Here is a 57,671-nt window from a genome sequence, read left to right as displayed (position 1 = left end):
AAGGTCAGCAGCACCTCTTCCAGCAATTCGAGGGTTTCCACATCCAGGTCGTTGGTCGGTTCGTCGAGCACCAGCAGGTTCGCCGGCTTGCTGAACAGTTTCGCCAGCAGCAGACGGGCGCGCTCGCCACCGGACAGCGCCTTGACCGGGGTACGGGCACGCTGGGGGCTGAACAGAAAATCGCCGAGGTAACTCAATACATGGCGGCTCTGGCCGTCGATGTCGATGAAGTCGCGGCCTTCGGCCACGTTGTCGATCACGGTCTTTTCCAGGTCCAGTTGGTGACGCAGCTGGTCGAAGTAGGCGACGTCGATCTTCGTCCCCTCTTCCACCTTGCCGCTGGACGGCACCAGGCCGCCGAGCATCAGCTTGAGCAAAGTGGTCTTGCCGGTGCCATTGGCACCCAGCAGGCCGATGCGGTCGCCGCGTTGCAGGACCATGGAGAAGTCCTTGACCAGGAACGGCCCGCCGGGGTGGGCGAAGCTGACGTTTTCCAGCACCATCACCTGCTTGCCGGATTTTTCAGCCGTGTCCAGCTGGATATTGGCCTTGCCGGTGCGTTCGCGACGCTCGCTACGCTCGACGCGCAGGGCCTTGAGGGCGCGTACGCGACCTTCGTTACGGGTACGACGGGCCTTGATGCCCTGGCGGATCCAGACCTCTTCCTGGGCCAGGCGCTTGTCGAACAGCGCGTTGGCGGTTTCTTCCGCCGCCAGTACCGCTTCCTTGTGCACCAGGAAACTGGCGTAGTCGCCGTTCCAGTCGATCAGGCCGCCACGGTCCAGTTCAAGGATGCGGGTCGCCAGGTTCTGCAGGAAGGAACGGTCGTGGGTAATGAACAGCACCGCGCCCTGGAAGTCCTTCAAGGCTTCTTCAAGCCAGGCGATGGCGCCGATGTCCAGGTGGTTGGTCGGCTCGTCGAGCAGCAGCAGGTCCGGCTCGGAGACCAGGGCCTGGGCCAGCAGCACGCGGCGACGCCAGCCGCCGGACAACTCGGCGAGGGTCTTGTCGGCCGGCAGTTGCAGGCGGCTCAGGGTGCTGTCGACCAGTTGCTGCAGCCGCCAGCCATCGCGGGCTTCGAGGTCGTGCTGCACATGCATCAGTTTTTCCAGGTCGGCATCGGTGACGATGTTCTGGCTCAGGTGGTGATATTCGGCCAGCAGCGCGCCGACACCGTCCAGGCCTTCGGCAACCACATCGAACACCGTCCGCTCGTCGGCCAGCGGCAGTTCCTGGGGCAACTCACCGATCTTCAGGCCGGGGGCACGCCAGACAGAGCCGTCGTCGGGCTTCTGATCGCCCTTGACCAGCTTCATCATGCTGGACTTGCCAGTGCCGTTGCGACCGATGATGCACACCCGCTCACCACGGGCGATCTGCCAGGACACCTTGTCCAACAACGGCATCGCGCCGAAAGCAAGGGACACATCGCTGAATTTGAGCAGGGTCATGAGCTTCTCCAAAAACCGGGCGCGCATTCTACCTGAGATGAGACTTCAGGGGTCCGCCATTTTCGTCGTTGAAGCACTCTGCATAACAAATGTTGCGAACTTGCGCCGACGACCCCGCAAAGCTTTCGCCGGTTGCTGGCAAAAGGCTAAGCTACAGGCAGTTACCCTGGGTTACCCCTTGGGCTTTTCATGTTTTTTTCTGCCCGGATGTCTCATGCGCAGTCGCCTTATTACTGTTCTGTCTTGTTTTTTCGTGTGTGCCACTGCCGTTCAAACTGCTCAAGCGGTGGATATTTCCACCCAGCGCCAGTATTACGATGAAGCCAAGCGAGCCTTGGCCAAGGGTGATTCCGGTCCTTATTTGCGCTATAGCCAGGCCCTGCGCGATTATCCGCTGGAACCGTACCTGGCCTATGACGAACTGACCGCTCGCCTCAAGAGCGCGAGCAACGCCGAAATCGAGAAATTCCTCGCCGAGCACGGTGACCTGCCCCAGGCCAACTGGATGAAACTGCGCTGGTTGCGCTGGCTGGCCGAGCGCGGCGACTGGGCGACCTTCGTCAAATACTACGACCCCAAGCTCAATTTCACCGAACTGGACTGCCTCAACGCCCAGTACCAGCTCAGCCATGGCCTCAAGGCCGAGGGCTACGCCAATACCGAAAAGCTCTGGCTCACCGGTAAATCCCAACCACAGGCCTGCGATGCGCTGTTCGGCCTGTGGGCCTCCCAAGGCCAGTTGACCGAGCAGAAACGCTGGGAACGCGCCAAACTGGCGGCCCAGGCCCGCAACTATCCATTGGCCAACAGCCTGGTCAGCGGCCTGGTCACCCTTGCCCCTCGCGGCAAACTGCTGGTGGACGTGGCGCAGAAACCCGAACTGCTCAACCAGCCCTCGCGCTTCGTCCCGGCCGACGAGCCGATGTCGGATATCGTCAGCCTCGGCCTGCGTCGCCTCGCCCGCCAGGATCCGGATAAAGCCATGGCGTTGCTGGACGGCTACGCCAGCACCATGCACTTTTCCCGCGACGAAAAAGTCGCCATCGCCCGGGAAATCGGCCTGACCCTGGCCAAGCGCTTCGACAGTCGCGCCCTGGATGTAATGACCCAATATGACCCGGAGCTGCGAGACGACACCGTTTCGGAATGGCGCCTGCGCCTGCTGCTACGCCTGGGTCGCTGGAGCGACGCCTATCAGCTGACTCGTCGCCTGCCCGAGTCGCTGGCCAGCACCAACCGCTGGCGCTACTGGCAGGCCCGCAGCCTGGAGCTGGCTCAACCGCAGAACCCCGAAGCCTTGACGCTTTACAAGCACCTGGCCCGCGAGCGGGATTTCTATGGCTTCCTGGCCGCCGACCGCTCCCAGTCGCCCTACTCGCTCTCCAACAAGCCCCTGGTGCTGAGCCAGGCACTGATCAACAAAGTGCGCAACACGCCGGGCATTCGCCGGGCTCTGGAATTCCACGCCCGCGGGCAGATCGTCGACGGACGCCGCGAGTGGTATCACGTCAGCCGGCATTTCAGCCGCGACGAAATGGTCGCCCAGGCGAAGCTGGCCTACGACCTGAAATGGTATTTCCCGGCCATCCGCACCATCAGCCAGGCCAAGTACTGGGACGACCTCGACATCCGCTTCCCGATGGCGCACCGCGAGACCCTGGTGCGCGAAGCCAAGGTCCGTGGACTGCATTCGAGCTGGGTGTTCGCGATCACTCGCCAGGAAAGTGCCTTCATGGACGACGCGCGCTCCGGCGTGGGTGCCACCGGGCTGATGCAACTGATGCCTGGCACCGCCAAGGAAACCGCGCGCAAATTCAGCATTCCCCTGGCCTCGCCCCGACAGGTACTGGATCCGGACAAGAACATCGAACTCGGCGCAGCGTACCTGAGCCAGGTCCACAGCCAGTTCAATGGCAACCGCGTCCTGGCCTCGGCCGCCTACAACGCCGGCCCCGGCCGCGTACGTCAGTGGTTGCGCGGCGCCGACCACCTGAGCTTCGACGTCTGGGTCGAAAGCATCCCCTTCGACGAAACCCGCCAATACGTGCAGAACGTCTTGTCTTACTCGGTGATCTACGGCCAGAAACTCAACTCGCCGCAACCGCTGGTGGACTGGCATGAGCGGTATTTTGACGATCAGTGAGCTTCAAGCGGCAAGCCATGCCTGAAAAGAAAAATGCCCGTATCGAACGATACGGGCATTTTTTCTGGGCCGCTTTATCCCCGTGTGGGAGCGAGCCTGCTCGCGATAGCGGTGGGTCAGCTAGCATCGATGTTGAATATGCCACCGTCATCGCGAGCAGGCTCGCTCCCACAAGTCTGTGTTCAGTCGACTACCGCCGCATGCCCCGCATTGAACTGCAACGCCGCCAACCGCGCATACAGTTCATTGCTGGCAACCAGTTCCTGATGCGTGCCCACCGCCACCACCCTGCCCTGATCCATCACCGCGATCCGATCGGCGTTTTTCACCGTGGCCAGGCGGTGGGCGATGACCAGGGTGGTGCGGTTTTTCATCAGGTCGGGCAGGGCTTGCTGGATCAGGTGTTCGCTTTGCGCGTCGAGGGCGCTGGTGGCTTCGTCCAGCAGCAGGATCGGCGCGTCCACCAACAGCGCCCGGGCGATAGCCAGGCGTTGGCGCTGGCCGCCGGATAACCCCAGGCCACCGTCGCCCAGGTGGGTCTGGTAACCCTCGGGCATCTGTTCGATGAAGTCGTGGGCATGGGCGATCCGGGCCGCCTCGCGCACTTGCTCGGCAGTGGCGTCGGGATTGCCGTAGCGGATGTTTTCTTCCACGGTACCGAAAAACAGCGCCGGGTTCTGTGACACCAGGGCGAAATGACGGCGCAGGTCCAGGGGATCGAGTCGGGTCAACGGCACATCGTCGATGAGGATCCGGCCTTGGGCCGAGTCGTAGAAGCGCAATAGCAGGTCATACACCGTCGATTTACCCGCACCGGACGGTCCGACCAGGGCCAGGGTTTCGCCGGCATTGACCGTCAGGTCCAGGCCATCGAGCGCATAGCTTTCCGGCCGGGACGGATAGGAGAACCGCACGCTTTCAAGACGCAGATCGCCCCGGACCCGCTCCGGCAACGTCACCATGTCCGAGGTCGGTGGCTGGATGATGTTCTGCGAACGCAACAACTCGGCGATGCGCTCGGCCGCACCGGCGGCCCGCTGCAGTTCGCCGATTACCTCGCTCAGCGTACCGAAGGCGCTACCGACGATCAGGCTGTAGAACACGAACGCCGCCAGCTCACCGCCGGAAATCCGTCCGGCGATCACGTCCATACCGCCCACCCAGAGCATTACGCCCACCGCCCCCAGCACCAACACAATCACCAGGGTGATCAGCCAAGCCCGCTGGGCGATACGTTTGCGGGCGGTCTCGAACGCCTGCTCCACCGTGACGGCAAAGCGTTGTTCATCCTGGACCTGGTGATTGTAGGCCTGCACGGTCTTGATCTGGCCCAGGGTTTCGGAAACGTAACTGCCGACATCGGCGATGCGGTCCTGGCTCTGGCGCGACAGGCTGCGTACCCGACGCCCGAACACCAGGATCGGCGCCAACACCAGCGGCAGGGCAATCACCACGATGCTGGTGAGCTTGGGATTGGTGATGAACAACAGCACGATGCCGCCGATCACCATCAAGGCGTTGCGCAGAAACAGCGACAAGGAGGAACCGATCACCGATTGCAGCAAGGTGGTATCGGCGGTCAGGCGTGACTGGATCTCCGAGCTGCGGTTGTTTTCATAGAACCCCGGGTGCAGGTACACCAGATGGTTGAAAACCTGTCGCCGGATGTCGCCCACCACACGCTCGCCAATCCACGACACCAGATAGAACCGGGAGAAGGTGCCGATCGCCAGCCCTATCACCAGCACCATGAACAAGCCGATGGACTGGTTCAGCAACTGAGGAGAACGGGTCATGAAACCCTGGTCCACCAACAGCCGGATGCCCTGGCCCATGGACAGGGTGATGCCCGCCGTGACGATGAGCGCCAGTAATGCACCGGCGACCTGCTTGCGGTAAGGAGCGATAAAACCACTGGCCAGGCCAATGGCGCGGCGATGTCGGGAAGAAAGCATCAGTAGCATCCGATAATGCAACAGGGAAAGGACGGGTCAACAGTACCGAAGCGCGGCGGAACCTCTTTGAATCAGAATGAGTCAGGTTAAATATGACCGCGACGACTATCGACTAGAGGGTATCGGTCTAAAGTCTGACTGGAAACGTACAAGTATTTCTGTTTGAGTAGAACTGTCGTCATGGCCTACAAGGAGTGTCATGGCTCGGTCACCTGACGACAATACATTAGTGGCCTGTGTGGCTGATTTCGATTACACGCCACTAGGCACATAACCTGATGAGGAGACAGGCCATGTCCTTGCAACACAGCAGCGACGACAAGATTCAAGTGATCCGCACGCAACCGGACCAGTCCCTGGGCTGCTCGTTCATCGACGCCCAAGGGCGCGAAGTACCGATCACCGAAGAGATGATCCAGAAAGCCTGCAGCGAGCTGGAAAAACGACTGGTCAAGCCTGCCGAACAAAAGTGATACAGCCCGTCTTCGCCTGAACCCGACCTTGATGTCGGGTTTTTTGTGCCCATGGACTTTACTACCCTGTGGCGAGGGGATTTATCCCCGTTGGGCTGCAAAGCAGCCCTGATACTGTCACTGCATTGTACCAAGTTGATTGCATTCGGATTTTGTGGGGCTGCTGCGCAGCCCAACGGGGATAAATCCCCTCGCCACAATGAACCAGACAAATCTTAAGTGGACAGCATTACGCGCCTAGACGAGGTTGGCACCCAACGCGCTCACGATCTGCTGCAACGCCTGTGACTGCCCTTCAATGCGCACCTTCAAGCTGTCGATCTCCCGGCGCGGCGGATAGTGTTTGCGCAGGGCATCGAAGGCGCTGCGCTGCTCGCTGACCGTTCCCACCAGGCTACGGCGGAAGTCCGCATCGTCACGCCGCGGGTCGTATACGCCACGGCACAGCGCGGCCAGCGCCCAGGCCGGGTCGGTGGCGGCGTCCAGAGTGATGCCGCCCAGCCAGGGCCGAGGCAGCAGATCGCCGAGGCTGACTGCAACCGGTGTCTCCAGGAACGCGCACAAGGCTTCATAGATCTGCGCCGTGCCGCGCTGGCGGCCATCGAGGCTGTAGCCGGCAATGTGCGGCGTGGCGATCACGCACAGGTCGGCCAGGTCCACGTCCACCGTGGGCTCCTGCTCCCAGACATCCAACACCGCTTGCAGGTCTTCGCGCTCCAGCAGCACATCGCGTAACGCGGTGTTATCGATCACCGGCCCGCGGGCCGCATTGATCAACCAGGTACCGGGCTTGAGGCTGTTCAGACGCTGCTCATCGAAGAGATGCCAGGTCGGTTGATCACCGTCGCGCGTCAGGGGCGTGTGCAGACTGATCACATCGCACTGCTCGATGATCTGTTCCAGGCTCACATAATCACCACCCTCGACTGCCTGGCGGGGTGGATCGCACACTTTCACGTCCCAGCCCAGGCCTTTGAGCACATTGATCAAGCGTCCGCCCACCTGGCCCGCGCCGACCACGCCGAAGGTGCGCTGGCGCAGGTCCGCGCCTTCGATTTCAGCCAGGGTCATCAGGCTGCCCAGCACGTAGTCCACCACGCCTCGGGCATTGCAGCCCGGCGCACTGGCCCAACGGATGCCGGCCTCGGCGAAGTAATCCAGGTCCAGGTGATCAGTGCCGATGGTGCAAGTGCCAACGAAACGCACGTTGCTGCCTTCCAGCAAGGCACGATTGACCCGGCTGACGGAACGCACCAGCAATACATCGGCCTGCGCGACCGTGTCCCGGTCGATACTGCGCCCCGGTACCCGGCGGATCTCACCGAAGTCCTTGAAAAAGGCATCGAGCAGGGGAATGTTTTCGTCGGCGACGATCAGCATGGCAAAGCTCCTTTGGCGGGGTGGGCAGTGTAGGCGTTCCGGTATGTCTGCGCATTAGTGGTTAAGAATGATGTTGTGGCGAGGGGATTTATCCCCGCTGGGGTGCGAAGCGCCCCTTAGATTTTGCGACTGCTGCGCAGTCGAGCGGGGATAAATCCCCTCGCCACAAGGGTATCCACAAACTTCTGCCATTGTTTACAAATCCCCAACACAGCTTTTTTCCTGACCACTGCGTCAACGCGTAGAATCCGCCGCCTTGCGTTTAATTTTTCGGACGTTTCGCCTGTGAATCCCGTGATCGACAACCCCACCCTTCTCTCCCGCCCGGCCCGGGTTCGCCTGGAGGTCAGGACACTGCTGGCCCTGGCGCTGCCGATCATGGTGGCGCAACTGGCGACCACCGCCATGGGCTTCGTCGATGCGGTGATGGCCGGTCGCGTCGGCCCACGGGACCTGGCGGCAGTAGCGTTGGGCAACTCGATCTGGGTGCCGGTGTTTCTGTTGATGACCGGCACGCTGCTGGCAACTACCCCGAAAGTCGCCCAACGCTTCGGCGCTGGGACTTTCAACGAAATCGGCCCGTTGGTGCGCCAGGCCCTGTGGCTGGCGCTGGCGGTCGGGTTGATCGCGACGCTGGCACTGTTCAGTGCCGAGCCGATCCTGCACATCATGAAGGTGGACCCGGAACTGATCGGCCCCTGCATGGAATACCTGCGAGGAATCGGCACCGGCCTGCCGGCCGTGGCGCTGTACCACGTATTGCGCTGCTTCAGCGACGGCCTGGGCCGTACGCGACCGGCAATGGTGTTGGGGTTGTGCGGGTTGGCGCTGAACATTCCGCTCAACTACATCTTCATCTACGGGCACCTGGGCGTGCCGGCCATGGGCGGCGTCGGTTGCGGCTGGGCCACCGCTATCGTGATGTGGGTCATGGCCCTGGGCATGGCCGGCTGGACGCGCTGGGCACCGGCCTATCGGTCGAGTCAATTGTTCAGCCGCTTCGATTGGCCGCAGTGGGCAGTCATCCAACGCCTGCTGGGCATCGGCTTGCCGATAGGCATCGCGGTGTTTGCCGAGTCGAGCATTTTCGCGGTGATTGCACTGCTGATCGGCAGCCTCGGCGCCACGGTGGTGGCCGGGCATCAGATCGCGCTGAACTTCAGTTCCCTCGTGTTCATGATTCCCTACTCCCTGGCCATGGCCGTGACGGTGCGGGTCGGCCAGACGCTGGGACGTGGCCAGCCTCGCGAGGCACGCTTCGCCGCCGGCGTGGGCATGGGCACGGCCCTGGCGTATGCCTGCCTGTCGGCGAGCCTGATGTTGGCACTGCGCGGGCCCATTGCCGCGATCTACACCGCCGACCCGGTGGTGATCGACGTTGCCTCGATGTTGATCGTATACGCGGCGCTGTTCCAGTTCTCCGATGCGATCCAGGTTACCGCGGCGGGCGCGCTACGCGGCTACCAGGACACCCGGGTGACGATGATCCTGACCCTGTTCGCCTACTGGGGAATCGGCTTGCCGGTGGGTTATGCCCTGGGCCTGACCGATTGGTTCGGCGCGGCCAACGGCCCGAGCGGCTTGTGGCAAGGCCTGATCGTGGGCCTGAGCTGCGCGGCGCTGATGCTGTCGATCCGCCTGACCCGCAGCGCACGCAAGCCGATCCGCAGCAGCCGCTCGACGGGTTAAGCGAGCTTCTTGCGGATCCAGTAGCGGTACGTACCGTCCACCTCGTCCTGGGCCACCAGCTCGTGGTCGAGAAACACACAGAACTTGGGGATGTCGCGGCGGGTCGAGGGGTCGGTGGCGATCACCTTCAACAGCCCGCCCGGCACCAGGTCACGGATGTGCTGGTGCAGCATCATCACCGGCTCTGGGCAGTTGAGGCCGCTGGCATCCAGCGTGCCGTCGACCGGCGTGTCGTTCATTTCACTCATGTTCTACTCCTGAAACTGGCCGGCATTGTCGCGCAATGTCGGGTTGGAACAAAGCCCGCATATTTCTGTGGGAGCAAGGTAGTGGGAGCAAGGCTTGCCCGCGATGCAGGCGCCGCGATTTCTGAAAGACCGCGTTAACTCATCGCGAGCAAGCTTTGCTCCCACCAAGCTTTGCTCCCCCGGGCTTCTTGCTGTCCAGCCGACGCAAATGGCACGTCACCTCTTCGCGGTCGTGGTAAAGCTGCTTGCAACCGATTTCCACCTTGATGCCCCGTGCCTTGAAGCCATCGGCAATGCGTTCGAGCAGGCGTTTCACTTCGGCATAGCGCTGCTTCATCGGCAGCTTGAGGTTGACCACCGCCTCGCGACAATGGCCCTCGCCGATCCACTCTTCCAGCATCGCCGCGTTGCGCGCCGGCTTTTCGACGATGTCGCAGACCATCCAGTCCACCGGCTGCTTGGGCTTGAAGGTAAAGCCATCCGCCATCAGGTGCTGCACCAGACCGGTGTCCATCAGGCTTTCGGCCATCGGGCCGTTGTCGATGGCCGTCACCAGCATGCCGCGATTGACCAGTTGCCAGGTCCAACCACCCGGCGCGGCCCCCAGGTCCACACCGGTCATGTCACTGTGCAGGCGCTCGTCCCACTCCGCCCGTGGAATGAAGTGGTGCCAGGCCTCTTCGAGCTTGAGGGTCGAGCGGCTCGGGGCCTCCCGAGGGAATTTCAGGCGGGGTATCCCCATGGGCCACATCGCCGAGTTGTTCGCCTCCGCCAGCCCCAGGAACACTTCGCGGCCACTTTTGAAAGTCAGCAGCAGGCGCGGCTTGTGTGGGTCGTCCACCAGCTTGCCGGCGCCGGTCAGCGCCTTGCGCAGCGGGCCTTCGAATTTCTTGCAGAAATTCGACAGTTCCTTGCCATCGTTGGTGTCGACCACCTCCAGCCACAGGCTGCCGCAGACCGGAAACTGCGCCATGTGGGACAGGATGACACTGATACGGTCGGTTTCCGGCAGATCAATGAAAGTGCCGCAGGCCCATTGGCGCGGAAAAATCAGCCCGGCGAAACGCTGGCCGCGCATCAGCCGCTCGGCGCCGTCCGCTTCGGTGCAGACGAACTCGGCGCAGGCGCTGGCCGGTTTGGCCTTGGCATAGCCGGCCACATTGAGCCGGGCCGCGTGTTCGGCGATCTCGGAACAGACCTCGCCCTCGAAGCCGGGCCGGCAGTGCATGAAAAGCGTGTTCATTGAAACTCCGTAGCAAAGCCTGTCACGAAAACCGGCGCATGATAGCGGACTTCGGAACCCCGAACCTGCCCATAGAGTCCAGTGATTAGTCATCCGCTCAAAACAGGGCTAGGTTAAAGGCTCTGTCCGTCCCGTCAGTCCGTAGCCGTGCGGACTCAAAGGAGTGATTCCAATGCCGTCCCTCGATAGCCTGAAAACCCTTAAAACGCTGCAGGTCGACGCCAAGGTCTACCACTATTTCAGCCTGCCGGACGCCGCTCGCAGCCTCGGCGACCTGGACAAGCTGCCCATGTCGCTGAAAGTGCTGCTGGAAAACCTGCTGCGCTGGGAAGATGAAAAAACCGTCACCGGTGCCGATCTCAAGGCGCTGGCCGGGTGGTTGAAAGAACGTCGTTCCGACCGCGAGATTCAATACCGACCGGCACGGGTGTTGATGCAGGACTTCACCGGTGTCCCGGCCGTAGTCGACCTGGCCGCCATGCGCGCCGCCGTGGAAAAGGCCGGCGGCGACCCCCAGCGGATCAATCCGCTATCACCGGTGGACCTGGTGATCGACCACTCGGTGATGGTGGACAAATTCGCCAGTCGTCAGGCGTTCGAGCAGAACGTCGATATCGAGATGCAGCGCAACGGCGAACGCTACGCCTTCCTGCGCTGGGGCCAGAGCGCCTTCGCCAACTTCAGCGTGGTGCCGCCGGGCACCGGGATCTGCCACCAGGTCAACCTCGAATACCTGGGCCGCACCGTCTGGACCAAGGAAGAAGACGGCCGGACCTATGCCTTCCCGGATACCCTGGTGGGCACCGACTCCCACACCACCATGATCAACGGCCTCGGTGTGCTGGGCTGGGGCGTCGGCGGGATCGAGGCCGAAGCCGCCATGCTCGGCCAGCCGGTATCGATGCTGATTCCCGAGGTCATCGGTTTCAAACTCACCGGCAAGCTGCGCGAAGGCATCACCGCCACCGACCTGGTCCTCACCGTCACACAAATGCTGCGCAAGAAAGGTGTGGTGGGTAAATTCGTCGAGTTCTATGGCGATGGCCTCGCCGACCTGCCCCTGGCCGACCGCGCCACCATCGCCAACATGGCCCCGGAGTACGGCGCCACGTGCGGCTTCTTCCCGGTGGACGACGTCACCCTGGATTACCTGCGCCTGTCCGGACGCCCGGCGGAAACGGTGAAGCTGGTAGAGGCCTATTGCAAGGCCCAGGGCTTGTGGCGCTTGCCCGGCCGGGAACCGGTGTTCACCGACACCCTGGAGTTGGACATGAGCAGCGTCGAAGCCAGCCTGGCCGGGCCGAAACGCCCCCAGGACCGGGTTTCGCTGCCCAACGTCGGCCAGGCATTCAGCGATTTCCTCGGGCTGCAGGTCAAACCCACCAGCAAGGAAGAAGGCCGCCTGGAAAGCGAAGGCGGCGGTGGCGTTGCGGTGGGCAATGCCGATCAGGTAGGTGAGGCCGAATACGAGTTCGAAGGCCACACCTATCGCCTGAAAAACGGTGCGGTGGTGATCGCGGCCATTACTTCCTGCACCAACACGTCCAACCCCAGTGTGATGATGGCCGCCGGGCTGCTGGCGAAAAAAGCCGTGGAAAAAGGTTTGACCCGCAAGCCCTGGGTCAAGAGCTCCCTCGCGCCGGGCTCCAAGGTAGTCACCGATTACTACCAGGCCGCCGGCCTGACCGAGTACCTGGATCAACTGGGCTTTGCCCTGGTGGGCTACGGCTGCACCACCTGCATCGGCAACTCCGGCCCTTTGCCGGACCCGATCGAAAAAGCCATTCAGAAAGCCGACCTGACCGTGGCTTCGGTACTGTCGGGCAACCGCAACTTCGAAGGCCGCGTGCATCCGCTGGTCAAGACCAACTGGCTGGCCTCGCCGCCCCTGGTGGTGGCCTACGCCCTGGCCGGCACGGTGCGTATCGATATCAGCAGCGAACCGCTGGGCAACGACCGCGACGGCAATCCGGTGTATCTGCGAGATATCTGGCCCAACAGCAAGGAAGTCGCCGACGCCGTGGCCCAGGTGGACACTGGCATGTTCCACAAGGAGTACGCCGCCGTGTTTGCCGGCGACGAGCAATGGCAGGCCATCGAGGTGCCGCAAGCAGCGACTTACGTCTGGCAGCCAGACTCGACCTACATCCAGCACCCGCCCTTCTTCGACGGCATCGACGGGCCACCACCGGCCATCCGCAACATCGAAGGCGCCCGGGTATTGGCCCTGCTTGGCGATTCGGTCACCACCGACCACATCTCCCCGGCCGGCAACATCAAGGCCGACAGTCCGGCCGGACGCTACCTGCGTGAACAGGGCGTGGAACCGCGGGATTTCAACTCCTACGGCTCAAGGCGCGGTAATCACCAGGTGATGATGCGTGGCACGTTTGCCAACATCCGGATCCGCAACGAAATGCTCGGCGGCGAAGAAGGCGGCAACACGATCTACATTCCCAGCGGCGAAAGAATGCCGATCTATGATGCCGCCATGCTGTATCAGGCCAAGGGCACGCCGCTGGTGGTGATCGCGGGGCAGGAATACGGCACCGGCTCCAGTCGGGACTGGGCGGCCAAGGGTACGAACCTGTTGGGGGTCAAGGCGGTGATCGCCGAAAGCTTCGAGCGCATCCATCGTTCCAATCTGGTGGGCATGGGCGTACTGCCGTTACAGTTCAAGCTCGATCAGAATCGCAAGAGCCTGAACCTGACCGGCAAGGAGACCCTGGACATCCTCGGCCTGAACGACGTCGAACTGACACCGCGAATGAACCTGCCCCTGGTGATCACCCGCGAGGACGGTAGCCAGGAGCGGATCGAGGTGTTGTGTCGGATCGATACCCTGAATGAAGTGGAATACTTCAAGGCAGGCGGGATCCTGCACTATGTCCTGCGGCAATTGATTTCAGGTTAAACGCGATTCCTGTGGGAGCGAGCCTGCTCGCGAAGGCGATCGGTCAGTCATTGAAGTATTGACTGGCCCAGCGCTTTCGCGAACAAGCCCGCTCCAACAGTCCTGTCCTTGGCTGAAGAGTATCAATCACCGGATCAATCGCCGTTTTTTGTATCGCTCCGCTTATACTCCCTCTCGCCGGCGCTCAAGGACCTGAGCCAGCCGGCTGATTTTTCCACGCCTACGCATGAATCTGCATGGATACAAATTGTGCTCTTTGCGCGACATGGCAACGTCGTAGACGCGACGGCCACCCTCGCCTGAAGCTTCACAGCCTAAAAGGATGTTATATGCCTGCTCTGCCCTGGCCCTACCTGGCCTTCCTGTCCATCGGCTATTGCCTGGCCTTGGTCTTCGGAACATTGGCCTGGACCGCCGCCATCTCAATCGCACTGCTGCTACTCGCCGGTTATGCGGTTCGCCAGCAGCAGCTACCAATCGGCCGGTTTCTCGGTCACGCCCTTTTCCTCGTCCTGGCCGTCGCCCTGGCGCTGCACTGGATGCCGGGCTTTTTCAACGGGCGGGCAATCGCGGCCCATCGCCTGACCGATGACGCCGTACCATTTGCCATGTACTTCAACCAGGACAAGCCGCTGATCGGCTTCTGGTTGCTGCTGGCCTGTCCATGGATCATCGGCCGGCGCACGCTTGGCCTATCGATCCTGGCCACGGCCCTGGGCCTGACGCTGAGCGCAATATTGGCCCTGGGTGGGGCGATCGTGCTGGGCATGATCCACTGGGCACCGAAGTGGCCGGACCAGGCGTGGATCTGGGTCGCCAACAATCTTTTGCTGGTGACGATGGTGGAGGAAGCGCTGTTTCGTGGCTACATTCAAGGCGGTCTGAGCCGGCGTTTCAGCCTCCTACCCCACGGCGACAACCTGGCGTTGCTCCTGGCCTCGCTGCTGTTCGGCCTGGTCCATGCCGGCGCGGGTTGGCAATGGGTGCTGCTGTCCGGCCTGGCGGGAATCGGCTACGGCCTTGCCTATCGCTTCGGCGGCCTGGGCGCGGCAATCGCCACCCACTTTGGCCTCAATCTGCTTCATTTCGCCCTATTTACCTACCCGATGCTGGCGTGATACCGACGGGGAAAATAACTTCAATAAAAACCTGACGTTGCCGACAACCTTTCAAAGTCTTGCGGATTTTCCCCACCATGCGTAACAACCAACCCGTCACACAACGCGAAAGGACCTTTGCGGCCCAACAACGATTGATCTCCACCACCAATGCCAAGGGCGTGATCACCTACTGCAACGACGCGTTCGTTGAGATCAGTGGGTTTTCAAAGGAAGAACTGATTGGTTCGCCCCACAACCTGGTGCGCCACCCCGACGTCCCGTCGGCCGTGTTCGCCCATATGTGGAACACCCTGAAACAAGGCTTGCCATGGATGGGCATCATCAAGAATCGCTGCAAGAGCGGCGATCACTATTGGGTCAACGCCTACGTCACCCCGGTGTTCGAAAACAACCAGGTGGTCGGCTACGAGTCGGTCCGGGTCAAGCCCAGCGCCGAGCAGATCGCCCGGGCCGAAGCCCTCTACCAGCGCATCAACCAAGGCAAGTCGGCGGTCCCGCGTAGCGACAAGTGGGTGCCTATGCTTCAGGACTGGCTGCCGTTCATCCTGGTCAGCCAGTTGAGCTTCGTCGTGGGTGCCTTCCTCAATTCCTCCTGGGGGTTTGCCCTGGCCGCCTTGCTGTCGGTGCCCCTGGGGCTGATGGGCCTGCAATGGCAGCAACGCGGGATCAAGCGCCTGCTGCGCCTGGCCGAGCAGACCACTTCCGACCCGCTGATCGCCCGGATGTACACCGATAGCCGTGGCGTCCAGGCGCGCCTGGAGATGTCGATCCTCAGCCAGGAGGCGCGCCTGAAAACCTGCCTGACCCGTCTGCAGGACACCGCCGAGCACCTCAACGATCAGGCGCGGCAATCCAACACCCTGGCCCACAACAGCTCCAGCGGCCTGGAACGCCAGCGGGTGGAAACCGAGCAAGTGGCCACGGCGGTCAACCAGATGGCCGCGACTACCCAGGAAGTCGCCAGCCACGTGCAACGCACCGCCGACGCCACCCAGGAAGCCAACCGCCTGACCGGTCGCGGACGCGACATCGCCGGGGAAACCCGCGAGGCCATCGAGCGCTTGTCCGTGGTGGTGGGCGAAACCGGCCAGACCGTGACCCAACTGGCCAAGGACAGCGACGAGATCGGCGGTGTGGTGGATGTGATCAAAGGCATCGCCGACCAGACCAACCTGCTGGCCCTCAACGCCGCCATCGAAGCGGCCCGCGCTGGCGAGATGGGCCGTGGCTTTGCGGTGGTGGCCGATGAAGTCCGGCAACTGGCGCAACGCACCAGCGAATCCACCGGGCAAATCCACGCCCTGATCGCCAAGCTCCAGCAAACCGCCACCAATGCCGTGCAGACCATGGACGCCGGTCATCGCCAGGCCGAAGAAGGCGTGGCGCGGGTGATGGAAGCGGATGCAGCGCTGGTGGGCATCAGCGCAGCGGTGGCCAACATCACCGACATGACCACCCAGATCGCTGCCGCCACAGAGGAACAAAGCTCGGTGGCCGAGGAAATCAGCCGCAACATCAGCAACATCTCGGAACTGGCCGACCAGACCTCGGGACAGGCCCACAGCTCGGCGCTCCTGAGCGAAGAACTGACCCGCACGGCCAATACCCAGTACTCGTTGGTGGAGCGGTTCAACCGCTGACCGACGCCTGCTCGAATAAAAAACCCGGACAGCGTCAGCTTCCGGGCTTTTTATTGCCTGTCCTGACCCCATCGCGAGCAGGCTCGCTCCCACATATGGAGCGTGCGCCCCTGTGGGAGCGAGCCTGCTCGCGATGAGGCCCGCCCAATCACCTCACACCCGAAGAAGAAACCCCGCCACCCCCAGCGCCGCAGTTTCCAAGTGCTGCTCATGACTAAACCCCGAAGCCTTCAGCGGTTTCAAATCATGATCCCCCGCCACCAACCACAGCACCTCAATACTCGGCGATAAGGTGTAGCCCTTCACCGCCTCACGATTGCCCAGCGCATCGCGTTCACCCTGGACGATCAACGCCGGGGTCTTCAACCCGGCCAAATGCTCGACCCGGGGTTTCTCCGGCTTACCCGCCGCATAAAAGGGATAGCCCAGGCACACCAGGGCGTCCGCTTGCAGTTCGTCAGCCAACAGGCTGGCCATCCGCCCGCCCATGGACTTGCCGCCGATGGCCAGCCGCCCAGCGACATAAGGCCGCACCAACGCATACACCTCTCTCCAGCACTCCAGCAGTTTCGGCGCCGGGTTGGGTGGACGTTTGCCCCCGTCGAGGCGCCGTTGGGCCATGTAGGGAAATTCGAAACGCAACACGTTGACCCCATGGGCAGCAAGGCGCGCGGCCATTTCGTTCATGAAGCCGCTGTCCATCGGCGCGCCGGCACCGTGGGCAAGGATCAGGGTGGGCGCCTCGGCACCGGCACCCGATTGCGCCGCCGTCCACAGCCAGCCGTGTTGCGCCACGCACCGTGCCCATTGATCCCCGTCAATACTGGCCTTGTGCTGTTTGTCCATGCTTGCCTCGCTTTCAGTCTGCCTATAACTCCAGGCGAAGATGCCGCGCTGCCTTGCGCAGGCGCGCTCTTCGGCTGAACCGTGGATGGGGAACCATGAACACTTCTATCAGTACCGCCTACAACTACAAGGTGGTCCGCCAATTCGCCATTATGACGGTGGTGTGGGGCATCGTCGGCATGGGACTCGGGGTTTTTCTCGCTGCCCAATTGGTCTGGCCGCAGCTCAACTTCGATTTGCCCTGGACCAGCTTCGGTCGCCTGCGCCCGCTGCACACCAACGCGGTGATTTTCGCCTTCGGTGGCTGCGCCCTGTTCGCCAGTTCGTTCTACTCGGTACAGCGCACCTGCCAGACCCGGTTGTTTGCACCGAAAATCGCTGCGTTCTGCTTCTGGGGCTGGCAACTGGTGATTCTGCTGGCGGCCATCAGCCTGCCGCTGGGCTACACCAGCTCCAAGGAGTACGCCGAGCTGGAATGGCCGATCGACATTCTGATCACCATCGTCTGGGTTGCCTACGCCATCGTGTTCTTCGGCACCGTGGCCAAGCGCAACACCAAGCACATCTACGTCGGTAACTGGTTCTTCGGCGGCTTCATCCTGACCGTGGCGATCCTGCACATCGTCAACAACCTGGAACTGCCAGTGAGCTTCACCAAGTCCTACTCGGTGTATGCCGGGGCCACGGACGCGATGGTGCAATGGTGGTACGGGCACAACGCCGTGGGCTTTTTCCTCACCGCGGGCTTTTTGGGGATGATGTACTACTTCGTGCCGAAGCAGGCCGAGCGTCCGGTGTATTCCTATCGCTTGTCCATCGTGCACTTCTGGGCGCTGATCACCCTGTACATCTGGGCCGGCCCCCACCACTTGCACTACACCGCATTGCCGGATTGGGCGCAGTCCCTGGGCATGGTGATGTCGCTGATCCTGCTGGCACCCAGCTGGGGCGGCATGATCAACGGCATGATGACCCTCTCGGGCGCCTGGCATAAGCTGCGCAGCGATCCGATCCTGCGCTTCCTGGTGGTATCCCTGGCGTTCTACGGCATGTCGACCTTCGAAGGTCCGATGATGGCCATCAAAACTGTCAACGCCCTCTCCCACTACACCGACTGGACCATCGGCCACGTCCACGCCGGCGCGCTCGGCTGGGTGGCGATGATTTCCATCGGCGCGCTCTATCACATGATCCCGAAAGTCTTCGGCCGGCCACAGATGCACAGCATCGGCCTGATCAACGCGCATTTCTGGCTCGCGACCATCGGCACCGTGCTCTACATCGCTTCGATGTGGGTCAATGGCATCGCCCAGGGCCTGATGTGGCGCGCGGTGAACGAGGACGGCACGCTCACCTACTCCTTCGTCGAAACCCTGGTGGCCAGCCACCCCGGCTTCATCGTGCGGCTGGTGGGCGGAGCGGTGTTCCTCAGCGGCATGCTGCTGATGGCCTACAACACCTGGCGCACCGTGCGGGCCTACCAGCCTGCCGAAGTCGCCGCTGCCGCGCAGATGGCTTGAGGAGTCCGCCATGAAACACGAAACAATCGAAAAAAACGTCGGCCTGCTGATGCTGCTGATGGTCCTGGCCGTGAGCATCGGTGGCCTGACCCAGATCGTGCCGCTGTTCTTCCAGGACGTGACCAACAAACCGGTGGACGGCATGAAGCCCTACACCGCCCTGCAACTGGAAGGTCGCGACATCTACATCCGCGAAGGTTGCGTCGGCTGCCATTCGCAGATGATCCGCCCGTTCCGTGCCGAGACCGAGCGCTACGGCCATTACTCGGTGGCGGGCGAAAGCGTCTGGGACCATCCATTCCTGTGGGGCTCCAAGCGCACCGGGCCGGACCTGGCCCGGGTCGGTGCACGCTACTCCGACGACTGGCACCGCGCGCACTTGTACAACCCGCGCAACGTCGTGCCCGAGTCGAAGATGCCGGCCTACCCGTGGCTGGTGACCCAGGGGGTGGACAGCAGCCACACCGAAACCAAGCTGCGCGCCATGCGCACCCTCGGCGTGCCTTACACCGATGACGACATCGCCGGCAGCGTGGCCTCGCTCAAGGGCAAGACCGAAATGGACGCACTGGTGGCCTACCTGCAAGTGCTCGGCACTGCCATCAAGAGCAAGAGGTGAGCCCCATGTTTCTTGAAATGAGCACTGGAATGATCCGCGGACTGGGCACGGTGGTGGTGTTCGTCGCCTTCATCGGCCTGCTCCTGTGGGCCTTCAGCAGCAAGCGCGGCCCGGAATTCGCCCAGGCGCGCCTGTTGCCGTTCGCCGACGAGCCGCCAGCCGACACCGCCCATCCCCAAGACCCTGCAACAAGGAGCACCCGGCCATGACCACCTTCTGGAGTACGTGGATCTGCGTACTGACCCTCGGCAGCCTGATCGGCCTGACCTGGCTGTTAATCGGTACCCGCAAGGGCGAAACCAAGGGCAGCGTCGACCAGACCATGGGCCACAGCTTCGACGGCATCGAGGAGTACGACAACCCGCTGCCGCAGTGGTGGTTCCTGTTGTTCGCCGGCACCCTGGTGTTTTCCGTCGGTTACCTGGTCCTGTACCCGGGCCTGGGCAACTGGAAAGGCATCCTGCCCGGCTACGACAGTGGCTGGACCGGCGTCCATGAATGGGAAAAGGAAATGGCCAAGGCCGACGCCAGGTTCGGGCCGATCTTCGCCAAGTTCGCGGCGATGCCCGTGGAAGAAGTCGCCAAGGACCCTCAGGCCTTGAAAATGGGTGGCCGCCTGTTCGCCTCCAACTGCTCGGTCTGCCACGGCTCGGACGCCAAGGGCGCCTTCGGCTTCCCGAACCTGGCCGACAATAACTGGCGCTGGGGCGGCGCGGCCGACACCATCAAGACCACCATCATGGCGGGACGTATGGCGGCAATGCCGGCGTGGGGCGAAGTGCTGGGGGATGCCGGGGTCAAGAACGTAGCAGCGTATGTGCGTCGTGACCTGGCCGGCCTGCCGCTGCCAGCGGACAGCGGCGCCGACCTGGAAGCCGGCAAACAGGCGTTCAGCACCACCTGCGTCGCCTGTCACGGCGCCAACGGCCAAGGCACCGAAGCCATGGGCGCGCCGAACCTGACGCAACCAGCGGGCTTCATCTACGGCACCAGCCTGGCACAGTTGCAACAGACCATCCGACACGGCCGCCAGGGCCATATGCCGGCGCAGAGCGAACTGCTCGGCAACGATAAGGTGCAACTGCTCGCTGCTTACGTCTACAGCCTCTCGAAGAGAGAGGAGCAGTTGAGCGGCGAGCCGCAAGCTTCAAACATCAAGTAAAGGCAAAAAGCAAAAGCAAGAGCTGCAAGCGACGAGTACCTACTTGCAGCTTTCAGCTTGCAGCTCGAAACTCGTAGCTGCTTCTATTTGTCGCACCCTCCCAAGGTCTTTCTTTCGGTTCCCTGGAATCGGGTCTAAGCTTGCTTCTGCGTGTACTGGCGACTGCCGGTTTCAGGTCGACCCGACCCGATGTGTTCGACAATCGTTCGACAAAAACGCCGTAAAGACAGGCAGATACCGGCTGTGACGACAATGGCCCGGTATCCCCCGAACGCCGTGTTTGAACACACCCCGTTACAGCCGACCTGATCCCCTCGCCTTTTTCCTTCGGCGCGACACTTTGTCGAGGGCCCATTTTGTCCCTACGCGGCGCAGGGAAAGGCCGCAGAATCAGCTCTTGAAAGCATTGCCCCAGGTCATGGCGCGTTGCAATGACCCCTCGCTTTCTCCATACTTGCGGCCGATTTTTATCCTAATAAAACACCCAAACCGTGGAACCTTAGAATGAGCACAGCAATCAGTCCGACTGCTTATAACTATAAGGTAGTCCGCCAGTTCGCCATCATGACGGTGGTCTGGGGGATCCTTGGCATGGGGCTCGGTGTCTTCATCGCCTCGCAACTGGTCTGGCCGGAGTTGAACTTCGATCTGCCATGGACGACGTTTGGACGCCTGCGCCCGCTGCACACCAACCTGGTGATCTTCGCCTTCGGTGGTTGTGCATTGTTTGCCACTTCCTACTACGTCGTGCAGCGAACCTGCCAGACGCGACTGATCTCCGACAGCCTCGCGGCCTTCACCTTCTGGGGTTGGCAAGCGGTCATCGTCGGCGCGATCGTGACCTTGCCCATGGGTTTCACCACCACCAAGGAATACGCGGAACTGGAATGGCCCCTGGCTATTCTGCTGGCCATCGTCTGGGTGACCTACGGCCTGGTGTTCTTCGGCACCATCGTCAAGCGCAAGACCAAGCACATCTACGTCGGTAACTGGTTCTACGGTGCCTTCATCGTCGTGACGGCCATGCTGCACATCGTCAACCACATGTCGCTGCCGGTCAGCCTGTTCAAGTCGTACTCGGCCTATTCGGGCGCGACCGACGCGATGATCCAGTGGTGGTACGGCCACAACGCCGTGGGCTTCTTCCTGACCACCGGCTTCCTGGGGATGATGTACTACTTCGTGCCGAAGCAGGCCGAGCGTCCGATCTACTCCTATCGCCTGTCCATCGTGCACTTCTGGGCGCTGATCACCCTGTACATCTGGGCCGGCCCGCACCACCTGCACTACACCGCGCTGCCGGACTGGGCGCAGTCCCTGGGCATGGCCATGTCGATCATCCTGCTGGCGCCAAGCTGGGGCGGCATGATCAACGGCATGATGACCCTCTCGGGCGCCTGGCATAAGCTGCGTACCGACCCGATCCTGCGTTTCCTGGTGGTTTCGCTGGCGTTCTACGGCATGTCGACCTTCGAAGGCCCGATGATGGCCATCAAGACCGTCAACTCCCTGAGCCACTACACCGACTGGACCATCGGCCACGTCCACGCTGGCGCGCTCGGCTGGGTGGCGATGATTTCCATCGGCGCCATCTACCACATGATCCCGAAACTGTTCGGTCGTGCGCAAATGCACAGCACCCCGCTGATCAACGCGCACTTCTGGCTCGCGACCATCGGTACCGTGCTCTACATCGCCTCGATGTGGGTCAACGGCATCACCCAGGGCCTGATGTGGCGTGCGATCAACGACGACGGCACCCTGACCTACTCGTTCGTCGAAGCGCTGCAAGCCAGCCACCCTGGCTACATCGTCCGAGCCCTGGGCGGCGCGTTCTTCGCCAGCGGCATGCTGTTCATGGCCTACAACGTGTACCGCACCGTTCGTGCTTCTGACCCGGCTGAAGCTGAAGCCGCCGCCAAGATCGCCGTAGTTGGAGCTCACTGATGAAGCACGAAGCAGTAGAGAAGAATATCGGCCTGCTGGCCTTCTTCATGGTCATTGCCGTGAGCATCGGCGGCCTGACCCAGATCGTTCCGCTGTTTTTCCAGGACGTGACCAACAAGCCGGTCGAAGGCATGAAGCCGCGTACCGCCCTTGAACTGGAAGGCCGCGACATCTACATCGCCAACGGCTGTGTCGGCTGCCACTCGCAGATGATCCGTCCGTTCCGCGCCGAGACCGAACGCTACGGCCACTACTCGGTCGCCGGCGAAAGCGTCTGGGACCACCCGTTCCTGTGGGGTTCCAAGCGTACCGGTCCGGACCTGGCCCGCGTTGGCGGCCGTTACTCCGATGACTGGCACCGTGCGCACTTGTACAACCCGCGCAACGTGGTACCTGAGTCGAAAATGCCGGCCTACCCGTTCCTCGTGGAAAACAAGCTCGACGGCAAAGACACCGCGAAAAAAATGGAAGTCCTGCGCACCCTGGGCGTGCCTTACACCGACGAAGACATCGCCGGTGCCAAGGATGCCGTGAAGGGCAAGACCGAAATGGACGCGCTGGTGGCCTATCTGCAAGGCCTGGGCACCATCATCAAAAGCAAACGGTGATTCTTAATGGATATCGGGATGATTCGCGGCCTGGGCACCGTCGTCGTGATGGTGGCTTTTATCGGTCTGGCCCTGTGGGTGTTCAGCCCCAAGCGCAAGTCGGAGTTTGACGACGCGACCTTGCTGCCGTTCGCGGATGATCCCGAAGCCATCAAGCACGTCGAGCAAGCTTCTAGGAGTAACAAAGAATGACAACGTTCTGGAGTCTGTACGTCACAGTCCTCAGCCTGGGAACGATCTTCTCCCTGACCTGGCTGCTGCTGTCGACCCGCAAGGGCCAGCGCAGCGAGGCCACCGAAGAGACGGTTGGCCATTCCTTCGACGGGATCGAGGAATACGACAACCCGCTGCCGAAATGGTGGTTCATGCTGTTCGTGGGCACCATCGTGTTCGCCCTCGGCTACCTGGCGCTCTACCCTGGCCTGGGCAACTGGAAAGGCCTGCTGCCAGGCTATAACTACCTGGACACCGAAAAGCAGACCGCTTTCGCCAACGGCCAGACCGGCTGGACCGGCGTGCACGAGTGGGAAAAGGAAATGGCGCGCTCGGATGCCAAGTTCGGTCCGATCTTCGCCAAGTTCGCCTCCATGCCCATCGAAGAAGTTGCCAAGGATCCGCAAGCCTTGAAGATGGGCGGCCGCCTGTTCGCCTCCAACTGCTCGGTCTGCCACGGTTCCGACGCCAAGGGTGCCTACGGCTTCCCTAACCTGACCGACGCCGACTGGCGCTGGGGCGGTGAGCCGGAGACCATCAAGACCACCATCATGGGCGGTCGTCACGCGGTGATGCCGGGCTGGGCTGCCGTCGTCGGCGAGCAGGGTGTCGCCGACGTGGCGTCCTACCTGGTGACCAGCCTGCACGGTCGCAAACTGCCGGAAGGCGCCAAGGCCGATCCGGCCAATGGCCAGAAACTCTTCGCTGCCAACTGCGTGGCCTGCCACGGCCCGGCAGGCAAGGGGACTCCGGCCATGGGCGCGCCCGACCTGACGCACCCGGCCGCATTCATCTACGGTTCGAGCTTCGCTCAACTGCAGCAGACCATCCGTTACGGTCGCCAGGGCCAGATGCCTGCCCAGGCCGACCTGCAAGGCAACGACAAGGTCCACCTGTTGGCCGCCTATGTCTACAGCCTGTCCCACGGCGAAAAGGCCTCGGCCGCTGACGCCCAGTAAGGCTTGCGCCTGATACACGAAAGGCCCCGTCAATGCACATTGACGGGGCCTTTTTCATGGCCGGTCCGATAGAACGCTACCGTTTCTCTTGCCGCCAATCAGCCCAGGTAGTAACGTGCCTACATTCGAGTTCCATGAGGGCACATCCATGTCCATCACCACCATGTCCAGCCGCGAATTCAACCACGACACAAGTGGTGCCAAAAAAGCGACCCGAGAAGGACCAGTCATCATCACCGACCGTGGCAAGCCGGCCCATGTGCTGCTAAGCATTGAGGAGTACCAGAAACTGACCGGCATCGGCGTCAGCATTGTCGAGCTGCTGGCCATGCCCGATGCGCCGGATATCGATTTCGACACCGAGCGCGCCATCATCATTCCTCGAGCGGTAGACCTGTCCTGATGTACTTACTCGACACCAACGTCATTTCGGAATTGCGCAAGCCCCAGGCCGACAGAAATGTGCAGGCCTGGGCCCGCAGCGTGGCCGCCCCCAGCCTCTACGTTTCGGCGATCACCGTACTGGAACTGGAAACCGGCGTGTTGCGTTTCGAACGCAATGACCCGAGCCAAGGCAGTCGCCTGCGGACCTGGCTGGATAACCACGTCTTGCCCGCCTTTGCCGGCAGGATCCTGGCGGTAGACCGCGCCGTGGCACTGCGCTGCGCCCGCCTGCACGTGCCCGACCGCAGCAACGAATGCGACGCGCTGATCGCCGCCACGGCCCTGATCCATGGCCTGACCGTGGTCACACGCAACGTAGCGGACTTCGAGGCCAGCGGGGTCACGCTGCTCAACCCGTGGGAGGCCTGACACCGCGGCGAAAGCGGCTCTCCGGGATGATTGACCAATCAGTTGCCTGATACCGCCGAAGCTGGTCCAATGCCCGATCGCACGGATACGCAAGTCAAGATTGCCAAGGAGACAAGGCGCAATGGAAGGCCTCACAGCGCGGGAACCAATCACGTTCAGCGGCTCCTCCTGCACGGGTAACGTGCATGTCTGACGTACTCTGGGCTGCCCGCCTGGGCGACGCGCTGGACCACACCTCGATGATGGCCGACATCCTCGGCGGCGTGCTGGAAGTGGCGGCCAACATCGCGATCACGGCCGTCGCCACCGCTGCCGTGGTGGCGGCCACCGGCATCACGGTCGCGACCGGCGGCCTGGGCTGCTTCCTGCTCGGTGCCGTGGTCGGTGCGGTCGTCGGCCTTGCCATGAGCAAGACCGGCGCCGACAAGGGCCTGAGCAATATCTGCGAGGGCATCGGCAACGCCCTCTTCCCGCCCACGGTGCAGGCCAACATCCTCACCGGCTCCACCGACACCCTGACCAACAACATTCCCGCCGCCCGCGCCGCCGGAGCCATCGAGTCCCATGTCGCGCCGGCCGGCACCGAACTCGAAGCGCCCGAGCCCAGCTACCTGGATATGGCCGAGAGCTTCTTCTCGCAGATGTGGCGGCCCACCGTTGCCACGCCCGCGCCCGGCGCCGTGCCCAAGCCGCTGGACATGATCACCTGCCTCAAGCATCCGCCGATGCCGCCGCAGTTCCTGGCCGAAGGCTCGGACAAGGTCACCATCAACGGCCAGCCCGCCGTGCGCAGCGGCGACCGCAGTACCTGCGAGGCCAAGGTGGTGTCGTCCGGGTTGATTTCCCCTGACGTGACCATCGGCGGCGGCACCGTGGTGGTCCGCGAGATCCGCAGCGGCAAGACGCCGGGGGTGGGGCTGGCGGTCACCGCGTTGCTGATGCTCAAGGGCAGCAAGGGCAAGTTCTTCAGCAAACTGCCGTGCATGCTGGCCGGGGCAGCGGCGTCGATGGCGGTCAGCAGCGCCATGGGCGCGGCGGCCAATGCAGCCATGGGTTCGTCGAATCCGGTGCATGCCGCCACCGGGGCCAAGGTGCTGGGCGGCGATGAAGAGCTGGATTTCGTGCTGCCGGGGATTCTGCCGATCGATTGGCAGCGCTTCTACAACAGCCGTGACGAGCGCGGCGAAGGGCTGTTCGGCGTCGGCTGGAGCGTGCCCTACGAGGTGTGCGTCGAGATCCGGCCTCACCCCGAAGGCGGTGAGACCCTGGTCTACACCGACGAACAGGGCCGCCCAATCGACATGGGGTCGATCCCACTGGGTGGCGCGGTGTTCAGCGCCGGCGAAGGCCTCGCCGTGCGGCGCCATGTCAACGGGCAATTGCTGATCGAAAGCGCGGACGGCCTGTATCGTCTGTTCGAACCGACGCCGGGGAACGCGGCTTTGCTGCGCCTGAATCAGTTGGGCGACCGCAACGACAACCGCATTCACCTCGACTACGACGACGCCGGGCGCCTGGTGCGACTGCGCGATACGTTCGATCTGGTGCAGGTCGAACTGGCTTACGAACGTGAACGTGTCAGCCAGATCCAACGCCTGTACCCCGACCAGCAACGGGAAATGCTGGTCAGCTACGCCTACGACGCGGTAGGCAATCTGGTCGAAGTGCGCGACGCCACCGGCCAGGTGCAACGACGCTTCGCCTACGACGCCGGCCGGCGCATGGTGGAACACCAACTGCCCACGGGCCTGCACTGTTTCTACGACTGGGCCTTGATCGAGGACCAGGAATGGCGCGTGGTCCGGCACTGGACCGACGAGGGCGATGCCTACCAGTTCGACTATGACCTCACGGCCGGCATCACCCGCATCCGCGACGGCTTGCAGCGGCTCAGCACCCGGCACTGGAACAGTCAGCACCAGATCACCCAGTTCACCGACACGCTCGGCCAGACCTGGTCGTTCGAGTGGAACGACGAGCGCCAGATGCTCGCCGCCACCGACCCGCAGGGCGGGCACTACGCCTACAGCTACGACGAAGCCGGCAACCTGATCAGCGAAACGGACCCGCTGGGTCGCAGCGAACCCACTCTCTGGCTGGAACACTGGGCCCTGCCGCTGGTGGACACCGACGCCGCCGGCCACAGCTGGACGTACCGCTACGATCAGCGCGGCAACTGCATCGCCGAAACCGATCCACTGGGTCATGTCACCCGCTACCGCTATGACGCCCACGGCCAGGTCATCGAGATCATCGACGCCACCGGCAAAAGCAAGACGCTGCGCCGGAACCCGTTCGGGCAACTGGTGGAGCATGTCGATTGCTCGGGTTACCCGACGCGGTTCAGCTACGACCAGCGCGGCTACCTGCAGACCATCATCGACGCTCTCGGCGAGCGCACCCAGTTCAGCTATGACGCCCAAGGTCGGTTGCTTTCCAGCCAGTTGCCGGACGGCCGCAGCGAGCTTTACCAGCGCGACGTCGCCGGCCAGTTGACCGGCTACACCGACCCGGCCGGGCACACCACGCTCTACCAGCACAACCGCCGCGGCCAGGTCCGCCAACGCACCGACGCCCAGGGCCGGCAGGTGCAGTTTGCGTATGACAGCTATGGGCGACTGCAAGCATTGGTCAATGAAAATGGCGAGAGCTATCGGTTTGCCTGGGACGCCGGCGACCGGTTGGTTGAACAGCAGGATCTGGACGGCAGCGCCAAGCGCTACACCTACGACCGGTTGGACAATGTCGCCGCCGTGACGGCCGTTCCGGCCCCTCACGGCACCGGCCTGGCGGTGGTTCCCGAAGCGCCACCGTCGCCCATCGTCCATCGGCTGGAGCGCGATGCGGTGGGTCGGCTGATCGCCAAAGTCACCGACGATGGCCGCACCGAATACGCCTACGACCCGCTGGACCAGCTCACCGCCGTTACCTTCACCGACCATCAAGGCAACGCCCAAAGTCTGAGCTTCGCCTACGACGCCCTCGGCCAGTGGCTGGCCGAAGACAGCGCCGCCGGCAGCCTGCAACACCGCTACGACGAACTCGGCAACCTGATCCAGACCCAACTGCCCGATGGCCGCTGGCTCAACCGGCTGTACTACGGCAGCGGGCACCTGCACCAGATCAACCTCGACGGCCAGGTCATCAGCGACTTCGAACGCGACCGCCTGCACCGCGAGGTGCTGCGCACCCAAGGCCAGATCAGCACCCGCAGCGAGTACGACCGCAGCGGCCGCCTGCGCTCGCGCCAGCGCCGCCACACCAGCCAACCCTCGCTGATGCCGGCCGCGGTGCAAAAACACTTCGAGTACGATCCCGCCGACAACCTGATCGGCAAACTCGACCAGCAACCGGCCGCCCAACACCGCCAACTGCTGCACTACGACGCCACCGGCCGCATCATCGCCAGCCAGGACAGCCTCCACGGCCAACGCGAAACCTTTGCCTACGACGCCGCCGCCAACCTGCTGGACGGCCCGCAAGCCGGTGCCGGACGGGTGGTGCACAACAAACTGCTGACGTATGAGGACAAGCGTTACCGCTACGATGCGTTCGGCCGGATGATCGAAAAACGCAGCGCAAAACGCGGCCTGCAACGCTTCGCCTACGATGCCGAAAGTCGCCTGATCGAAGTGCGCAACGAGCATGGCAGCGTCGTGCGCATGGCCTACGATCCCCTGGGCCGACGCATCGCGAAAACCGAGCACGACATCCACGACTATCCGCTCGGCGAAACCCGTTTCACCTGGGACGGCCTGCGCCTGTTGCAGGAGCATCGCCACCAGCAGAGCAGCCTGTACCTCTACGACGACAATAGCTACGACCCCCTGGCCCGCGTCGACGGCACTGGCCCGCTGCAAAAAGTCCGCTATTACCACAACGACCTCAACGGCCTGCCGGAACAGCTCACCGAAGCCGATGGGCACAACGTCTGGCAGGCAACGTACCGGGTCTGGGGCAACACCCTGTCGGAAGTGCGCGAGCCGTATTACATCGAAGAGCAGAACCTGCGGTTCCAGGGGCAGTACCTGGACCGGGAGACGGGGCTGCATTTCAATACGTTCAGGTTTTACGATCCGGATGTCGGAAGGTTTACGACGCCGGATCCGATTGGGTTGGAAGGTGGACTCAATCTTTACCAATACGCGCCGAACCCGATCGGTTGGGCGGATCCATGGGGCTGGGCGTATGCCGGGGTCGACTTCACCGGAAGCAGTGATCTTTATCCGATAACGGGCTCACAAAGAAATATCGTGACGATCAAGATGCAAGGCTCCAGGTCGCGCGATTTTACTCAAGCCTTCAAGGAAGCAGGTATTCCCAGAAGTGCCAAGAAGGACTACACCTGGCACCACGTTGATGACTTCGACCCGAAAACGGGTCATACAACAATGCAGCTTGTCAAAAAATCTGCCCATGAGGCCACATACCCTCACGGCGGCTCAGTTGCTCAGTATGAAAAACATTTCAAGGTTAATTACGACAGCAGTGAGTCAGTCCTCGCAGCCTCAAAAAAGGGCTGGCTGGCCAACAAAATTCCCAACAGCAAAGTCAAACCTGGGCGCTGCTCATGACTGGAGATTTCGATGCTTGAAAACAAGTTCTCAGATTGCGAAACGGCTATTACCTCTACCGATCTGGACCACCTAGAGACCATCATTGGTAAGAAACTGCCCATTACTTTTAGAAACCACTACCTCAAGTACAACGGAGGCATGCCGGAACGGGCTTACTGGGTCAGCGAAGATTTTTACGATCCAATCGAAGTAGCCTCCTTCAGGCCGATTGCCTATGGGGAGCCCACGCTTCTATCCACCTATCAACTCATGCTGAAGAAACAAGTTCTTCCTACACACCTCCTTCCTTTTGCAGACGACCTGGGTGGCAACTTTTTTTGCTTGAACCTTGATTCAGGAGCCATCAGTTACTTCACCACCGATACTTTCGACAGCGACCTCAGCCCTGAAGAGAATCAGGCCGAGTCCGAAAAACTTGTATGCTCGAATTTCCTTCGATTCGTCCAAGGCTTGATCGACGAGGAGGATTTGGACGAAGCATGAACCATCGCAGTACAAAACGCGGATTCAAGAACACAATCCTGTGGCGAGGGGATTTATCCCCGCTGGGCTGCGCAGCAGCCCCAACAACCATGCACAGAGGTTCTTCTGGAAGACCGCATAAATCTGACTACGGCTGCTGCGCAGCCGAGCGGGGATAAATCCCCTCGCCACGAAGTGCAGGCAACCTTCAGAGCGTGCCGACACCCTGGCTACCGCGCTCGTCCAGGCTACGCAACCTTGCGTCTTTACCTACGACTACGCCAGAAATCATGTTCAAGGACACACCCAATCCGCCGAAGGCGGACTCCACCTCCTCCAATCGTCCGCTATGGCTGGACGACTATACTCTGCAAGTCAATTGATCTGAGTCATGACTTGTTACATCCGCTACACCATTCGACCTTGACTCCCAACGCGACCAAAGGTCGCACCCTTGAGCTAGAGCGACAGGCGTATCATTGCGCCATTGCAGCACCCTTTCTGACCGTGGTCGGCACGTACTGGCCCCGGCACTTTTCCACTGCCGTGGGACGCATTTGATGAGCAACCAGATTCCGGTACATGACGTTACCCCGCCTGCCAAGGACGCCAACAAGAGCGTCGACCTGTATGCCTCTCGGGAAAAAATCTACACCCGCGCCTTCACCGGTCTGTTTCGCAATCTGCGAATGGTCGGCGGAGCCTTTTTGTTCCTGCTGTACTTCGGTACCGTCTGGTTGAACTGGGGCGGTCACCAGGCCGTCTGGTGGAACCTGCCGGAACGCAAATTCTTTATTTTTGGCGCGACTTTCTGGCCCCAGGATTTCATCCTGTTGTCCGGGCTGCTGATCATTGCCGCCTTCGGCCTGTTTTTCATTACGGTCTACGCCGGGCGGGTGTGGTGTGGCTACACCTGCCCGCAGAGCGTGTGGACCTGGATCTTCATGTGGTGCGAAAAAGTCACCGAAGGCGACCGCAACCAGCGCATCAAGCTGGACAAGGCGCCCATGGGGGCCAACAAATTCCTGCGCAAATTCGCCAAGCACAGCCTCTGGCTGCTGATCGGCTTCGTCACCGGCATGACTTTCGTCGGTTACTTCACGCCGATCCGCGAACTGGTGTTCGAGTTCTTTACCGGCGAGGCCGATGGCTGGTCGTATTTCTGGGTCGGTTTCTTCACCCTCGCCACCTATGGCAACGCTGGCTGGCTGCGTGAGCAGGTGTGTATCTACATGTGCCCTTATGCCCGCTTTCAAAGCGTGATGTTCGACAAGGACACGCTGATCGTGTCCTACGACCCACGTCGTGGCGAAGGCCGTGGCCCGCGCAAGAAAGGCGTCGACTACAAAGCCTTGGGCTTGGGTGACTGCATCGATTGCACCATGTGCGTCCAGGTCTGCCCCACCGGGATCGACATCCGCGACGGCCTGCAGATCGAGTGCATCGGCTGCGCCGCCTGCATCGACGCCTGCGACAACATCATGGACAAGATGGATTACCCACGCGGCCTGATCAGCTACACCACCGAACACAACCTGTCGGGGCAGAAAACCCATAAACTGCGCCCGCGCCTGATCGGCTATGCCCTGGTGCTGCTGGCGATGATCAGCCTGCTGGTGACGGCATTCTTCATGCGTTCGCTGGTGGGTTTCGACGTCAGCAAGGACCGCGTGCTGTTCCGCGAAAACGCCGAAGGCCGGATCGAGAACGTCTACAGCCTGAAGATCATGAACAAGGACCAGCGCGATCACACCTATGTGCTGGAGGCCACCGGCCTGCCGGACCTGAAGCTGCAAGGCCGACGGGAAATCAAGGTCGCGGCCGGCGATATCTTCAGCCAGCCGGTGGAGTTGTCCAGCGCACCGGACCAATTGCCGTCGAGCACCAACGAGGTGACCTTCATCCTCAAGGATGCCGATGACGACAGCGTTCATGTCGAAGCCAAGAGCCGGTTCATCGGCCCACAAATTCGTTGAGAGAACTGAACATGCCTGCAGCAACCGCCACCAGTCCTTGGTACAAGCACCTCTGGCCGTGGATCATTATCGGGATCCTGACCTGTTCGGTGACTTTGAGCCTGACGATGGTGACCATTGCGGTGAAGAACCCGGACAACCTGGTCAACGACAACTACTACGAAGCCGGCAAGGGCATCAACCGCTCGCTGGAGCGCGAACTGCTGGCTCAGACCCTGCAGCTGCATGCCAACGTGCAGATGGATGATGTCACTGGTGAGGTGAACCTGCGCCTGAGCGGCAACAGCCGGCCCCAGACCCTGGAGTTGAACCTGATTTCGCCGACCCAGCCGGAGAAGGACCGCAAGATCGTCCTGACCCGCAACGACAGCGAGCCAGGGCGGTACATCGGCCAGTTGACGGACAAGATCGAAGGCCGGCGCTTTGTCGAATTGCTGGGGGTGGAGAACGACAAGACGTGGAGACTGTTCGAAGAAGAGCAAGTCAGCCACGACCAGGCCATCCTGCTGGGCGATGAGCCGCTGCAAGGCGCTGAGGACCTGAAAAGGTAAAGCCTGCGCTTCGCGCATCGCGAGCAGGCTCGCTCCCACAGGTGCCAGGTGTTGTCGAAGCACTTGAATACACCGATGATCCCATGTGGGAGCGAGCCTGCTCGCGATGAGGCCCTCTCTGACACCAGTGATTACCTGATGAATACGCCCCAGCCCTGCTACCACTGCGCCCTGCCCGTCCCCCCCGGCAGCCGCTTCACCGCCGTTGTCCTGGGTGAAACCCGCGAGCTGTGCTGCCCGGGCTGCCAGGCGGTGGCCGAGGCGATTGTCGCCGGCGGGCTGGAGAGTTATTACCAGCATCGCAGCGAAGCATCGGCCAACCCCGAGACCCTGCCTGTCCAATTGACCGATGAGCTGGCGCTGTATGACCGCCCCGACATGCAGCAATCGTTCGTGCGCCACGAAGGCGAGCTGGCCGAAACCACCCTGTTGATGGAAGGCATCAGTTGCGCCGCCTGTGGCTGGTTGATCGAAAAACAATTGCGCAGCCTGCCGGCCGTGGCCGAAGCACGGTTGAACCTGTCCAACCATCGCTTGCAAGTGCGCTGGGCCGACGCTGAACTGCCGCTGAGCACCCTGCTCGCCGAATTGCGCCAGATCGGCTACGTCGCCCATCCGTATCAGGCCGACCAGGCCAGCGAGCAACTGGCCGCGCAAAACCGCCTGGCCCTGCGTCAACTGGGCGTGGCCGGGTTGCTGTGGTTCCAGGCAATGATGGCGACCATGGCGACATGGCCGGAATTCAATATCGACCTGAGCCCGGAGATGCACACCATCCTGCGCTGGGTTGCGCTGTTTCTCACCACCCCCATCGTTTTCTATAGCTGCGCGCCTTTCTTCAAAGGTGCGATGCGCGACCTGCGCACACGCCACCTGACCATGGACGTTTCCGTGTCCCTGGCTATCGGCAGTGCCTATATCGCCGGGATCTGGACCTCTGTCACCGGCGTGGGCGAGCTGTATTTCGACGCCGTGGGCATGTTCGCGCTGTTCCTGCTGGCGGGCCGCTATCTGGAGCGACGGGCCAGGGAGCGCACCGCTGCGGCCACCGCGCAACTGGTCAATCTGTTGCCGGCCTCGTGTTTACGTCTGGCAAGCGACGGCCAGAGCGAACGCATCCTGCTCAGCGAGTTGCGAACCGGCGACCGGGTCCTGGTGCATCCAGGGTCGGTGCTGCCGGCTGACGGCAGGATCCTCGACGGCCAGTCCAGCATCGACGAGTCCCTGCTGACCGGTGAATACCTGCCGCAGCCCCGCCAGACAGGCGATGCGGTTACCGCCGGCACGTTGAACGTCGAAGGTGCCTTGACCGTCGAGGTGCAGGCATTGGGACAAGACACCCGCCTGTCCGCCATCGTGCGACTGCTGGAGCGAGCCCAGGCCGAAAAGCCGCGCCTGGCGGAAATCGCCGACCGCGCGGCCCAATGGTTCCTGCTGTTTTCCCTGATCGCCGCAGCTGCCATCGGTCTGTTGTGGTGGCAGCTGGATGCGTCCCGCGCCTTCTGGATTGTCCTGTCGATGCTGGTCGCCACTTGTCCTTGCGCGTTGTCCCTCGCCACGCCGACCGCGCTCACTGCCGCCACCGGCACCCTGCACAAGCTCGGTCTGCTGCTGACTCGGGGTCACGTGCTGGAAGGCCTGAACCAGATCGATACGGTGATTTTCGACAAGACCGGCACCCTCACCGAAGGTCGCCTGGCCTTGCGCGCCATTCGCCCCTTGGCAGGCCTCGACAGCGATCAGTGCCTGGCGCTGGCCGCTGCCTTGGAAAACCGCTCCGAACACCCCATTGCACGGGCCTTTGGCCGCGCACCATTGGCCGCCGAGCAGGTACAGAGCACACCCGGGTTGGGGCTGGAAGGCCAAGTGGGCGAACAGCGCCTGCGTATCGGCCAACCCGGCTTTGTCTGCGAGTTGAGCCGCGCGGCCACACCGCCGATGCCGGACGAGCCCGGCCAATGGCTGCTGTTGGGCGATACCCGCGGGCCCCTGGCCTGGTTCGTCCTCGACGACCGTCTGCGCGCCGATGCCCCGGCCTTGCTGGCGGCCTGCAAGGCGCGCGGCTGGCGAACGCTCCTGCTGTCGGGCGACAGTTCGCCGATGGTGTCCAGCGTCGCCACCGAACTGGGTATCGATGAGGCCCGGGGCGGTCTGCGTCCGGATGACAAACTGGCGGTGCTACAGCAGTTGCATCGGCAAGGCCGCAAGGTGCTGATGCTCGGCGACGGGGTCAACGATGTGCCGGTGCTGGCGGCAGCGGACATCAGTGTTGCCATGGGCTCGGCCACCGACCTGGCCAAGACCAGCGCCGACGCCGTGTTGTTGTCCAACCGCCTCGATGCCTTGATCCACGCCTTCGACCTGGCCCGGCGCACCCGTCGGGTGATCATCGAGAACCTGGTGTGGGCGGCGCTGTACAATGGCCTCATGTTGCCGTTCGCCGCCCTCGGCTGGATTACCCCGGTGTGGGCCGCGGTCGGCATGTCCATCAGTTCGTTGACCGTGGTGTTGAATGCGCTGAGGCTGACTCGCCAGCCCAAGCTGCAGGTTTTCGACGCCACGCCCGATACCCGCCCGTTGCCGGCCTGAGCCGCGCGGGCCTGGAGTTCCGAGATGCCTGCTCTCTACGTGATGATCCCGGCCGCGCTGCTGATCGTGGCCATCGCCGTGTACATTTTCTTCTGGGCCGTGGACAGCGGCCAGTACGACGACCTCGACGGCCCGGCCCACAGCATCCTGTTCGATGATCAGGATCCCAATCACAAGGCCGCCGTGGACGAAGCCGACGGCCAAACCCAGCGACCGGACGACAAGGCCCCACCCCATGCTTGATCTGGCGCCTTTATTGGTTTCGGCGGTGATCCTCGGCCTGCTGGGCGGTGGCCATTGCCTGGGCATGTGCGGCGGCCTGATGGGCGCCCTCACCCTGGCGATCCCCAAAGAACAACGCAGCCGGCGCTTCCGGCTGTTGCTGGCGTACAACCTGGGACGAATCCTCAGCTATGCCACTGCCGGCCTGTTGATCGGCCTGGCCGGCTGGGCAGTCGCCAACAGCCCGGCGGCGATGATCATGCGGGTCCTGGCCGGGTTGCTGCTGATCGCCATGGGCCTGTACCTGGCGGGCTGGTGGAGCGGGCTGACCCGCATTGAAGGCGTCGGCCGGGGCTTGTGGCGACATATCCAACCGGTCGCCAACCGCTTGCTGCCCGTGTCGAGCCTGCCCCGGGCCTTGCTGCTTGGCGCGCTGTGGGGCTGGTTGCCCTGCGGCCTGGTCTACAGCACCCTGCTGTGGTCCGCCAGTCAGGGCAACGCCGTGGACAGCGCGTTGTTGATGCTGGCTTTCGGCCTCGGCACCTGGCCGGTACTGCTCGCCACCGGCCTGGCCGCCGAACGCGTCACCGCCCTGCTGCGCAAACGCAGCGTGCGCATGGCCGGCGGCCTGCTGGTGATTGTTTTCGGTATCTGGACCTTACCGGGGCCGCACCAGCATTGGCTCATGGGACATTGACCGGCACTCCCTGTCACTGCCACCTGTGGGAGCCGAGCTTGCTCGCGATAAGGGCGGCACCATCAATATTAAATTGACTGACCCACCGCTATCGCGAGCAAGCTCGGCTCCCACAAGTTGTACTCCACACCTTGCACCCATCCACCAGGGTCTTGAACAGCACTCCCCCGTTGACGCAAGTCAACACGCTCCAACGTCCACCCCCCTAGACTCGCGCCCATGCCAGCCTATCCGGGGAACGCCCGCATGCTCGACGCCATTCGTTGGGACTCTGACCTGATCCGCCGCTACGACGTAGCGGGGCCTCGCTACACCTCGTACCCGACTGCGGCGCAGTTTGCCGGCCAGGTCGGCACCTTCGACCTGTTCCACGCCCTGCGCGACAGCCGCAAGGCCATGCAGCCGCTGTCGCTGTATGTGCACGTGCCGTTCTGCGCGAACATCTGCTACTACTGCGCCTGCAACAAGGTCATCACCAAGGACCGAGGTCGCGCCCATGCCTACCTGCAACGTCTGGAACAGGAAATCCAGCTGATCGGCTGCCACCTGGACCCGGCCCAGCGCGTGGAACAGTTGCACCTGGGGGGTGGCACCCCGACCTTCCTCAGCCATGACGAGTTGCGCCAGTTGATGGCCACGCTGCGCAAGCATTTCAACCTGCTGGATGACGACTCCGGTGACTACGGCATCGAAATCGATCCCCGGGAAGCCGACTGGTCGACCATGGGTCTGTTGCGGGAACTGGGCTTCAACCGGGTCAGCATCGGCGTGCAAGACCTCGATCCGGCCGTGCAGCGCGCCGTCAACCGCTTCCAGAGCCTGGAGGAAACCCGTGCGGTGCTCGAAGCCGCCCGGACGTTGCAGTTCCGCTCGATCAACATCGACCTGATCTACGGCCTGCCCAAGCAGACCCCGGACAACTTCGCCCGCACCGTTGCAGAAGTCATCGACCTGCAACCGGATCGTCTTTCAGTGTTCAACTACGCTCACCTGCCGGAGCGCTTCATGCCCCAACGGCGCCTCAACAGCCAGGACCTGCCGAACCCGGAGCAGAAACTGGCGATGCTGCAAGGCACCATCGAACAACTGACCACCGCCGGCTACCGCTACATCGGCATGGATCACTTCGCCCTGCCCGACGACGACCTGGCCATCGCCCAGGAAGAGGCCACCCTGCAACGCAACTTCCAAGGCTATACCACCCACGGGCATTGCGATCTGATCGGCCTCGGCGTGTCGGCCATCAGCCTGATCGGTGACCTGTACTGCCAGAACAGCAGCGATCTGAACCAGTACCAGAACATCCTTGCCGACGGCCAACTGGCGACCAGTCGCGGGCTGGTGTGCAATGCCGACGACCGACTGCGGCGGGCGGTGATCCAGCAATTGATCTGCCATTTCAACCTGGCCTTCGCCGAAATCGAGCAAGCCTTCAATATCGATTTCCAGGGCTATTTCGCGGCGTTGTGGCCGCAGTTGCAGGCCATGGCCGAGGACGGACTGATCGAGCTGGATAATACCCACATAAAAATATTGCCTGCCGGGCGCCTGCTGGTGCGCTCGGTATGCTTGGTGTTCGATGCCTATCTGGAGCAGCAAAACCGGCAACGCTTCTCCCGCGTCATCTGAGCGCGACAATTTGACGACGAACGCGCACTGGCCCGGGCTCCAGAGCTAGGTTACCCTTACGCTTTATGTGTGTTTTCCCACAAGGATTAAAGAAATGTCCGAGCCAGTCAAACTGCGCGCCCACAGCCAGGCCCATTGCAAGGATTGCAGCCTGGCCCCTCTCTGCCTGCCATTGTCGCTGAACCTGGAGGACATGGACTCGCTGGATGAAATCGTCAAACGGGGCCGCCCGTTGAAAAAAGGTGAGTTCCTGTTTCGCCAGGGCGACACCTTCGATTCCGTCTATGCCGTGCGCTCGGGCGCGTTGAAAACCTTCAACCTGAGCGACAGCGGCGAAGAGCAACTCACCGGTTTTCATCTGCCCAGCGAGCTGGTGGGACTGTCCGGCATGGACACCGAAAGCCATCCGGTCTCGGCCCAGGCGCTGGAAACCACCTCGGTGTGCGAGATTCCCTTCGACCGTCTCGACGAACTCGCGCTGCAACTTCCGCAGTTGCGCCGCCAGTTGATGCGAGTGATGAGCCGGGAGATCCGTGACGATCAGCAGATGATGCTGCTGCTCTCGAAAAAGACCGCCGACGAACGCATCGCGACCTTCCTGGTCAACCTCTCCGCCCGCTTCCGTGCCCGTGGTTTCTCGGCCAACCAGTTCCGCCTGAGCATGTCGCGCAATGAAATCGGCAACTACCTGGGCCTGGCCGTGGAGACCGTATCCCGGGTGTTCACCCGTTTCCAGCAGAATGAGTTGATCGCCGCCGAAGGCAAGGAAATCCACATCCTCGACCCGATCCAGCTCTGCGCCCTGGCCGGCGGCTCGATCGAAAGCTGATGAACGTGCGCGGCTGAGGGATTCCCCTGGCCGCGCTATACTGCCGCGTTTGCAGCCCTGCCAGGACACTTCGACGATGGTCTTCGATTCCTTCGACATCAAATCCCTGATCCGCCCCGTAATCGACTTCCCCAAACCCGGCGTGATCTTTCGCGACATTACCCCGCTGTTCCAGTCCCCCACGGCCCTGCGGCTGGTGATGGACAGCTTCGCCCACCGCTATGTCGAGGCCGAGTTCACCCACATCGGCGCGATGGATGCCCGGGGCTTCCTGATCGGTTCGATCCTTGCCTACCAGTTGAACAAGCCGCTGGTATTGTTCCGCAAGCAAGGCAAGCTGCCGGCCGATGTGCTGGCCGAGGGTTACCAGACCGAATACGGCGAAGCCTTCCTGGAAGTGCACGCCGACAGCCTGTGCGAGGGCGATTCGGTGGTGATGTTCGATGACCTGATCGCCACCGGCGGCACGCTGATCGCGGCCGCCAACCTGATCCGGCGCATGGGCGCCAAGGTCCATGAAGCGGCGGCGATCATCGACTTGCCGGAATTGCTGGGCTCCCAGCGGCTGGAAGACATGGGGATCCCGACGTTCTGCCTGACGCAGTTCTCCCTGAGCGAACGATAACTGCCCGGCCATCGTCGGATCTGTGGGAGCGGGCTTGCTCGCGAAAGCGGTGCATCAGTCACATTATCGCTAACTGACTTACCGCTATCGCGAGCAGGCTCGCTCCCACGGGGGTTGTGTTCGACCGCCAAATACCAAAGCTACCGCCGACCAATGTGGGAGCGAGCCTGCTCGCGATAGCGGAGTATCAGTCACATGATTTATTGACGGGTACACCGCTTTCGCGAGCAAGCCCGCTCCCACAGGGTTTCTCGGCGACTGTTACAACGTAATCGGCTTACGCCCGGCAAACGAGTGCGCCAGCGTCCCGCCATCGACCAGCTCCAGCTCGCCCCCCAGTGGCACGCCGTGGGCGATGCGGGAGGCGACCAGGCCTTTGTTGCTCAACAGCTGGGCGATGTAGTGGGCGGTGGCTTCGCCTTCTACCGTCGGGTTGGTGGCGAGGATGACTTCGGTGAAAGTCCCCGCTTCTTCGATCCGCGCCATCAACTCGGGAATGCCGATGGCCTCCGGCCCCAGACCGTCGAGGGGCGATAGATGGCCCTTGAGCACGAAATACCGCCCACGGAAACCGGTCTGTTCCACCGCATACACGTCCATCGGCCCTTCCACGACGCACAGCAGCGTGTCGTCCCGACGCGAATCGGCACATTGCGGGCACAGGTCGTCTTCGGTCAGGGTCCGGCATAAACGGCAATGCCCGACCCCTTCCATGGCCTGGCTCAGGGCCTGGGCCAGGCGCGAACCGCCGCTGCGATCACGCTCGAGCAATTGCAACGCCATGCGCTGGGCAGTTTTCTGACCTACACCCGGCAAGGTTCGCAGGGCATCGATCAGTTGGCGAATCAAAGGGCTGAAGCTCATCGAGGAAATGTCCGACATGACAACGAGACGCGGTTTATACCCGCGCCTCTGACCAGCGTCAAATACTCAATCCTGCGCCACCCGCACCACCAGCTTGCCGAAGTTGCGTCCTTCCAGCAGCCCGATAAATGCCTGTGGCGCATTCTCCAGGCCCTCGACCAGGTCTTCGCGGAACTTGACCCGGCCATCACGTACCCACGGCGCCATGGCGCTGAGGAATTCCGGCTGACGGTCACCGTAGTCGTCAAACACGATAAACCCCTGCATGCGCACCCGCTTGGTCAATAAGGTGCGCTGCAATTGCGGTAAGCGATCCGGCCCGCTCGGGGCCTGTTGATCGTTGTAGGACGCGATCAGCCCACAGAGTGGGACACGGGCCTTGGCGTTGAGCAGCGGCACCACCGCGTCGAAGACCTTGCCGCCGACGTTTTCGTAATAGATGTCGATGCCTTTGTCGCACGCCCGCGCCAACTCTTCGGCAAAGTGCTCGCTCTTGTGGTCGATGCACGCGTCGAATCCCAACTCATCGACCACGTATTGGCATTTCTCGCGGCCGCCAGCCACCCCGACGACCCGCAGCCCCTTGATCTTCGCCACCTGGCCGACCACGGACCCCACGGCACCCGAGGCGGCGGCCACCACCAGGGTTTCACCGGCCTTGGGTTGGCCGATGTCCATCAGCCCCATGTAGGCGGTCATGCCTGGCATGCCCAGCACTCCCAAGGCCATCGACGGGCTGGGCAGCCCGGATGGAATGGGGGTGACGTTGCGGCCATCGCTGATGCTGTGGCTCTGCCAACCCGTGACACCCACTACCAGATCACCCTCGTGGAATTTCGGGTGCCTCGAACGCACCACGCGACTGACAGCTCCGCCGGTCATTACCTCATCGATTTCCACCGGCGCAGCGTAGGAAGGCGCATCGCTCATGCGTCCGCGCATGTAGGGATCCAGGGACAGGAACAATGTCTTGAGCAGGATCTGCCCGTCCGCCAGCTCCGGCAGGGTCACTTGCTCAACGCGGAAATTCTCCGCGGTGGGAGCGCCCTTGGGACGGGAAGCGAGGACGATGCGCTGGTTGGAGGTCGATGCTTGTGACATGGAAACGTCTCCTTGATCGTTGAATGGGCACGTATAGGGAGCAGACCATTGCCTGGGGTCGGGCGTTCGATGTTTATCGCTGTAGGAGCAAGGCTTGCCCGCGATGAAGTCAACGCGGTCTTTCAGGAGGCCCCGGCGCCTATCGCGAGCAAGCTTTGCTCCCACAAGTGTTCCGTCATCACAGCCATGCACCAGAAACAAAAATGCCAGGCGCGATGCCTGGCATTGGGTGTAGCCCATCCCGACCGGGATGGCGAATCAGAACGGCAGCTTCATGCCCGGCGGCAGTTGCATGCCGGCGGTCATGCCGGACATTTTGTCCTGGCTGTTGGCTTCGATCTTGCGCACCGCGTCATTGACGGCGGCGGCGAACAGGGCTTCGAGCATTTCCTTGTCGTCTTCGCTCAGGCCTTCGACCACGCTCGGGTCGATGCTGACGCGCTTGATGTCGTGGCGACCGGTCATGACCACGGTCACCATGTCACCGCCGGACTTGCCGGTGACTTCGGCGTTGGCCAGTTCTTCCTGCATCTTGGCCATTTTTTCCTGCATCTGCTGCGCCTGCTTCATCAGGCCGGCCATGCCACCTTTCATCATGGGAATCACCTCGAAAGTACTTGGATAAACATCGCGCCCGGCCTTTCGACCCGGCGCCTTCAATTATGAGCCCTGGGTGACCGGGGCCTCGACAGGTTCGATAGTATCGTGACGAACCACCGCGCCGAACTGTTGCATCATCTGCTGGATGAACGGATCACCGTGGATCGATTCCTCGGCCTCGCGCTGGCGGTCGGCACGACGCCGGGACGCAGCCTGGGCCGGGGTTTCCTGCTCTGGCTTGATCAGCTCGATGCTCAGCGTCAGGGTGCGCTGGTGATACTGGTTCAGCGCATCGTTAAGACGCCGCTGCTGGGTCGCGTTGAACAGGGCGCTGTGGGCCGGGTCCAGGTGCAGCAGCCAGTGGTCGCCTTCCACCGCGATCAGCGTGCAGTTGGCGGCGATGCTACCGGTCATGCCGGTGATCGGCAATTTCGGGAACAGCTCCAGCCATTGCAGGGCCAGCCCGGTGGCCGGCATCGCCGCGGGTTCCGGCTCAGGCTCAGGTGCCGGCTCGGCGGCGTGCTCGCTGGCCAGGTCGTCCAGGTAGCTGTAGGCCGAATCCATGTCCGGCTCGATGTAATCCTCATCCAGCGGAGGCTCGTCGTCCAAGTCCATGCCCGGCGTAGCCACATCGACGTCGGCGGCTGTTGGCTCAGGCATCGGGGCGGCAACCCACTCGGGCGCCTCGGGTACCACGCTGTCGGGCGTCGGCAAGGGCATCGGCGGCAGTTCGGGCTGCTCGGCAACGGTTTCCAGCACAGGCTCAACGACAGGCTGCTGGACGATCTCGGGCTCGACCGGATCGTTCCAGGGCAGATCGATGACGGCCTCGGCAACTGGCTCGGGAGTCGGCTCAGGCATCGGCTCAGGCTCGACGACAGGCGCAGGAGCCGGCGCCACGACGGGCGCCACAGCAGCCGGAGCAGAGGCCGCTGCCGGCGCAACAACCGGCGCGGCAGCCACTGGCTTGGCGGAATCAGCTGTGGCCTGGCTGATCCCCACTGGCTTTAGCGCCTGCCTCGGCGCATCCGCCGTGTCGGCGGGTCGGAACGCCAGCATTCGCAGCAACACCATTTCGAAGCCGCCGCGCGGATCCGGGGCCAGGGGCAGGTCGCGACGACCGATCAGGCCCATCTGGTAATAGAACTGCACGTCTTCGGCGGGCAACGCCTGGGCCAGGGCCAGCACGCGGTCACGGTCGCCATGGCCATTGTCGACGCCGTCAGGCAAAGCCTGGGCGATGGCGACACGGTGCAACACATTGAGGATTTCCGACAGCACGCCGCTCCAGTCCGGCCCCTGTTCGGCCAGGTGGCGCACCGCTTCGAGCAACGCCTTCGCATCGCCGTCGATCAGCGCATGCAGCACGTCATAGACCTGGCCGTGATCGAGGGTACCGAGCATGGCCCGCACATCGGCAGCCATGACCTTGCCTTCACCGAAAGCGATGGCCTGGTCGGTCAGGCTCATGGCGTCACGCATCGAACCGTCGGCCGCGCGGCCCAACAGCCACAGCGCATCGTCTTCGAACGGCACCTTCTCGACACCCAGCACGTGGGTCAGGTGCTCGACGACCCGTTCCGGTGTCATGTTCTTCAGGGAGAACTGCAGGCAGCGGGACAAAATTGTTGCCGGAAGCTTCTGCGGATCGGTGGTCGCCAGGATGAACTTGACGTAGGGCGGCGGCTCCTCAAGTGTTTTGAGCAACGCATTGAAGGAATGGCTGGAGAGCATGTGCACTTCGTCGATCAGGTAGACCTTGAAGCGCCCACGGCTCGGGGCGTACTGCACGTTGTCGAGCAGCTCGCGGGTGTCCTCGACCTTGGTGCGGCTGGCGGCGTCGATCTCGATCAGGTCGACGAAACGGCCTTCGTCGATTTCCCGGCAGACCGAACACTCGCCGCAGGGCGTCGAAGTGATACCGGTTTCACAATTCAGGCACTTGGCGATGATCCGCGCGATGGTAGTCTTGCCCACGCCGCGGGTCCCGGTGAACAGGTAGGCGTGGTGCAGCCGCTGGCTGTCCAAGGCGTTGATCAGAGCCTTGAGCACATGGGTCTGGCCGACCATTTCGCGGAACGAGCGCGGACGCCATTTACGTGCAAGAACCTGATAACTCATCGAAAACCATCGCAACGAAGGAACAGAAGCGGCTAATGCTAGCGGAGCAGGGGCGAAATTGCATCCGGTGCGCCGCTCTAATCTGACTAAGCTTGGAATCAGGGACTCGGTTGTCGACGGGTTTTTAAATCGTCAGGAGAGCTTATGCGCTTGGCCATGGGGGCTTTGCTGTTGTTAGGAACAGAATGTTCCGCCGCCGAATTACCCTTGCGTTTTGCCGTGACCGACGGCTGGGCCATGCCCATGGTGCAGATCGAACGGGGTCGCCCGACCCAGGGAATACTCCCTGACATCATGACCAGCCTGGCGACCCAGGTCGGCATGCCGGCCGAGTTCCACGTCCTGTCCCGGGCCCGGCTCGACGGCGCCATGCAAAACGACGAAGTCGACATGCGCTGCTATGTCAGCCCCGATTGGATAAAGGACGAAGGGGGAGACTTCCTCTGGAGCGTCCCGCTGTTCTTCCAGCGCGACCTGCTCGTCGGCACGGCCAGCGCTCCCAGGCAAGTGGCGCCGGCGACGCTGGGACGGCAAGCCATCGGCACCGTGCTCAGCTATTCCTACCCGACCTTGCAGCCGCTGTTCGACAGTGGCCAACTAAGGCGTGACGATGCACGGAGCCAGGAACAGGTGCTGGCAAAACTGCTTGCCGGTCGCTATCGCTACGGCGTGAGCAACCAATGGGCACTGGACTGGTTCAATCAGCGGCATACCGCCGACCACCAACTGCACGGGGTGGCCGTACTCCAGGAACAGCAGTTGGGCTGCTACCTGCGCAATGATCCGAAAATCCCGGTACAGCGTATTCTGCGCACCTTGCAGAACATGAAAGCATCAGGGGAAATCGGCGCGATCATCCAGCTCTACACCGGCCGCAGCACGGAATCCGAAGCTGCAACCAGCGCCCCCTGAATACCCGGACTCTGCTGCCATTGCGGCGGCGGAACAAACCGTGTCACCCAGCCCGGTATCTGCTTCGGGGGCATGGGTCGGGCGATGAAGTAACCCTGGGCGACTTCACAGCCCAGGCGCAGCAGCAATTGCCCATGCGCAAGGCTGTCCAGCCCCTCGGCGACGACCTGACGATCGAATGCCTGGGCCAGACCGATCACGGCCTTGGTCAAGGCCAGGTCATCCCGGTTCACAAGAATGTCGCGGATAAAGGTCTTGTCGATCTTGATGGTCTGGGTGCGCAGATGCTTGAGGTCATTGAGGGAACAGTACCCCGTCCCGAAGCCGCCCAGAGAGAAACCCACCCCCAAGGCCTGGCAAGCCTGCAGGCAAGTACTGACATGCTGGAGATTCTCCACCGCGACGGATTCGACGATTTGCAGGTCAAGCATCCGCGGCGCCACGTCCGGGTGCCGACCCAACATCTGCCGCAGCCGTTCGACGAAGTCCGCCCGCTGGAAATGCCGCGCCGAGATGTTGATGCTCACCGGCCACCCCGGCCCCGCTTGCTGCCATAGCTGCAACTGGGTCATGACCTGTTCAATGACCCACTCGCCGATCTCGACGATCAGATCGGTCTCCTCCGCCAGCGGCAGGAACTCCCGCGGCGGCACCAGGCCCCGTTGCGGGTGCTTCCAGCGCAACAACGCCTCAAGCCCTACCACGGCGCCGCTGCGCATGTTGACCTTGGGTTGGAAATGCAGCCGCAGCTCATGGGCGGCCAGTGCCTGCCGAACCCGCTCGACGGTCTGGTAGGTGGCCCGCACCTCCTTGTCCCGGGACACATCGAACAGATGAAAGCGATTGCGCCCGCTCTGCTTGGCCATGTACATCGCCTGGTCAGCATGGCGCAGCAACGTCTCGGCGTTTTCGTTGTCCCAGGGGAACAGCGTGACGCCGATACTTGCGAAGACCTTGATGCTTTTACCGTCAATGGCATAGGGCGTGGAAACAGCAACCAGCACCCGGTTCAAAGCCCCATGCAATTCATCCATCCCAAGCACATGACGCAACACCAGCACGAACTCGTCTCCCGCCAGCCGAGCAACCACATCTTCGCCGCGCACGATACTGCGCAGTCGCCCCGCGACCTCGATCAGCAGTTGATCGCCACTGGCATGGCCGTGACCGTCATTGACCGCCTTGAAGCCGTCGAGATCGAGCATGCAGACCGCCAGGGGGAAGTTTTCCGACTGGGAAAACGCCAGGGCCTGGTCCAGCAGCTCAGACAAGTAGGTGCGGTTGGGCAGCCCGGTCAGTACGTCATGCCCGACTCGCCACTGCAGGGAGTGCAATTGCTGGCGCTTGTCGCTGACATCGAAACGAATCGCCAGGTAGCGCTCGACCTGCCCCGTCGCGTCATCCGTCACCGGTACCAGGGTGGTGTCGACCCAATGCAAGGTACCGTCCTTGGCGCGATTACAGATATCCCCTTTCCAGACCTGTCCCAACGAGATGGTGTGCCACATGGCACTGAAAAACTCGCCAGGGTGATGACCGGAATTGAGCAGGCGATGGTTCGCCCCCAGCAGTTCGTCGCGCCGGTAGCCAAAAAGGTTACAGAACTGGTCGTTGACGTAGGTGATACGCCCGCTCGCATCGGTCTCGGAAAAAATCGCGGCGGCGTCAACGGCTCTGCGGTACTTCTTATCCATCGAAGCAGTCATCCATGAGTCAGGCTCATTTGTCGCGCGCGGTTGCACCGCCTTCGGACAGGCGAAAATCAACTAGGCTCAAACACCTTGAGAAAAGCGAGGGCATGGCGGCGTCGGTGCCACCGGAACGTCCAGAACACCAGCCCCGTGCCACGACAATGAACGCACGACGCATTTCTTTTTGCACATTCCGGCATCTGAAGCAGGTCACCAAATGCCCGTCCCAAACGCTGATTCTACGAAACACATCACATTTTGCAAAGCAAGGTGATGGATCAAGCGGTTGCCTAATGCGAAGATCTATCGTTAAGTTCTTGATTCTAAATGGGAATTGAGCGATGCAAATTTCAAGTTTGGGTGCAGCCATCAGACGCTACCGCAAAGTAGCGGGGCTGACTCAGGCTGAACTGGGCGAAAAAACCGGTTTTGACCCCAAAACCATCAGCCGTTTCGAAACCGGCACCTACATGCCCAGCATCGAAGCCCTGTTCCTGCTCGCCAACGTACTGGACGTGCAGCCGAAAGCCTTTTTCGCCGACATGAACGCTGAAGACGAACAGCGCGCCTACCTGTTCGGCGTCATACACAAGGCCACGCCGAAGGACCTGGGCAAGCTGATCGCGGCGGTTGATCAGGCATTGTCCAAGCCTTGAGCCGGGCATGATCATCCAACTACCGGAACCTGACACACAGCCTGTGGGAGCCGAGCTTGCTCGCGATAGCGGAATATCAGGCAACATCAATGCAAGCTGACCCACCGCCATCGCGAGCAGGCTCGCTCCCACAGGTTATGTGGTTGTTCTCAGCTATTGTGGACACCTGGAATCCACTGTGGGAGCGAGCCTGCTCGCGATAGCGGCGTTGCCCTCTGGCCGGTTAAACGAACCCTAGAAAGGCACAACGTGAAATTCTACTGTCAGAAATGACAGTGCTGATCAACGGCAATCGGCCGGGCAGCAGAAGGCATCGACCGAACTCGATCAGAACAAAAAGAGAGGAGGGAAATCTTACAAACCTTGCGGACGAAGGCCTGGGGCGTTATGGAGGCAACCCCACCAGCCACACCCCGGCACACAATGTTCCCGCTGTGGCTGCTTCCTTCCGGATCTGACCAGGTTCACGGGTAATCGTTGCGGGGGGACCGATGGGGTCACCATAACGACGCTCGCCTGACGGTGAGCCGCGCCATTGTACCTATCTGACGGGAAGTTACAACCGTTCGCAGCGGATTAAAAAAGCGAAGATGTTCAAGCACTTGCTATGGGGGTGGATATGCGTTTGCAGCCATATCGACGAACCCTGTGGGAGCGAGCCTGCTCGCGAAAGCGGTGGGTCAGCTTGCTTCAGGGCTGAATGAACTGCCGTCATCGCGAGCAGGCTCGCTCCCACAGTGGATCAGGGGTGGGCTGAATGAGCGGCCATCGCTACAGCAACACCTCATCCGCCCGGCCACCCTCCTCCTGGATCACCAGGTGGATGAAATGCAGTTTGGTGATGACGGCCGCCGGCACGATGAACGGATAGAAATCCGGTTGGCCCATGCTGCGGGACAGTTCGTTGAGCATGCCGGCCAGTTCGATCCAGGCGTTGACGAACGACAGGAAGGCCGTGCCTCCGGTGTGCTCGGGATCGAACAGCGTGTCGGGTGGGAACGGTTGGTAGTCGAAGTCCATGTCCTGGGCGCTCATGCCGAAGCCCAGCGCGGTGTCCACGGCGTCCATCATGTGCAGATAGTGGGCCCAGGTTTCAGCCCAATCCTCCCAGGGGTGCATGGTGGCGTAGGCACTGACGTAACGGGTCTGCCAGTCCAGCGGCGCCCCTTGCTGGTAATGTCGCTCCAGCGCGCCGGAATAGCTGGCGCGCTCATCGCCGAACAACCCGCGGAATGCCTCGAGCCAGTGGCTGTTGGCAATCAGTCGGTCCCAGTAGTAATGCCCCACCTCGTGGCGAAAGTGCCCGAGCAAGGTGCGATAGGGTTCGTGCATCTGCTGGCGCACAGCCTCACGGTGGGCGTCGTCGGCCTCCTTGATGTCGAGGGTGATCAAACCGCTGGCATGGCCGGTGGTCGGTGGCTTGCCGTCGGGGTCGACGCCGATGAAATCGAAGGCCAGGCCCGTGGTTTCATCGACGCTTTTCGGGACGACCGGCAGACCGAGGGTGATCAGTTGCGCCACCAGCCTGCGCTTGGCGGTCTCGACCTTGCGCCAGCGTTCAGGGTTCTCCGGGATCGACAGGTCGGGGATAGTGCGGTTCAGCCGGCAGGCGATGCACAAGGTGTCGGGACCGCCAGCCGGCAACAGCCAGTTGCATGCTGCCGCGGTATCGAGGTTGGCGCAGCGACGGAACAGACCAGCCTGAGGGTCGGCATCCAGGGTCCAGGTGTCGGGCAGGTTACCGGGTTGCAGGGACGAGAGACGACTCTGCTCCGGCTGGTAGCCCAGCGCCGCCAGGCAGGCCAGGCACTGGCTGTTGCGGAAAAACAACGACTGGCCGCAGCGACACGGCCAGACCTTGCTGTTGCGCGAACGGTCGCCCAGGAACGGTGCGGCGATGCGTGAGCTCAGTTGTTCGAAGAAGCGGTACATGGCGATCTCTCCCTGGAGCCTGCAACACTAGATCGTCTTCTGGCAAAGACGTTCAGCCAGGTGCCCCCCTGTGGCGAGGGGATTTATCCCCGCTGGGCTGCGAAGCAGACCCAAAGCCCTGCGACTCGGTATATCAGGCTGATTGGGTCGCCTGTGTTGGGGCTGCTTCGCAGCCCAGTGGGGATGAATCCCCTCGCCCCAGGGCTAGACCGTGATGCCGTGCTTGCCGAGAAACGCCACGAACGCCTCTTCGTCCAGCACCCTGAGCCCCAGTTCATTGGCCTTGGTCAGCTTCGAGCCCGCACCCGGCCCGGCCACCACACAATGGGTTTTCGCCGACACGGAACCGGCGACCTTGGCCCCCAGGCTCTCCAGCTTGTCCTTGGCGACGTCGCGGCTCATCAGTTCCAGCGAACCGGTCAGCACCCAGGTGTGACCTGCCTCGGGCAAGCCTTCGACCACTTTCTTCTCGCTTTGCCAGTGCATGCCGAAGTCCCGCAACTGCTGTTCCGCGGCCTCGGCCTGCTGGCGGTTGTCGGTGATGGCGAAGAATTCCCGCACGGCGTTGGCCTGCTTTTCTGGCAGGGCCTGGCGCATGTCCAGCCAATCCGCGTTCATCACTGCCTCGAGGGAGCCGAACTTGTCCGCCAGTTTCTGCGCGCCGCCCGGTCCGACCGAAGGGATGTGCAATTTGTCGAGGAAACCGCCCAGGGTCGTGCTGGCGGCGAATTCGGCGCCCAGCTCACCCTGGTCCTGGATGTCGAGACCATGGCGCAGCAGGTCTGTGATCACCTGGCGGTTGTGCGGGTCCTCGAAGAAGCTGTGGATCTCGTGCGCCACTTCCAGGCCCACGTCCGGCAGGTACGTGAGCACTTGGGGCAACGCCGCTTGCACGCGCTCCAGCGAGCCCAGGGAGCGCGCCAGGACCTTGGCGGTTTCCTCGCCGACGTCCGGGATGCCGAGGGCGTAGATGAAGCGCGCCAGGCTGGGCTTCTTGCTATCGACGATGGCCGCCAGCAACTTGCGGCTCGACAATTCGGCGAAGCCTTCCAGGTCGACCACCTGCTCGAAAGTCAGGGCATACAGATCGGCAGGCGATCCCACCAGACCCTCGTCCACCAGTTGCTCGATGCTCTTTTCCCCGAGCCCTTCGATGTCCATGGCCCGACGCGAGACGAAGTGAATGATCGCCTGCTTAAGCTGCGCCCCGCAGGCCAGGCGCCCGACGCAGCGATACACCGCACCTTCGCTGATGGTTTCGCGGCCCTTGCTGCGCTTGATCAGTTGCGTGCGCTCCACATGGGAGCCACACACCGGACACTGTTGGGGCACTTCCACCGGGCGGGCATTTTCCGGGCGGCGCTCGGTGACGACTTGCACCACCTGCGGAATCACGTCACCGGCGCGGCGGATGATCACCGTGTCGCCGATCATCAGCCCCAGGCGCGCCACTTCGTCCATGTTGTGCAACGTGGCATTGGCCACGGTCACGCCGGCCACCTTGACCGGCTTGAGCCGCGCAACAGGCGTCACGGCCCCGGTGCGGCCGACCTGGAACTCGACGTCGAGCAGCTCGGTGAGCTCCTCGCTGGCCGGGAATTTATGGGCGATGGCCCAGCGCGGCTCGCGAGCGCGGAAGCCTAGTTCACGCTGGGAAGCAATGCTGTTGACCTTGAACACAACGCCGTCGATTTCATAAGGCAACGCGTTGCGTCGTTCGCCGATGTCCCGGTAGTAATCCAGGCATTCGTCGATGCCGTGGGCCAGTTTCAGCTCGCGGCTGATGGGCATGCCCCAGGCCTTGAGCTGCTTGAGATTGCCAATGTGGGTATCGGCAATGTCCGCCGTCACCTGGCCAATGCCGTAGCAGCAGAATTCCAGCGGGCGGTTGGCGGTGATTTTGGAGTCGAGCTGTCGCAGGCTGCCGGCCGCCGCGTTGCGCGGGTTGGCGAAAGTCTTGCCGCCCGCCTCCAGCTGCGTGGCATTGAGGCGCTCGAAACCGGCCTTGGACATGTATACCTCGCCGCGCACTTCCAGCACGGGTGGCCAGCCGCTGCCTTGCAGCTTGAGGGGAATGTTGCGCACGGTGCGCACGTTGACGCTGATGTCTTCGCCAGTGGTGCCGTCGCCACGGGTAGCCCCCCGAACCAACAGGCCGTCCTGGTACAACAGGCTGACCGCCAGGCCATCGAGTTTCGGCTCGCAGCTATATTCCACCGCCGCGCCACCGCCCAGCAGGTCGCCCACCGGCAGATCAAGGCCCTCGGTCACCCGACGGTCGAACTCACGCATGGTGGTTTCGTCGAAAGCGTTGCCCAGGCTGAGCATCGGGATCTCGTGACGGACCTGGCTGAACGCCGACAACGCCACGCTGCCGACCCGCTGGGTAGGAGAATCACTGGTCACCAGGTCCGGGTGCTGCTCTTCCAGGGCCTTGAGCTCGTGGAACAGGCGGTCATACTCGGCGTCCGGGATCGTGGGTTCATCGAGGACGTGATAGCGGTAGTTGTGCTGATCCAGTTCGGTGCGCAGCTCTAGGATGCGGGTTTCGACGGCATTCATGGGTGTTCTCTCATAAAGCAAAAAAAGCAGCCGAGGCTGCTCATTTCAATCAGTCAAGTAACGCTCGGCAGAGAACCTGTGGCGAGGGGATTTAGCGAAACGTCGCACCGCCCCGCTGGGCTGCCAAGCAGCCCTCAAAATGTTGTGTTGCCACAGAGTTTGCGAGTGCTACGCACTCGAGCGGGGATAAATCCCCTCGCCACAAAAGAGTTCTGCCACAGCCCGCAACAGAGAACTCTCTGTCAGCGCTTCTGGGTCAATGCCCGACGCTCAAATTCGACAATGCGCTGACGGTAGTGCTCGATGGTCTGGGCGGTCAGCACGCTGCGCTGGTCATCCTTCAATTCGCCATTGAGTTCCTGGGACAACTTGCGAGCCGCCGCCACCATCACGTCAAAGGCCTGCTTGGGATGACGCGGGCCCGGCAGACCGAGGAAAAAACTCACCGCCGGCGTGCTGAAATGATCGATGTCGTCCAGGTCGAACACCCCTGGCTTGACGGCGTTGGCCATGGAGAACAGCACTTCACCGTTGCCGGCCATGCTTTCGTGACGATGGAAAATGTCCATCTCGCCGAAGCGCAGGCCGCTTTCCAGGATGTTCTGCAGCAACGCCGGGCCCTTGAAGCCGGCCGGATCGCGGCAGATCACGCTGATCACCAGGACTTCTTCGGCCTGGGCCTGTTCCTTGTCGCTGCTCGACGCCTTGTTCTCGTCCGGGAAATCGTCGCGGCTGCTGAAGCTCGGGCCGCCATCCAGGTCGAGGTTGAGGTTCAGGTCACCCTGGGACGGTTCGTTGTTGTTGCGCTTGCCGCGCTTGGAACCCGACTCACGGGGTTCGCGCACCGGCGCGCTCATCGACGGCAGGTCATGCTCGTCCAGCTGCGGCTCCTTGTGGGTATCCAGCACCCGGGGCGGGCCCAGCAGCTCGGCGTTGTCATCGTCGTCCGGCAGGTTCGACAGGCTGCGATCAAGGCGGAACTTGAGTTTCCCCTTGCCGCCGCGCATACGGCGCCAGCCATCGAAAAGAATACCGGCAATGACAATGATGCCGATGACGATCAGCCACTCGCGCAGACCGATTTCCATGTAATCCCGTGCCTCTATAAAAATGCTGAAAAATAAGGGGCTTAGCTATTTGCAAACCGCTTTAAAACGTGGCGCCAACTCTATGTTCTGAATGGCGTTTTGCCCACGCACACGAAAAATTGACATTAAACTAGCACGACCAAAGATAACTTTACACCGTCTGTCGCATAGGCTTGTGCCAATCTGTGATTTGAACGGCCTTCGGCGGGGATAAAAGACCCGACAACTCGTCAAGAGTTGCTCGAGATATCCCGCTTCAGGCATCCACCATCGCCATGGCCTCCTCGACATCCACCGCCACCAGCCGCGAACAGCCCGGCTCGTGCATCGTCACGCCCATCAACTGATCGGCCATTTCCATGGCGATCTTGTTGTGGGTGATGTAGATGAACTGCACCGTTTCAGACATTTCCTTTACCAGACGCGCGTAACGGCCCACGTTCGCGTCGTCCAGCGGTGCATCGACTTCGTCGAGCATGCAGAACGGCGCCGGATTCAACTTGAAGATGGCAAATACCAGGGCCAACGCGGTCAGCGCTTTTTCACCACCGGAGAGCAAATGAATGGTGCTGTTCTTCTTCCCGGGAGGACGCGCCATGATCGTCACCCCTGTATCGAGTAAATCTTCGCCCGTCAGTTCCAAGTAAGCGCTGCCGCCACCGAAAACTTTTGGGAAAAGCGCCTGTAAACCGCCGTTGATCTGATCAAAGGTATCCTTGAAGCGGTTGCGGGTTTCCTTGTCGATCTTGCGAATGACGTTTTCCAGGGTTTCCAGCGCTTCTACCAGGTCAGCGTTCTGGGCGTCCAGGTAACGCTTGCGCTCGGACTGCTGCTCGTATTCGTCGATGGCCGCCAGGTTGATCGCACCCAGGCGCTGGATCCGCGCAGCGATACGCTCCAGTTCTTCCTCGGCGTCCTTCTCATTGGCCCCGGCCACCAGCGTGGCGAGCACGCCGTTGAGGTCGTAGCCATCCTCCAGCAGTTGATCCTGCAAGGCTTTGCGGCGCACGGTCAGGGCCTGCCACTCCAGGCGTTGCTGCTCCATCTGACCGCGAATCAGCTGGGATTGCTGCTCGGCCTGACTACGGCGCTTCTCGGCATCGCGCAGTTCACGGTCGGCGTCTTCCAGGGCGATCTGCGCGGCCTTGAGCTCTTCGTCGACGCTCATCCGCTTGTCGAGCAGTTCCTCGAGCTTGAGACGCAGCTCTTCCAGCGGCGCCTCACCCTCCTCCAGGTTCAGGCTCAACTGTTCGCGTTTTTCGGTCAGGCGTTCGGACTGCATTTCCAGGCGTTCGAGGGCCTGGCGCGTGGAGTCGTACTGCGCCTTGAGCGAGCCCAGGCGCACCGCCAGCTGATGGGCATGGTCCTTGTGCTGACGCGCCTCCTGGCGCACCCGGTCGAGGCGTTCGCGCAGGCTGTCGCGCTGGGCCAGCAACAGCTCGCGCTGCTCGGTGTCCAGGGCCATGGCATCGAGGGCTTCCTGCAGTTGCAGGCGCGCCTCGCCGATCTGTTCGTGCTCCAGCGCCCGTTGCTCGCCCAGCTCGGCGATCTCTTCTTCCAGACGGGTGCGACGCAGGGCCAACTGTTCGGCCTTGGCCTTGCCGGCCGAGAGCTGTGCCTTGAGTTCGCCCTGCTGGCGCGCTTCGTCCTGCAACAGCCGGCGCAGGTGTTCGCGGCCGTTTTCCTGTTGACGCTGCTGCGCCCGCAGATTCTGCAATTCGGTTTCCAGGGCCTCTACACTGGCTTCGCGCTCGTCGCGCTCGGCGCCCAGACGCTGGATTTCCTGGCCCCGGGCGAGCATGCCGCTCTCGGCCTCGCTTGCCCGGCGCACCCGCAGGAAGTGCCGGCCGACCCAATAGCCGTCGCGGCTGATCAGGCTCTCGCCCGCGGCCAGTTGCCCGCGCAGTGCCAGAGCCTGTTCGAGGTTTTCCACCGGCCTGACCTGCCCGAGCCAGGGCGACAGATCGACCTTGGCCTCGACCTTATCCAGCAGGCTGCCCGGCATCCGCACGCCGTCACCGGCCGGGCTGAGCAGGCGCAGGTCGCCCTGGGTGAAACCCGAGAGGTCGAAACCGGCGAAATCGTCCACCAGCACCGCTTGCAGATCGGCACCCAGCACGGTTTCCACCGCCAGTTCCCAACCGGCATCGACCTTCAGCCCTTCGGCCAGCCGCGGGCGCTCGGCCAGATGCTGGTCGCGCAGCCATTCGGCGGTGCCGGTGCCCGGGTCCAGCGCGGCTTGCTGCAAGGCTTCCAGCGAGGCCAGGCGACCGTTGAGCCGTTGCAGCTCGCCCTGGGCCTGCTGCTGATTCTGAAGGGCCAGTTGCAAGGCCTGACGCAATTGCTCGAGCCGCTCGACCTGGGCGTCTTCGCTGGCCTGCAAGTCTTCGAGGGTGGCTTCGCTGGCGGCCAGCTGCTCGCTCAGGTCCAGGATCGCCGCGTCTTCCGGGTCCGCCGCGAGCAAGGTGCGCTCTTCGGCCAGGCGACGCTGGCGCTCGGCCAGGCGCTCCATGCTGGTTTCCAGCTGCTGGATGCGCGACTGCTGGACCTCGGCCTGACGCCGCGGCTCGGCCGAGGCCAGGTTGAACCGGTCCCACTGCTCCTGCCAGCCGTGCATGGTCAGTTCGGCTTCTTCCAGCGCCGCCGCGGCCTCTTCGGCAGCGGCACTGGTGATTTCCTGTTCCGGTGTGAGCCGCTCCAGCTCTTCGCCGAGGGTCAGTAGCAAGGTGCGGTCGTGCCCCAGGTGAGACTCGGTTTCCAGGCGCGCGCGCTCGGCTTCCTTCAAGTCGTCCTGTAACTGGCGCAGGCGTTGCTGGCCGTGCTGGATGCTCTGCTCGACCCTGGCGATGTCGCCCCCGACCGAATAGAAGCGCCCTTGCACCAGGTTGAAGCGTTCGGACAGTTCGTGGTGCCCGTCACGCAGGCGCTCGATGGCGGCATCGGCATTGCGCTGTTCGGCCACCAGGGCTTCGAAGCTGACTTCCTGGTTGCCGATGATCGCTTCGCGCTGGCCAACCTGCTCGTTCAACGCCTGCCAGCGCAGGGCCGAGAGCTGGGCCTTGAGCTGGCGCTCCTCGCCTTTGTATTCCTGGTATTTGCGTGCGGCCTCGGACTGGCGGTGCAGGCGTTCGAGCTGACGGTCGAGCTCTTCGCGCAGGTCGGTCAGGCGCGCCAGGTTTTCATGGGTGCGACGGATACGGTTCTCCGTCTCGCGCCGGCGCTCCTTGTACTTGGAGATACCGGCGGCCTCTTCGATGAAGTTGCGCAGGTCTTCGGGTTTGGCCTCGATCAGCTTGGAGATCATGCCCTGTTCGATGATCGAATAGCTGCGCGGCCCCAGGCCGGTGCCCAAGAAGATGTCGGTGATGTCGCGTCGCCGGCACTTGGCGCCGTTGAGGAAGTAACTGTTCTGGCTGTCGCGGGTCACTTTGCGGCGGATGGAGATTTCCGCATAGGCCGCGTACTCGCCGATCAAGGTGCCATCGGAGTTATCGAACACCAGCTCGATGCTCGCCTGGCTGACCGGCTTGCGGCTGGTGGAACCGTTGAAGATGACGTCGGTCATCGACTCGCCCCGCAGGTTCTTGGCCGAACTCTCGCCCATCACCCAACGCACGGCGTCGATGATGTTCGACTTGCCGCACCCGTTGGGCCCGACCACCGCCGCCATGTTACTGGGGAAGTTCACCGTGGTCGGGTCGACGAAGGACTTGAACCCCGCCAGCTTGATGCACTTGAGGCGCACGTTCAGGCCTTCGTCAGGGCGGCAACCACCAGATCGCAACTGCGCTGGCAGTAGGCCGTCAGCACAATGCGGATCTGCGGCAGATCACGGGCCAGCACCGCGACGAGCAGGCGCTGGAACAGGTCGAGGAACTCGCTCATCTCGGCCTTGCGCTGTTCCAGGGCGAGGAAATAGGCGCGGCTCATGGCCGGTTGCAGGTTCTCGACGGTTTCCTGCAAGTACGGGTTGTTGGCAAAGGGGTAAGCCGCACGCATCACGCTGAAGCTTTCGTCGACGAACATGCGGATGTCCTGGCGCGCGAAGGCCTCCTTGAGGCGCTGCTGGATTTGCAGGAACGGCGCCATGTCGGCCGAATCCCGCCAACCGTGAGCCACGGCGTTGCCCAGCAGGATGTACAACTCGCTCATCAGCGTACAGAGGCTGCGCACATTATGTTCGGTAAGTTCGGTGACGTGGGCGCCACGGCGCGGCAGGATCGCGATCAGGTGACGTCGTTCCAGGATCAACAAGGCCTCGCGGACCGAGCCGCGGCTGACATTGAGCGCCAGCGTGACCTTCTGCTCCTGGATACGCTCTCCCGGCTTCATTTCACCGCGAATGATGCGTTCGGCGAGATGATGGGCGATTTGCTCGGCGAGGCTGTCCGGGGCCTTGAACGTCATGGTTGTCCTTCAAACTCTTCGATCTGCACAAGCGGCGCAGTGTAGCGCACTCGATACGTCATGGCGCAGGGCCTGTATCGGGTTTTTGGCACGATTCAAGCAAAATTTTTACTGGCAGGGACTTGTGGGAGCGGGCTTGCTCGCGAAGAAGCCAGACCGTTCGCAAGAAATCCTCCGACAGGAACGCCGCCTTCGCGGGCAAGCCCGCTCCCACAGGGGATTTGCGCTTAACTGAAGGATATAAAACATCGCCAGCGGGCCAATATCCAAACCTGTTGTTAATCGACAAAACTAATTTCCTGACCTTTAAGTCAGAAAAATATTGACCGAAAAGTCAGACCTGCTAAATTCAGCCTACGTCGATACAACAATAATGAATCTGCGAGGCCTTCCGTGATCCAGTTTTTACTCAACCAGGAACTCCGTAGCGAGCACACCCTGGACCCGAACCTGACCGTGCTCAACTACCTGCGCGAGCATGTCGGTAAATCCGGCACCAAAGAAGGGTGTGCCAGCGGCGACTGCGGTGCCTGCACCGTGGTGGTGGGCGAATTGGACACGGACGAAAGCGGCCGCTCGCGCATTCGCTATCGCAGCCTCAACGCCTGCCTGACCTTCGTCTCGTCCCTGCACGGC

The 57,671-nt window shown here is 62.3% G+C and carries 45 protein-coding genes and 1 other RNA gene (2 of these 46 running past the window's edge); 29 read left to right on the top strand and 17 right to left on the bottom strand.

Annotated elements, in window-relative coordinates:
- On the bottom strand, positions 1-1,451 hold the 5' portion of the coding sequence (locus LOY35_RS09375; protein WP_258632054.1) for an ATP-binding cassette domain-containing protein. The gene continues 466 nt to the left of window position 1, outside the view; 1,451 of the gene's 1,917 nt are visible here — the first part of the coding sequence; its start codon is at positions 1,449-1,451; the stop codon falls past the left edge of the window.
- Between the two features lie 214 nt (positions 1,452-1,665).
- Here LOY35_RS09375 and LOY35_RS09370 point away from each other — a divergent pair, with 214 nt between their 5' ends.
- Positions 1,666-3,594, top strand: coding sequence for a transglycosylase SLT domain-containing protein (locus tag LOY35_RS09370; protein ID WP_258632053.1), 1,929 nt, complete (start codon positions 1,666-1,668; stop codon positions 3,592-3,594).
- Between the two features lie 182 nt (positions 3,595-3,776).
- On the opposite strand, the gene LOY35_RS09365 is transcribed toward LOY35_RS09370, so the two are convergent.
- Positions 3,777-5,558, bottom strand: a complete 1,782-nt coding sequence (locus LOY35_RS09365; protein ID WP_258632052.1) for an ABC transporter transmembrane domain-containing protein — start codon at positions 5,556-5,558, stop codon at positions 3,777-3,779.
- Positions 5,559-5,842: 284 nt separating this feature from the next.
- Here LOY35_RS09365 and LOY35_RS09360 point away from each other — a divergent pair, with 284 nt between their 5' ends.
- Positions 5,843-6,022 carry a PA1571 family protein gene (locus LOY35_RS09360; protein ID WP_024777905.1) on the top strand — a complete coding sequence of 60 codons (180 nt, stop codon included), beginning with the start codon at positions 5,843-5,845 and terminating at the stop codon, positions 6,020-6,022.
- 237 nt (positions 6,023-6,259) lie between these two features.
- Here the strand turns inward: LOY35_RS09360 and pdxB are convergent, their stop codons facing one another.
- A complete protein-coding gene (gene pdxB / locus LOY35_RS09355) occupies positions 6,260-7,402 on the bottom strand; it encodes a 4-phosphoerythronate dehydrogenase PdxB (protein ID WP_258632051.1) in 1,143 nt (380 codons plus the stop codon).
- A 285-nt stretch (positions 7,403-7,687) separates the two neighbouring features.
- Here pdxB and LOY35_RS09350 point away from each other — a divergent pair, with 285 nt between their 5' ends.
- Positions 7,688-9,091 carry an MATE family efflux transporter gene (locus LOY35_RS09350; RefSeq protein ID WP_309475902.1) on the top strand — a complete coding sequence of 468 codons (1,404 nt, stop codon included), beginning with the start codon at positions 7,688-7,690 and terminating at the stop codon, positions 9,089-9,091.
- Here LOY35_RS09350 and tusA read toward each other — a convergent pair.
- Positions 9,088-9,339, bottom strand: a complete 252-nt coding sequence (gene tusA / locus LOY35_RS09345; protein ID WP_047703829.1) for a sulfurtransferase TusA — start codon at positions 9,337-9,339, stop codon at positions 9,088-9,090. The two genes, LOY35_RS09350 and tusA, sit on opposite strands and share 4 nt — an antisense overlap.
- Positions 9,340-9,478: 139 nt before the next feature.
- Positions 9,479-10,582 carry a 23S rRNA (cytidine(2498)-2'-O)-methyltransferase RlmM gene (gene rlmM, locus LOY35_RS09340; protein ID WP_258632050.1) on the bottom strand — a complete coding sequence of 368 codons (1,104 nt, stop codon included), beginning with the start codon at positions 10,580-10,582 and terminating at the stop codon, positions 9,479-9,481.
- Between the two features lie 172 nt (positions 10,583-10,754).
- Here rlmM and acnA point away from each other — a divergent pair, with 172 nt between their 5' ends.
- The 3 genes from acnA to LOY35_RS09325 all read left to right on the top strand — a co-directional run bounded on the left by acnA (position 10,755) and on the right by LOY35_RS09325 (position 16,257).
- Entirely contained in the window at positions 10,755-13,496 is a 2,742-nt protein-coding gene (gene acnA / locus LOY35_RS09335; RefSeq protein ID WP_258632049.1) for an aconitate hydratase AcnA, read from the top strand.
- Between the two features lie 329 nt (positions 13,497-13,825).
- On the top strand, positions 13,826-14,614 hold the full coding sequence (locus LOY35_RS09330; protein WP_258632048.1) for a CPBP family intramembrane glutamic endopeptidase: 789 nt from the start codon (positions 13,826-13,828) through the stop codon (positions 14,612-14,614).
- Between the two features lie 77 nt (positions 14,615-14,691).
- Complete coding sequence (locus LOY35_RS09325) at positions 14,692-16,257, top strand: PAS domain-containing methyl-accepting chemotaxis protein (protein WP_258632047.1); 1,566 nt, start codon at positions 14,692-14,694, stop codon at positions 16,255-16,257.
- Positions 16,258-16,410: 153 nt separating this feature from the next.
- Here the strand turns inward: LOY35_RS09325 and LOY35_RS09320 are convergent, their stop codons facing one another.
- Positions 16,411-17,103 carry an alpha/beta family hydrolase gene (locus LOY35_RS09320; RefSeq protein WP_258632046.1) on the bottom strand — a complete coding sequence of 231 codons (693 nt, stop codon included), beginning with the start codon at positions 17,101-17,103 and terminating at the stop codon, positions 16,411-16,413.
- Positions 17,104-17,198: 95 nt separating this feature from the next.
- Between LOY35_RS09320 and ccoN (LOY35_RS09315) the strand changes: the two genes are divergently transcribed.
- The 20 genes from ccoN (LOY35_RS09315) to LOY35_RS09220 all read left to right on the top strand — a co-directional run bounded on the left by ccoN (LOY35_RS09315) (position 17,199) and on the right by LOY35_RS09220 (position 39,101).
- Complete coding sequence (gene ccoN, locus LOY35_RS09315; protein WP_258632045.1) at positions 17,199-18,623, top strand: cytochrome-c oxidase, cbb3-type subunit I; 1,425 nt, start codon at positions 17,199-17,201, stop codon at positions 18,621-18,623.
- 10 nt (positions 18,624-18,633) lie between these two features.
- Positions 18,634-19,242 (top strand): cytochrome-c oxidase, cbb3-type subunit II, encoded by a 609-nt coding sequence (ccoO, locus tag LOY35_RS09310; RefSeq protein WP_258632044.1) that lies wholly within the window; start codon positions 18,634-18,636, stop codon positions 19,240-19,242.
- A gap of 5 nt (positions 19,243-19,247) precedes the next feature.
- Positions 19,248-19,451, top strand: coding sequence for a cbb3-type cytochrome c oxidase subunit 3 (locus tag LOY35_RS09305; RefSeq protein WP_258632043.1), 204 nt, complete (start codon positions 19,248-19,250; stop codon positions 19,449-19,451).
- Positions 19,448-20,404: a cytochrome-c oxidase, cbb3-type subunit III gene (gene ccoP / locus LOY35_RS09300; protein WP_258632042.1), complete on the top strand. Its 957-nt coding sequence runs from the start codon at positions 19,448-19,450 to the stop codon at positions 20,402-20,404. Before LOY35_RS09305 ends, ccoP (LOY35_RS09300) begins: the two co-directional genes overlap by 4 nt.
- A gap of 504 nt (positions 20,405-20,908) precedes the next feature.
- Positions 20,909-22,351 carry a cytochrome-c oxidase, cbb3-type subunit I gene (gene ccoN, locus LOY35_RS09295; RefSeq protein WP_258632041.1) on the top strand — a complete coding sequence of 481 codons (1,443 nt, stop codon included), beginning with the start codon at positions 20,909-20,911 and terminating at the stop codon, positions 22,349-22,351.
- Positions 22,351-22,959: a cytochrome-c oxidase, cbb3-type subunit II gene (ccoO, locus tag LOY35_RS09290; RefSeq protein WP_003199605.1), complete on the top strand. Its 609-nt coding sequence runs from the start codon at positions 22,351-22,353 to the stop codon at positions 22,957-22,959. The genes ccoN (LOY35_RS09295) and ccoO (LOY35_RS09290) overlap by 1 nt, the downstream gene beginning before the upstream one ends.
- 6 nt (positions 22,960-22,965) lie before the next feature.
- Positions 22,966-23,151 (top strand): CcoQ/FixQ family Cbb3-type cytochrome c oxidase assembly chaperone, encoded by a 186-nt coding sequence (locus tag LOY35_RS09285; protein ID WP_003183474.1) that lies wholly within the window; start codon positions 22,966-22,968, stop codon positions 23,149-23,151.
- On the top strand, positions 23,148-24,131 hold the full coding sequence (ccoP, locus tag LOY35_RS09280) for a cytochrome-c oxidase, cbb3-type subunit III (RefSeq protein WP_258632040.1): 984 nt from the start codon (positions 23,148-23,150) through the stop codon (positions 24,129-24,131). Before LOY35_RS09285 ends, ccoP (LOY35_RS09280) begins: the two co-directional genes overlap by 4 nt.
- 148 nt (positions 24,132-24,279) lie before the next feature.
- Entirely contained in the window at positions 24,280-24,534 is a 255-nt protein-coding gene (locus LOY35_RS09275; protein WP_258632039.1) for a type II toxin-antitoxin system Phd/YefM family antitoxin, read from the top strand.
- Positions 24,534-24,944, top strand: a complete 411-nt coding sequence (locus tag LOY35_RS09270; protein ID WP_258632038.1) for a type II toxin-antitoxin system VapC family toxin — start codon at positions 24,534-24,536, stop codon at positions 24,942-24,944. The genes LOY35_RS09275 and LOY35_RS09270 overlap by 1 nt, the downstream gene beginning before the upstream one ends.
- A gap of 185 nt (positions 24,945-25,129) precedes the next feature.
- The gene (locus tag LOY35_RS09265) at positions 25,130-29,518 is read left to right on the top strand and encodes an RHS repeat-associated core domain-containing protein (RefSeq protein ID WP_258632037.1); all 4,389 of its coding nucleotides are present in this window, start codon (positions 25,130-25,132) and stop codon (positions 29,516-29,518) included.
- Between the two features lie 12 nt (positions 29,519-29,530).
- Entirely contained in the window at positions 29,531-30,004 is a 474-nt protein-coding gene (locus LOY35_RS09260; RefSeq protein WP_258632036.1) for an SMI1/KNR4 family protein, read from the top strand.
- A gap of 539 nt (positions 30,005-30,543) precedes the next feature.
- Positions 30,544-31,959, top strand: a complete 1,416-nt coding sequence (gene ccoG, locus LOY35_RS09255; protein WP_258632035.1) for a cytochrome c oxidase accessory protein CcoG — start codon at positions 30,544-30,546, stop codon at positions 31,957-31,959.
- Positions 31,960-31,970: 11 nt separating this feature from the next.
- Positions 31,971-32,510, top strand: coding sequence for a FixH family protein (locus tag LOY35_RS09250; RefSeq protein ID WP_258632034.1), 540 nt, complete (start codon positions 31,971-31,973; stop codon positions 32,508-32,510).
- A gap of 138 nt (positions 32,511-32,648) precedes the next feature.
- On the top strand, positions 32,649-35,099 hold the full coding sequence (locus tag LOY35_RS09245; protein WP_258632033.1) for a heavy metal translocating P-type ATPase: 2,451 nt from the start codon (positions 32,649-32,651) through the stop codon (positions 35,097-35,099).
- Positions 35,100-35,123: 24 nt separating this feature from the next.
- Complete coding sequence (ccoS, locus tag LOY35_RS09240) at positions 35,124-35,342, top strand: cbb3-type cytochrome oxidase assembly protein CcoS (protein WP_041020485.1); 219 nt, start codon at positions 35,124-35,126, stop codon at positions 35,340-35,342.
- Positions 35,335-36,018 (top strand): sulfite exporter TauE/SafE family protein, encoded by a 684-nt coding sequence (locus tag LOY35_RS09235; protein ID WP_258632032.1) that lies wholly within the window; start codon positions 35,335-35,337, stop codon positions 36,016-36,018. The genes ccoS and LOY35_RS09235 overlap by 8 nt, the downstream gene beginning before the upstream one ends.
- Before the next feature lie 246 nt (positions 36,019-36,264).
- The gene (hemN, locus tag LOY35_RS09230) at positions 36,265-37,647 is read left to right on the top strand and encodes an oxygen-independent coproporphyrinogen III oxidase (RefSeq protein WP_258632031.1); all 1,383 of its coding nucleotides are present in this window, start codon (positions 36,265-36,267) and stop codon (positions 37,645-37,647) included.
- A gap of 94 nt (positions 37,648-37,741) precedes the next feature.
- Positions 37,742-38,476, top strand: a complete 735-nt coding sequence (gene fnr / locus LOY35_RS09225; protein ID WP_258632030.1) for a fumarate/nitrate reduction transcriptional regulator Fnr — start codon at positions 37,742-37,744, stop codon at positions 38,474-38,476.
- Positions 38,477-38,552: 76 nt separating this feature from the next.
- Positions 38,553-39,101 carry an adenine phosphoribosyltransferase gene (locus LOY35_RS09220; RefSeq protein ID WP_041020481.1) on the top strand — a complete coding sequence of 183 codons (549 nt, stop codon included), beginning with the start codon at positions 38,553-38,555 and terminating at the stop codon, positions 39,099-39,101.
- 261 nt (positions 39,102-39,362) lie between these two features.
- On the opposite strand, the gene recR is transcribed toward LOY35_RS09220, so the two are convergent.
- The 4 genes from recR to dnaX form a co-directional block, all read right to left on the bottom strand.
- On the bottom strand, positions 39,363-39,965 hold the full coding sequence (recR, locus tag LOY35_RS09215) for a recombination mediator RecR (RefSeq protein WP_041020490.1): 603 nt from the start codon (positions 39,963-39,965) through the stop codon (positions 39,363-39,365).
- Between the two features lie 66 nt (positions 39,966-40,031).
- Positions 40,032-41,066 (bottom strand): NADP-dependent oxidoreductase, encoded by a 1,035-nt coding sequence (locus LOY35_RS09210; protein WP_258632029.1) that lies wholly within the window; start codon positions 41,064-41,066, stop codon positions 40,032-40,034.
- A gap of 258 nt (positions 41,067-41,324) precedes the next feature.
- Positions 41,325-41,663 (bottom strand): YbaB/EbfC family nucleoid-associated protein, encoded by a 339-nt coding sequence (locus LOY35_RS09205; RefSeq protein WP_003183512.1) that lies wholly within the window; start codon positions 41,661-41,663, stop codon positions 41,325-41,327.
- A gap of 63 nt (positions 41,664-41,726) precedes the next feature.
- Positions 41,727-43,787, bottom strand: a complete 2,061-nt coding sequence (dnaX, locus tag LOY35_RS09200) for a DNA polymerase III subunit gamma/tau (RefSeq protein ID WP_258632028.1) — start codon at positions 43,785-43,787, stop codon at positions 41,727-41,729.
- A gap of 144 nt (positions 43,788-43,931) precedes the next feature.
- Here dnaX and LOY35_RS09195 point away from each other — a divergent pair, with 144 nt between their 5' ends.
- Positions 43,932-44,699 carry an ABC transporter substrate-binding protein gene (locus tag LOY35_RS09195; RefSeq protein WP_258632027.1) on the top strand — a complete coding sequence of 256 codons (768 nt, stop codon included), beginning with the start codon at positions 43,932-43,934 and terminating at the stop codon, positions 44,697-44,699.
- Here the strand turns inward: LOY35_RS09195 and LOY35_RS09190 are convergent.
- Positions 44,651-46,393, bottom strand: coding sequence for a bifunctional diguanylate cyclase/phosphodiesterase (locus tag LOY35_RS09190; RefSeq protein ID WP_258632026.1), 1,743 nt, complete (start codon positions 46,391-46,393; stop codon positions 44,651-44,653). The two genes, LOY35_RS09195 and LOY35_RS09190, sit on opposite strands and share 49 nt — an antisense overlap.
- A gap of 338 nt (positions 46,394-46,731) precedes the next feature.
- On the opposite strand from LOY35_RS09190, the gene LOY35_RS09185 reads away from it, so the two are divergent.
- On the top strand, positions 46,732-47,046 hold the full coding sequence (locus tag LOY35_RS09185; RefSeq protein ID WP_258632025.1) for a helix-turn-helix domain-containing protein: 315 nt from the start codon (positions 46,732-46,734) through the stop codon (positions 47,044-47,046).
- A gap of 397 nt (positions 47,047-47,443) precedes the next feature.
- Here the strand turns inward: LOY35_RS09185 and ffs are convergent.
- From ffs to LOY35_RS09155, 6 genes are all read right to left on the bottom strand, one after another.
- An RNA gene (gene ffs / locus LOY35_RS09180) (signal recognition particle sRNA small type) lies at positions 47,444-47,540 on the bottom strand.
- A gap of 277 nt (positions 47,541-47,817) precedes the next feature.
- Complete coding sequence (locus LOY35_RS09175) at positions 47,818-48,978, bottom strand: putative zinc-binding metallopeptidase (protein ID WP_258632024.1); 1,161 nt, start codon at positions 48,976-48,978, stop codon at positions 47,818-47,820.
- 204 nt (positions 48,979-49,182) lie between these two features.
- Positions 49,183-51,540 carry an NAD-dependent DNA ligase LigA gene (gene ligA / locus LOY35_RS09170; protein WP_258632023.1) on the bottom strand — a complete coding sequence of 786 codons (2,358 nt, stop codon included), beginning with the start codon at positions 51,538-51,540 and terminating at the stop codon, positions 49,183-49,185.
- A gap of 242 nt (positions 51,541-51,782) precedes the next feature.
- Positions 51,783-52,628 carry a cell division protein ZipA gene (gene zipA, locus LOY35_RS09165; RefSeq protein WP_258632022.1) on the bottom strand — a complete coding sequence of 282 codons (846 nt, stop codon included), beginning with the start codon at positions 52,626-52,628 and terminating at the stop codon, positions 51,783-51,785.
- A gap of 256 nt (positions 52,629-52,884) precedes the next feature.
- Positions 52,885-56,373, bottom strand: a complete 3,489-nt coding sequence (gene smc, locus LOY35_RS09160; protein ID WP_258632021.1) for a chromosome segregation protein SMC — start codon at positions 56,371-56,373, stop codon at positions 52,885-52,887.
- A gap of 2 nt (positions 56,374-56,375) precedes the next feature.
- The gene (locus LOY35_RS09155; protein ID WP_047701474.1) at positions 56,376-57,035 is read right to left on the bottom strand and encodes a GntR family transcriptional regulator; all 660 of its coding nucleotides are present in this window, start codon (positions 57,033-57,035) and stop codon (positions 56,376-56,378) included.
- 393 nt (positions 57,036-57,428) lie between these two features.
- On the opposite strand from LOY35_RS09155, the gene xdhA reads away from it, so the two are divergent.
- A protein-coding gene (gene xdhA / locus LOY35_RS09150) for a xanthine dehydrogenase small subunit (RefSeq protein WP_258632020.1) crosses the window boundary here: on the top strand, positions 57,429-57,671 show its 5' end (the start). Its footprint extends 1,212 nt past the window's final position; the window shows 243 of its 1,455 coding nt (coding positions 1-243); its start codon is at positions 57,429-57,431; the stop codon falls past the right edge of the window.

The sequence above is a fragment of the Pseudomonas sp. B21-028 genome, assembly GCF_024749045.1.
GTDB lineage: Bacteria > Pseudomonadota > Gammaproteobacteria > Pseudomonadales > Pseudomonadaceae > Aquipseudomonas.
The sequence above is the reverse complement of the archived record's forward strand: the minus strand, read 5'-3'. Positions and strand labels throughout refer to the sequence as shown.

What these genes read in the sequence shown, in the direction of transcription:
- ccoN (WP_258632045.1), top strand. Translation starts at nt 17,199, where the DNA reads ATGAACACTTCTATCAGTACCGCCTACAACTACAAGGTGGTCCGCCAA.
- ligA (WP_258632023.1), bottom strand. Translation starts at nt 51,540, where the DNA reads ATGAATGCCGTCGAAACCCGCATCCTAGAGCTGCGCACCGAACTGGAT.
- LOY35_RS09285 (WP_003183474.1), top strand. Translation starts at nt 22,966, where the DNA reads ATGGATATCGGGATGATTCGCGGCCTGGGCACCGTCGTCGTGATGGTG.
- hemN (WP_258632031.1), top strand. Translation starts at nt 36,265, where the DNA reads ATGCTCGACGCCATTCGTTGGGACTCTGACCTGATCCGCCGCTACGAC.
- recR (WP_041020490.1), bottom strand. Translation starts at nt 39,965, where the DNA reads ATGAGCTTCAGCCCTTTGATTCGCCAACTGATCGATGCCCTGCGAACC.
- LOY35_RS09360 (WP_024777905.1), top strand. Translation starts at nt 5,843, where the DNA reads ATGTCCTTGCAACACAGCAGCGACGACAAGATTCAAGTGATCCGCACG.
- ccoO (WP_258632044.1), top strand. Translation starts at nt 18,634, where the DNA reads ATGAAACACGAAACAATCGAAAAAAACGTCGGCCTGCTGATGCTGCTG.
- LOY35_RS09175 (WP_258632024.1), bottom strand. Translation starts at nt 48,978, where the DNA reads ATGTACCGCTTCTTCGAACAACTGAGCTCACGCATCGCCGCACCGTTC.
- LOY35_RS09185 (WP_258632025.1), top strand. Translation starts at nt 46,732, where the DNA reads ATGCAAATTTCAAGTTTGGGTGCAGCCATCAGACGCTACCGCAAAGTA.
- tusA (WP_047703829.1), bottom strand. Translation starts at nt 9,339, where the DNA reads ATGAGTGAAATGAACGACACGCCGGTCGACGGCACGCTGGATGCCAGC.
- pdxB (WP_258632051.1), bottom strand. Translation starts at nt 7,402, where the DNA reads ATGCTGATCGTCGCCGACGAAAACATTCCCCTGCTCGATGCCTTTTTC.
- LOY35_RS09330 (WP_258632048.1), top strand. Translation starts at nt 13,826, where the DNA reads ATGCCTGCTCTGCCCTGGCCCTACCTGGCCTTCCTGTCCATCGGCTAT.
- acnA (WP_258632049.1), top strand. Translation starts at nt 10,755, where the DNA reads ATGCCGTCCCTCGATAGCCTGAAAACCCTTAAAACGCTGCAGGTCGAC.
- LOY35_RS09275 (WP_258632039.1), top strand. Translation starts at nt 24,280, where the DNA reads ATGTCCATCACCACCATGTCCAGCCGCGAATTCAACCACGACACAAGT.
- LOY35_RS09260 (WP_258632036.1), top strand. Translation starts at nt 29,531, where the DNA reads ATGCTTGAAAACAAGTTCTCAGATTGCGAAACGGCTATTACCTCTACC.
- LOY35_RS09205 (WP_003183512.1), bottom strand. Translation starts at nt 41,663, where the DNA reads ATGATGAAAGGTGGCATGGCCGGCCTGATGAAGCAGGCGCAGCAGATG.
- LOY35_RS09220 (WP_041020481.1), top strand. Translation starts at nt 38,553, where the DNA reads ATGGTCTTCGATTCCTTCGACATCAAATCCCTGATCCGCCCCGTAATC.
- LOY35_RS09155 (WP_047701474.1), bottom strand. Translation starts at nt 57,035, where the DNA reads ATGACGTTCAAGGCCCCGGACAGCCTCGCCGAGCAAATCGCCCATCAT.
- ccoO (WP_003199605.1), top strand. Translation starts at nt 22,351, where the DNA reads ATGAAGCACGAAGCAGTAGAGAAGAATATCGGCCTGCTGGCCTTCTTC.
- LOY35_RS09325 (WP_258632047.1), top strand. Translation starts at nt 14,692, where the DNA reads ATGCGTAACAACCAACCCGTCACACAACGCGAAAGGACCTTTGCGGCC.
- dnaX (WP_258632028.1), bottom strand. Translation starts at nt 43,787, where the DNA reads ATGAGTTATCAGGTTCTTGCACGTAAATGGCGTCCGCGCTCGTTCCGC.
- LOY35_RS09370 (WP_258632053.1), top strand. Translation starts at nt 1,666, where the DNA reads ATGCGCAGTCGCCTTATTACTGTTCTGTCTTGTTTTTTCGTGTGTGCC.
- LOY35_RS09235 (WP_258632032.1), top strand. Translation starts at nt 35,335, where the DNA reads ATGCTTGATCTGGCGCCTTTATTGGTTTCGGCGGTGATCCTCGGCCTG.
- LOY35_RS09245 (WP_258632033.1), top strand. Translation starts at nt 32,649, where the DNA reads ATGAATACGCCCCAGCCCTGCTACCACTGCGCCCTGCCCGTCCCCCCC.
- LOY35_RS09320 (WP_258632046.1), bottom strand. Translation starts at nt 17,103, where the DNA reads ATGGACAAACAGCACAAGGCCAGTATTGACGGGGATCAATGGGCACGG.
- LOY35_RS09270 (WP_258632038.1), top strand. Translation starts at nt 24,534, where the DNA reads ATGTACTTACTCGACACCAACGTCATTTCGGAATTGCGCAAGCCCCAG.
- ccoN (WP_258632041.1), top strand. Translation starts at nt 20,909, where the DNA reads ATGAGCACAGCAATCAGTCCGACTGCTTATAACTATAAGGTAGTCCGC.
- ccoG (WP_258632035.1), top strand. Translation starts at nt 30,544, where the DNA reads ATGAGCAACCAGATTCCGGTACATGACGTTACCCCGCCTGCCAAGGAC.
- LOY35_RS09195 (WP_258632027.1), top strand. Translation starts at nt 43,932, where the DNA reads ATGCGCTTGGCCATGGGGGCTTTGCTGTTGTTAGGAACAGAATGTTCC.
- rlmM (WP_258632050.1), bottom strand. Translation starts at nt 10,582, where the DNA reads ATGAACACGCTTTTCATGCACTGCCGGCCCGGCTTCGAGGGCGAGGTC.
- LOY35_RS09265 (WP_258632037.1), top strand. Translation starts at nt 25,130, where the DNA reads ATGTCTGACGTACTCTGGGCTGCCCGCCTGGGCGACGCGCTGGACCAC.
- ccoP (WP_258632042.1), top strand. Translation starts at nt 19,448, where the DNA reads ATGACCACCTTCTGGAGTACGTGGATCTGCGTACTGACCCTCGGCAGC.
- LOY35_RS09305 (WP_258632043.1), top strand. Translation starts at nt 19,248, where the DNA reads ATGTTTCTTGAAATGAGCACTGGAATGATCCGCGGACTGGGCACGGTG.
- LOY35_RS09250 (WP_258632034.1), top strand. Translation starts at nt 31,971, where the DNA reads ATGCCTGCAGCAACCGCCACCAGTCCTTGGTACAAGCACCTCTGGCCG.
- ccoP (WP_258632040.1), top strand. Translation starts at nt 23,148, where the DNA reads ATGACAACGTTCTGGAGTCTGTACGTCACAGTCCTCAGCCTGGGAACG.
- zipA (WP_258632022.1), bottom strand. Translation starts at nt 52,628, where the DNA reads ATGGAAATCGGTCTGCGCGAGTGGCTGATCGTCATCGGCATCATTGTC.
- fnr (WP_258632030.1), top strand. Translation starts at nt 37,742, where the DNA reads ATGTCCGAGCCAGTCAAACTGCGCGCCCACAGCCAGGCCCATTGCAAG.
- LOY35_RS09210 (WP_258632029.1), bottom strand. Translation starts at nt 41,066, where the DNA reads ATGTCACAAGCATCGACCTCCAACCAGCGCATCGTCCTCGCTTCCCGT.
- LOY35_RS09190 (WP_258632026.1), bottom strand. Translation starts at nt 46,393, where the DNA reads ATGGATAAGAAGTACCGCAGAGCCGTTGACGCCGCCGCGATTTTTTCC.
- LOY35_RS09365 (WP_258632052.1), bottom strand. Translation starts at nt 5,558, where the DNA reads ATGCTACTGATGCTTTCTTCCCGACATCGCCGCGCCATTGGCCTGGCC.
- ccoS (WP_041020485.1), top strand. Translation starts at nt 35,124, where the DNA reads ATGCCTGCTCTCTACGTGATGATCCCGGCCGCGCTGCTGATCGTGGCC.